Origin of the sequence: Lunatimonas lonarensis, from assembly GCF_000390185.1 — a bacterium.
Taxonomy (GTDB): Bacteria; Bacteroidota; Bacteroidia; order Cytophagales; family Cyclobacteriaceae; genus Lunatimonas; species Lunatimonas lonarensis.
In genome coordinates, this window is the sequence record NZ_AQHR01000104.1 from 1 (window position 1) to 57,671 (window position 57,671).

Annotated in this window: 48 protein-coding genes (1 of these 48 running past the window's edge); 40 read left to right on the forward strand and 8 right to left on the reverse strand. The window is 48.1% G+C overall.

Annotated elements, in window-relative coordinates:
- The 9 genes from ADIS_RS17630 to bla form a co-directional block, all read left to right on the forward strand.
- A partial coding sequence (locus ADIS_RS17630; RefSeq protein WP_035806777.1) for a hypothetical protein occupies positions 1 to 258 on the forward strand: 258 nt, incomplete at its 5' end.
- 109 nt (positions 259 to 367) lie between these two features.
- Positions 368 to 1,444 (forward strand): BF3164 family lipoprotein, encoded by a 1,077-nt coding sequence (locus ADIS_RS17635; protein WP_010856023.1) that lies wholly within the window; start codon positions 368 to 370, stop codon positions 1,442 to 1,444.
- Between the two features lie 9 nt (positions 1,445 to 1,453).
- A complete protein-coding gene (locus ADIS_RS17640; RefSeq protein WP_010856024.1) occupies positions 1,454 to 2,629 on the forward strand; it encodes a BF3164 family lipoprotein in 1,176 nt (391 codons plus the stop codon).
- A 266-nt stretch (positions 2,630 to 2,895) separates the two neighbouring features.
- Positions 2,896 to 3,432: a DUF3405 domain-containing protein gene (locus ADIS_RS17645; RefSeq protein ID WP_162141585.1), complete on the forward strand. Its 537-nt coding sequence runs from the start codon at positions 2,896 to 2,898 to the stop codon at positions 3,430 to 3,432.
- Positions 3,433 to 3,713: 281 nt separating this feature from the next.
- The gene (locus tag ADIS_RS23720) at positions 3,714 to 4,073 is read left to right on the forward strand and encodes a LytR/AlgR family response regulator transcription factor (protein ID WP_035806780.1); all 360 of its coding nucleotides are present in this window, start codon (positions 3,714 to 3,716) and stop codon (positions 4,071 to 4,073) included.
- 293 nt (positions 4,074 to 4,366) lie between these two features.
- Complete coding sequence (locus ADIS_RS17655; protein WP_010856028.1) at positions 4,367 to 4,972, forward strand: Uma2 family endonuclease; 606 nt, start codon at positions 4,367 to 4,369, stop codon at positions 4,970 to 4,972.
- Between the two features lie 54 nt (positions 4,973 to 5,026).
- Positions 5,027 to 5,908 (forward strand): SDR family NAD(P)-dependent oxidoreductase, encoded by an 882-nt coding sequence (locus ADIS_RS17660; protein ID WP_010856029.1) that lies wholly within the window; start codon positions 5,027 to 5,029, stop codon positions 5,906 to 5,908.
- A 77-nt stretch (positions 5,909 to 5,985) separates the two neighbouring features.
- Positions 5,986 to 7,683, forward strand: a complete 1,698-nt coding sequence (ggt, locus tag ADIS_RS17665; RefSeq protein ID WP_035806782.1) for a gamma-glutamyltransferase — start codon at positions 5,986 to 5,988, stop codon at positions 7,681 to 7,683.
- A gap of 276 nt (positions 7,684 to 7,959) precedes the next feature.
- Positions 7,960 to 8,739 carry a subclass B1 metallo-beta-lactamase gene (gene bla, locus ADIS_RS17670; RefSeq protein ID WP_010856031.1) on the forward strand — a complete coding sequence of 260 codons (780 nt, stop codon included), beginning with the start codon at positions 7,960 to 7,962 and terminating at the stop codon, positions 8,737 to 8,739.
- Here bla and ADIS_RS17675 read toward each other — a convergent pair.
- From ADIS_RS17675 to ADIS_RS23025, 4 genes are read right to left on the reverse strand one after another with little or no spacing between them, the layout of a single operon-like run.
- Positions 8,736 to 9,614: a DUF6999 family protein gene (locus ADIS_RS17675; RefSeq protein WP_010856032.1), complete on the reverse strand. Its 879-nt coding sequence runs from the start codon at positions 9,612 to 9,614 to the stop codon at positions 8,736 to 8,738. The genes bla and ADIS_RS17675 overlap by 4 nt on opposite strands.
- Before the next feature lie 12 nt (positions 9,615 to 9,626).
- Positions 9,627 to 11,477: a StlD/DarB family beta-ketosynthase gene (locus ADIS_RS17680; RefSeq protein ID WP_010856033.1), complete on the reverse strand. Its 1,851-nt coding sequence runs from the start codon at positions 11,475 to 11,477 to the stop codon at positions 9,627 to 9,629.
- 3 nt (positions 11,478 to 11,480) lie between these two features.
- Positions 11,481 to 12,200, reverse strand: a complete 720-nt coding sequence (locus ADIS_RS17685) for a sterol desaturase family protein (protein ID WP_035806843.1) — start codon at positions 12,198 to 12,200, stop codon at positions 11,481 to 11,483.
- 59 nt (positions 12,201 to 12,259) lie between these two features.
- Positions 12,260 to 12,424, reverse strand: a complete 165-nt coding sequence (locus ADIS_RS23025; protein WP_010856035.1) for a hypothetical protein — start codon at positions 12,422 to 12,424, stop codon at positions 12,260 to 12,262.
- A 108-nt stretch (positions 12,425 to 12,532) separates the two neighbouring features.
- Between ADIS_RS23025 and ADIS_RS17690 the strand changes: the two genes are divergently transcribed.
- The 4 genes from ADIS_RS17690 (at position 12,533) to ADIS_RS22450 (ending at position 17,783) form a co-directional block, all read left to right on the forward strand.
- A complete protein-coding gene (locus ADIS_RS17690) occupies positions 12,533 to 13,198 on the forward strand; it encodes a ferredoxin reductase domain-containing protein (RefSeq protein WP_010856036.1) in 666 nt (221 codons plus the stop codon).
- 72 nt (positions 13,199 to 13,270) lie between these two features.
- Complete coding sequence (locus ADIS_RS17695; RefSeq protein ID WP_010856037.1) at positions 13,271 to 14,683, forward strand: L-serine ammonia-lyase; 1,413 nt, start codon at positions 13,271 to 13,273, stop codon at positions 14,681 to 14,683.
- 42 nt (positions 14,684 to 14,725) lie between these two features.
- On the forward strand, positions 14,726 to 16,618 hold the full coding sequence (locus tag ADIS_RS17700; RefSeq protein WP_010856038.1) for a CBS domain-containing protein: 1,893 nt from the start codon (positions 14,726 to 14,728) through the stop codon (positions 16,616 to 16,618).
- Positions 16,605 to 17,783 carry a M14 family metallopeptidase gene (locus tag ADIS_RS22450; RefSeq protein ID WP_010856039.1) on the forward strand — a complete coding sequence of 393 codons (1,179 nt, stop codon included), beginning with the start codon at positions 16,605 to 16,607 and terminating at the stop codon, positions 17,781 to 17,783. Before ADIS_RS17700 ends, ADIS_RS22450 begins: the two co-directional genes overlap by 14 nt.
- Here the strand turns inward: ADIS_RS22450 and ADIS_RS17710 are convergent.
- Positions 17,780 to 18,766 carry a glycoside hydrolase family 43 protein gene (locus ADIS_RS17710; RefSeq protein WP_010856040.1) on the reverse strand — a complete coding sequence of 329 codons (987 nt, stop codon included), beginning with the start codon at positions 18,764 to 18,766 and terminating at the stop codon, positions 17,780 to 17,782. The genes ADIS_RS22450 and ADIS_RS17710 overlap by 4 nt on opposite strands.
- Before the next feature lie 394 nt (positions 18,767 to 19,160).
- Between ADIS_RS17710 and ADIS_RS17715 the strand changes: the two genes are divergently transcribed.
- From ADIS_RS17715 to ADIS_RS17785, 15 genes are all read left to right on the forward strand, one after another.
- Positions 19,161 to 22,262, forward strand: coding sequence for a SusC/RagA family TonB-linked outer membrane protein (locus tag ADIS_RS17715; RefSeq protein ID WP_010856041.1), 3,102 nt, complete (start codon positions 19,161 to 19,163; stop codon positions 22,260 to 22,262).
- A gap of 24 nt (positions 22,263 to 22,286) precedes the next feature.
- Entirely contained in the window at positions 22,287 to 23,792 is a 1,506-nt protein-coding gene (locus ADIS_RS17720; RefSeq protein ID WP_035806785.1) for a RagB/SusD family nutrient uptake outer membrane protein, read from the forward strand.
- A gap of 229 nt (positions 23,793 to 24,021) precedes the next feature.
- Positions 24,022 to 25,059, forward strand: a complete 1,038-nt coding sequence (locus tag ADIS_RS17725) for a ThuA domain-containing protein (protein ID WP_010856044.1) — start codon at positions 24,022 to 24,024, stop codon at positions 25,057 to 25,059.
- Between the two features lie 143 nt (positions 25,060 to 25,202).
- Complete coding sequence (locus tag ADIS_RS17730; RefSeq protein ID WP_010856045.1) at positions 25,203 to 26,057, forward strand: sugar phosphate isomerase/epimerase family protein; 855 nt, start codon at positions 25,203 to 25,205, stop codon at positions 26,055 to 26,057.
- Positions 26,058 to 26,103: 46 nt separating this feature from the next.
- Positions 26,104 to 26,928 carry a sugar phosphate isomerase/epimerase family protein gene (locus ADIS_RS17735; protein ID WP_035806790.1) on the forward strand — a complete coding sequence of 275 codons (825 nt, stop codon included), beginning with the start codon at positions 26,104 to 26,106 and terminating at the stop codon, positions 26,926 to 26,928.
- 5 nt (positions 26,929 to 26,933) lie between these two features.
- Positions 26,934 to 27,737, forward strand: a complete 804-nt coding sequence (locus ADIS_RS17740) for an alpha/beta fold hydrolase (RefSeq protein ID WP_010856047.1) — start codon at positions 26,934 to 26,936, stop codon at positions 27,735 to 27,737.
- A gap of 50 nt (positions 27,738 to 27,787) precedes the next feature.
- On the forward strand, positions 27,788 to 28,921 hold the full coding sequence (locus ADIS_RS17745) for an FG-GAP repeat domain-containing protein (protein WP_010856048.1): 1,134 nt from the start codon (positions 27,788 to 27,790) through the stop codon (positions 28,919 to 28,921).
- Between the two features lie 80 nt (positions 28,922 to 29,001).
- Positions 29,002 to 30,579, forward strand: coding sequence for a calcineurin-like phosphoesterase C-terminal domain-containing protein (locus ADIS_RS17750; protein WP_010856049.1), 1,578 nt, complete (start codon positions 29,002 to 29,004; stop codon positions 30,577 to 30,579).
- A 46-nt stretch (positions 30,580 to 30,625) separates the two neighbouring features.
- Positions 30,626 to 30,946 carry a Rieske (2Fe-2S) protein gene (locus ADIS_RS17755; RefSeq protein ID WP_010856050.1) on the forward strand — a complete coding sequence of 107 codons (321 nt, stop codon included), beginning with the start codon at positions 30,626 to 30,628 and terminating at the stop codon, positions 30,944 to 30,946.
- Between the two features lie 106 nt (positions 30,947 to 31,052).
- Positions 31,053 to 35,018 carry a hypothetical protein gene (locus tag ADIS_RS17760; protein ID WP_010856051.1) on the forward strand — a complete coding sequence of 1,322 codons (3,966 nt, stop codon included), beginning with the start codon at positions 31,053 to 31,055 and terminating at the stop codon, positions 35,016 to 35,018.
- 328 nt (positions 35,019 to 35,346) lie between these two features.
- Positions 35,347 to 35,949: an RNA polymerase sigma factor gene (locus tag ADIS_RS17765; RefSeq protein ID WP_010856052.1), complete on the forward strand. Its 603-nt coding sequence runs from the start codon at positions 35,347 to 35,349 to the stop codon at positions 35,947 to 35,949.
- Positions 35,924 to 36,160 carry a hypothetical protein gene (locus ADIS_RS17770; protein WP_010856053.1) on the forward strand — a complete coding sequence of 79 codons (237 nt, stop codon included), beginning with the start codon at positions 35,924 to 35,926 and terminating at the stop codon, positions 36,158 to 36,160. Before ADIS_RS17765 ends, ADIS_RS17770 begins: the two co-directional genes overlap by 26 nt.
- Positions 36,161 to 36,281: 121 nt before the next feature.
- Positions 36,282 to 36,968 carry an endonuclease III gene (gene nth / locus ADIS_RS17775; RefSeq protein ID WP_010856055.1) on the forward strand — a complete coding sequence of 229 codons (687 nt, stop codon included), beginning with the start codon at positions 36,282 to 36,284 and terminating at the stop codon, positions 36,966 to 36,968.
- Positions 36,969 to 36,971: 3 nt separating this feature from the next.
- Entirely contained in the window at positions 36,972 to 38,768 is a 1,797-nt protein-coding gene (gene asnB, locus ADIS_RS17780) for an asparagine synthase (glutamine-hydrolyzing) (protein ID WP_035806794.1), read from the forward strand.
- Positions 38,765 to 39,985, forward strand: coding sequence for a glycosyltransferase family 4 protein (locus ADIS_RS17785; protein ID WP_010856057.1), 1,221 nt, complete (start codon positions 38,765 to 38,767; stop codon positions 39,983 to 39,985). The genes asnB and ADIS_RS17785 overlap by 4 nt, the downstream gene beginning before the upstream one ends.
- On the opposite strand, the gene gldB is transcribed toward ADIS_RS17785, so the two are convergent.
- Positions 39,957 to 40,943, reverse strand: coding sequence for a gliding motility lipoprotein GldB (gldB, locus tag ADIS_RS17790; protein WP_010856058.1), 987 nt, complete (start codon positions 40,941 to 40,943; stop codon positions 39,957 to 39,959). The genes ADIS_RS17785 and gldB overlap by 29 nt on opposite strands.
- 444 nt (positions 40,944 to 41,387) lie before the next feature.
- Between gldB and ADIS_RS22455 the strand changes: the two genes are divergently transcribed.
- The 9 genes from ADIS_RS22455 (at position 41,388) to ADIS_RS17840 (ending at position 53,979) form a co-directional block, all read left to right on the forward strand.
- On the forward strand, positions 41,388 to 42,761 hold the full coding sequence (locus tag ADIS_RS22455; protein WP_010856059.1) for a fasciclin domain-containing protein: 1,374 nt from the start codon (positions 41,388 to 41,390) through the stop codon (positions 42,759 to 42,761).
- A gap of 238 nt (positions 42,762 to 42,999) precedes the next feature.
- A complete protein-coding gene (locus ADIS_RS17800; protein ID WP_010856061.1) occupies positions 43,000 to 45,621 on the forward strand; it encodes an SLBB domain-containing protein in 2,622 nt (873 codons plus the stop codon).
- Between the two features lie 5 nt (positions 45,622 to 45,626).
- Complete coding sequence (locus ADIS_RS17805) at positions 45,627 to 46,688, forward strand: GumC domain-containing protein (RefSeq protein ID WP_010856062.1); 1,062 nt, start codon at positions 45,627 to 45,629, stop codon at positions 46,686 to 46,688.
- 31 nt (positions 46,689 to 46,719) lie between these two features.
- On the forward strand, positions 46,720 to 48,003 hold the full coding sequence (locus tag ADIS_RS17810; protein ID WP_155907594.1) for an oligosaccharide flippase family protein: 1,284 nt from the start codon (positions 46,720 to 46,722) through the stop codon (positions 48,001 to 48,003).
- A 1-nt stretch (position 48,004) separates the two neighbouring features.
- Positions 48,005 to 48,958 (forward strand): glycosyltransferase family 2 protein, encoded by a 954-nt coding sequence (locus ADIS_RS17815; protein WP_010856064.1) that lies wholly within the window; start codon positions 48,005 to 48,007, stop codon positions 48,956 to 48,958.
- Positions 48,946 to 50,340, forward strand: a complete 1,395-nt coding sequence (locus ADIS_RS17820; RefSeq protein WP_010856065.1) for an O-antigen ligase family protein — start codon at positions 48,946 to 48,948, stop codon at positions 50,338 to 50,340. Before ADIS_RS17815 ends, ADIS_RS17820 begins: the two co-directional genes overlap by 13 nt.
- The gene (locus ADIS_RS17825; RefSeq protein ID WP_010856066.1) at positions 50,327 to 51,424 is read left to right on the forward strand and encodes a glycosyltransferase family 4 protein; all 1,098 of its coding nucleotides are present in this window, start codon (positions 50,327 to 50,329) and stop codon (positions 51,422 to 51,424) included. Before ADIS_RS17820 ends, ADIS_RS17825 begins: the two co-directional genes overlap by 14 nt.
- Entirely contained in the window at positions 51,414 to 52,568 is a 1,155-nt protein-coding gene (locus ADIS_RS17830) for a glycosyltransferase (RefSeq protein WP_010856067.1), read from the forward strand. The genes ADIS_RS17825 and ADIS_RS17830 overlap by 11 nt, the downstream gene beginning before the upstream one ends.
- Before the next feature lie 280 nt (positions 52,569 to 52,848).
- Complete coding sequence (locus tag ADIS_RS17840) at positions 52,849 to 53,979, forward strand: DUF1972 domain-containing protein (protein WP_035806799.1); 1,131 nt, start codon at positions 52,849 to 52,851, stop codon at positions 53,977 to 53,979.
- Between the two features lie 80 nt (positions 53,980 to 54,059).
- On the opposite strand, the gene ADIS_RS17845 is transcribed toward ADIS_RS17840, so the two are convergent.
- A complete protein-coding gene (locus ADIS_RS17845) occupies positions 54,060 to 54,968 on the reverse strand; it encodes a universal stress protein (RefSeq protein ID WP_010856070.1) in 909 nt (302 codons plus the stop codon).
- Between the two features lie 214 nt (positions 54,969 to 55,182).
- Here ADIS_RS17845 and ADIS_RS17850 point away from each other — a divergent pair, with 214 nt between their 5' ends.
- The gene (locus tag ADIS_RS17850) at positions 55,183 to 55,755 is read left to right on the forward strand and encodes a 2'-5' RNA ligase family protein (protein ID WP_010856072.1); all 573 of its coding nucleotides are present in this window, start codon (positions 55,183 to 55,185) and stop codon (positions 55,753 to 55,755) included.
- Here the strand turns inward: ADIS_RS17850 and ADIS_RS17855 are convergent.
- Entirely contained in the window at positions 55,752 to 56,240 is a 489-nt protein-coding gene (locus tag ADIS_RS17855) for a DUF6702 family protein (RefSeq protein ID WP_010856073.1), read from the reverse strand. The genes ADIS_RS17850 and ADIS_RS17855 overlap by 4 nt on opposite strands.
- A 91-nt stretch (positions 56,241 to 56,331) precedes the next feature.
- On the opposite strand from ADIS_RS17855, the gene ADIS_RS17860 reads away from it, so the two are divergent.
- Entirely contained in the window at positions 56,332 to 56,916 is a 585-nt protein-coding gene (locus ADIS_RS17860; protein ID WP_010856074.1) for a HupE/UreJ family protein, read from the forward strand.
- 171 nt (positions 56,917 to 57,087) lie between these two features.
- A protein-coding gene (locus tag ADIS_RS17865; protein WP_035806803.1) for a M1 family metallopeptidase crosses the window boundary here: on the forward strand, positions 57,088 to 57,671 show its beginning. The gene runs 1,744 nt beyond the window's last position; only the first 584 of its 2,328 coding nucleotides appear in the window; it begins with the start codon at positions 57,088 to 57,090; the stop codon falls past the right edge of the window.

The following is a 57,671-nucleotide window of genomic DNA, read 5'->3' on the forward strand; positions in this document are numbered from 1 at the left end:
CCTACCCCTACAAAGCCTTTATTTATTAAATGCCTAATTCAAATCATTTATATCATGAAAAAGAAAATGACATTACAGAAAGCCACAGTGGCCGCGGGAGTGGTGGCCATGAGTGTGGGATTGTTTAACTCTTTTGATGTGGAAGCAGATGGTGGTTGCTCATATGTTTGCTGCCAATCTAAAAGTACTGGCTGTGTAGATCGTGATGGTGTAGAATTTCCAAACGATTATGTCTATTTCGGTACTTTTTGCCCGTAACCACTAGTTCGTAGATCAGCCAAATGTTATCAATTGGTTGATCTACGAATTTTTAATAAAACAGTAGGTTTTGCCTCAAAATGTATATTATAGCTATTGTACCTAAAAAATGAACATATATCGTATTTACACAATTGCATTTATTTTGATTCTTTCCTGCTATGAAAAAGAAGAGAGTCAGAATTATAAAATATTTAAAGAAACAGATCTAAAATCAATAAATATCTCCTCAACTAAAAGGGACTTTGACGAAATTTTAAACCCAAGTAAAATTGAAATAATTGAAAACTACATCTTTATACTTGAAAGTAATAGAGGGTCATCGGATAAGCCAGCCATACATGTAATTGACACAAAAAGTTGGTCCTATTATCGAGCGAAAGGGATCAGAGGAACTGGGCCACTTGAACTAGCTGGAGCACAAGTTCTTTTTGAGGGAAGAAGCTCAAATAGCTTTTGGGTATATAGCTCCCAAGATAAAAAGTTTTTAGAATTCAATTTACACGATTCGAGTAGGCTAGCCAACTACGAATACAAACAACCATCATCTATGTTCAAAGTAGTTAGGATCGCACCTTTATCAGACACAAGTTATTTGGGGATTTCTGTAGAAAATGAACATCGATTAATTGAATTTACTAAAGACGGAGAAGAATTGAATAACTATGGAGAATGGGAAAAAGTGAGTCAACATCCCTACCTTGATTCTTTCGATTTGTTTAGATTGAATGATGGATGGTTCAAAGGCAATTCAAGATATAAAATTTATGCGCACGCATGTATTTTTAGAGACAGACTTGAAATCTTCGATTATCAGACTAAAGAGTTTATCACCGTCGACGGGCCGGACCTAGGGCTGCCTACATTTAAAATGATGGGGAAGGGGAATTCAGCCAGTCTATATATTCCACTAGAAGAAAACAAGTATCGATACAGAGATCTAACAATCACCTCAAATTATATTTTTGCCTTATATGGTGGAATCGGTGAATTTGAATTCCGGGAAACTAGTGTATTGGCCACAAAAATATATGTATTTACTCATAATGGAAAGCGCCTGATGCAACTAAATCTAGATCGTTCGATTGAAGGGATTGTAGTGAATGAAGAAACAAACCAATTGTATGGCCTTACGACAGATGAAAATCCGGGAATTGCAGTTTTTAATTTGCCTTTAATTGAGTGATGTTTCATTATGGAAAACAGAAAGAAGTACTATCTTATTATATCACACAACACCTCTTTTTCATCAATTCAAAAAATGAATATTAAAAATGTTCAATATTATAGCACTCTACTATTTATAACATTGCTGACCCTTATTTTCAACGATAGCTGTGAAAGTATTTTATCTACAAATAAAACCACAAAAAAGTTTTCGGATGAATCTATACCAAAGGTTCTAATGTTAAAAGGAAAAAAATATTCTTTCGGGCAAATTATAATGCCAGAAAAGCTTTTGGTGAAGAAGAATCACCTTGTTATCGGTGAGCACCCGAAGACTAATATGGTAGTCCCGCCTATCCATGTCGTTGACCGTACTACTATGGAATATCAATTTTCGAAGGGTGTTATCGGCTTTGGTCCGGGTGAGATATCTGACGTGTGGATTTTGGATGAAGGAAATATGGAAGACACGTTTTGGGTTTATAGTGCTACAGAAAAACGATTTTCAGAATTTAGCTTATTAGATACTTTGTATCTTTCGGATCGGCAAATAAAGCAAAGTGGAAGTTTCTTCCTAGCTATTGCCATGGCCTGGTCCTCGGACACAACGGTTATTTGCAGATCCGCCAACGACGAGCATCAATTCGTCGAATATCACATCGATGGGACAAGACTAGGCGGATACGGTTGCTGGAAGGATTTTTTGGTCAGGAAAGAAATGAACGATTTTATGATGGGGGATTTGCACCAAGGTTGGTTTAAAGGAAGTCAACAAAAAGGCATCTATGTCTCCGCTGGTGTGCGTAGAGACAGGCTCGAGATTTTACATAAGAAAGAAGTAGAAATCATCATGGTAGATGGACCTGAAAACCGAATTCCAAAATTCAAGATAGTAAGCGGTTCGGGGCAATCGCCCGCGGTAATCGTAAGTGCAGACGAAGCCTATACCTATAGGGATGTATGCATTGGAGACAAATTCATATATGGCCTTTACTGCGGAAGGACGAATAAACAAATAATGGAGACCAATGAAAATGCCATGGAAATATATGTCTTCGATTTCGAAGGAAACATACAAGGTGAACTGAGGCTTGATATGTCTATAAGAACATTGGCAGTAGACGAGGGCACTGGGAAAATATTTGGAGTCACTACAGATGAAGATCCAGGAATTGCGGTATTTGATTTACCCTCGCTAAATTGACACCTATGCGGAAATATAAGCAATTTAAAGCTTGCTTTTTAATTTTAAGTAACAGAACTTCCTTCTCATTAATCGATAAATATAGGGAGTTATATACATCCACACTTGGATTGGGCAACACCATTCTGCTCTACCATTTGTCGGTAGAAGATTTATCAGAGGACTTGAATAGTTTTAAGATTTTTACTTTTTCTGACGACGTTCTAACATCGCTTAACTATTTCCCACTTGGCTTTTCACTAATTCCGGGAAGCAACCATTTCCCCTTGCTGAAATTCTACCTTTCCCATCCGAATTACGATTACTACTGGTGCATAGAAGAGGACGTTGATTTCTCGGGGGATTGGAGGGCGTTTTTTGAGGCGTTTTCCTCAGTAGGCGCTGACTTTATCAGTAGCCACATTCGTCGCTACCAAGATGAGCCAGAGTGGCCATGGTGGTCCGCTTTGGCACATCCATATTTCGTGATTCCCCAGAAGCAACGCATCCGCTCATTTAACCCTATCTACCGGATTTCAAGACCCGGTTTGGAGCTGCTCCACAAGGCACTGTCAAGCAAATGGTGCGGTCACCATGAGGTATTGATCCCTACCTTGCTCTACGAAAGTGGGCTTTCCATCAGCGACTTTGGAGGTATGGGGGAATTTGTTCCGGACGGTTTTGAAAACCGATTCTACATGGACAACAGTCCCAACAGCAGAGGCATACTCTCCGATGGCACCATGCGCTGGAGACCCGCTTTTGCAGAGGCCGGAACATTGAAAAACAAACTCTACCACCCTGTAAAACCGAGGGATGATTAAAACCTGCACTACAATACCCGAATGCGCAGGCTGAAAAATTGGAACCTATTCTCAATTTGAAGGTACAGCTCAAATTTCTGTTCTTCGAGGTTCAATTGATGGCTTATCTGAAAATACAAATTACCATTAACCAAATGGCAGGGCATTCATCCGCCGTAAGTTTGGCAACTTCCTTTTTGGCTGGCAATTAGAAAAATTTGCGCAATTCTAATTTAAATCAATTTGAATTCATTCTTTTTTTTCTATCTTATCGACCTAGTTACACGACTAAATTTATTTTTATGAATGGTGATTCTTTAATCCTAAAATGCAGTCAGAAGCTCCTTAAAGTCGAGCTGGAAACGGTCACTTATTTTGCAGTAAACGATTACCTGCTCACGGTATTCTTCCTAGACGGAAGCAGCCATTCTTGCTGCTCGTCACTTAAAAAGGTGGAAGGTGAATTGCCGGAAACCTTTTTTAAAATCAGCAGGAGCTGTCTGCTTAATGTAGCATTAATCCAATCCCTTCAACCAAAGGAGAAATGCGTAATAATGCAGAATGGTCATAGGCTGCAAGTTGCCAGATCAAAATGGCCTGGGTTGAGAAGGTTTCTTGCCCAACACAATCAGTCAACTAACGGCGGTTCCACTTTCAGCTAATCCTCAGCTGGCATTTTGTTCTTGAGGGACTGCTACCAACTTCGATGGTCATCCGAAACGGGGAACTATGGATGCTGGAAAAGCCGGACGAGGAAGTCGAGCGGGATTATTTCCGGTTGTTTCGGGTGGGATTAAAGGAGGGAGATTAAATACACTGGACATTCCCACAACTGATAGAAACCTCAAAATCAAATACCTAAAATCATCAATTCATCATGCAGTCGCCCCGTCTTCTCTCAAGAAAGCGAAACATTTTCCTTATCTTTAATTTCTGATGTCCGACGAATAAGACTATGGAAGAGGAAGAAGATAGAAATTTGGTCAAGGAACCTAACTTTGCCTATGGTACCTACACGTATGCCGATTACCTGACCTGGCAGTTGGATGAGATGGTCGAACTGATCCGGGGGAAAGTGTTTAGGCAGGCGGCGGCACCCCGAAGAATCCATGAGGAGCTTTCGGTCGCATTGGTGACGAGAATTCACGGGTTTCTAAAAGGGGGAACCTGTAGGGTGTATACCGCTCCCTTTGATGTGCGGCTTCCGATCTCCTCCAAAGACCCAACTGAAATCGATACGGTAGTACAGCCGGACCTCTGCGTGGTCTGCGACCCGGAGAAGCTCGATGATTTGGGATGCGTAGGTGCCCCGGACTTGGTCGTGGAGATCCTGTCGCCGGGGAACAATAAGAAGGAACTGCAGCACAAGTACGAAGTGTACGAGGCAGCTGGCGTCCGGGAATATTGGGTGGTACATCCCGACGAGCGCACCCTGCTGATCTATACCCTCGAGTCCGGATATTACCGATCCTCCCGCCTGTTTACCTTTGGCGACCGGGTAGCTTCTCAGGCACTACCAGGCTTTGAGCTGGATCTGGATGAGGTGTTTGGGGAGTTGTAACTTAGGGTTCAAACCGTGTGAAAAGTTGTGAAATAGGCTGGAAAAGCGGTAGCAATGGTAGATACAGGATTGAAAGGAAAAACGGTAATCGTAACGGGAGCAAATCATGGAATTGGAGCTTCCATCGCGGTAGCTTTTGCCCGAGAGGGCGCGAAGGTATTGATCACGTACTTGCGTCAGGCCCCGGAGTTTTTTGGAGAGACCCCAGAGACCGTGGCGCAGGCGACTGCTCCCGGGAAAGCGTTTTATTGCGGGGAAATCGGAAAAACCGGCGATTGGGTCGCAAAGGAGATACGGGGTATGGGCGCGGACTGCCTCACCGTTGAGGCGGACCTGTCGGATCCTTCGACGATTCCGATGCTGTTTGATCTAGCGGAGGAGCGCTGGGGCCGGGTAGATATAGTGGTAAACAATGCCGCCCTGGCCGATCCGGATACCTTCTTGCCTCAGGCCGTATTGGATAAAGATCTGGTTTTTGCAAAGGAATATTCGCTCAAGTCCTTATCTGCTGCAACACACGATGCCCATTTTCAGGTCAATAGCCGTGCGGTCGCCTTGATGATGGCAGAGTTTGCCAAAAGGCATATTGCGCGGGAAGGGAAGGTGGGCCGTATCGTCAATATTACGACCGATGGCTCCCGATGCCATCCGTCCAGTGTTTCCTACGGTGCCAGCAAGTTTGCCATGGAGAGCTACGCACGTTCGGCGGCGACCGAGCTGGGCCCTTACGGCATCACCGTGAATGTGGTATCACCGGGTGCCGTGCAGACTGGATGGATGCCGGAGGAGGTGGAAAGGGAACTGGCAGCGGGGTACCCACTCCGCCGGATCGGGCAGCCGGAAGATATTGCAAAGGCGGTGATCTTCTTTGCGTCGGACCAGGCGGAATGGATTACCGGCCAGGTACTCCATGTAGGTGGGGGCAATCGCATGTAATAGTGCCTCTCGTCGACCGGTCGTTGCCAGGACAGCAATGAGTCGTTATTTATTTGAAATAAAGCCCAGATGTGCTTATGAATCTGATCAAAACCAGTTTTACCCTTATCGCTTTATGTTGTCTTGGACTCACCGGTTTGAATGCGCAGGACCGTCTTTCTGGTAGGTCCTTTGCCACGCGCTCTGAGGTGTTGGCCCAAAATGGTATGGCTGCTACCAATCACCCCATCGCCAGTCAGATAGCCTTAGATATCCTAAAAGAGGGCGGTAGCGCGGTAGATGCAGCTATTGCCGCCAATGCGTTTTTAGGATTGGCGGATCCGGCCATGAACGGAATTGGCGGTGACCTGTTTGCCATCGTATGGTCTGCCAAGGAGCAGAAGTTGTTTGGGCTTAATGCCAGCGGGAAATCTCCGGCATCGCTCAGCTATGCAGAGCTGAAGGCGGAAGTAGATCAGGGAAGGTCCTACCGCGGCGGTCCCCTTTCCATTACCACGCCCGGCTGTGTGGACGGTTGGGTTGCACTCCACGAAAAGTTTGGTGTGCTGGATTTGGACCGCCTGATGGCACCAACTGTTTCGTATGCCAGGGCGGGCATCCCCGTTACCTCGGAGGTGGCAGATTTTTTTAGGACGTTTGAAGAGAGTGTCCAAAAATCCGACAACCCCTCGTTCAAAAAGGTGTTTTTTACAGATGGCCGATTTCCGGGAAAGGGTGAAATTCTCAAAAATCCGGATCTCGCCAAAACCCTCGAAATCATCGGGAGAGAGGGTAGAGATGGGTTTTACCGGGGGGCGGTAGCCAGCACCATTGCTGATTATGTAAAGGCACAGGGAGGTTTCCTCACCAAAGAGGACCTGGCCAACAACAGACCAGTGTGGGTGGAGCCTGTGTCGGTTAACTACCGGGGCTACGACGTGTGGGAACTGCCACCGAACGGACAGGGGATCTCTGTCCTACAGATGCTCAATATCCTCGAGGGTTTCGATATGTCCGGGATGCCCTTTGGAAGTGCGGCGCATCTGCACCACTTTTTGGAGTCCAAGAAATTGGCATTTGAAGATATGGCAATGTTTTACGGAGATCCAGATTTTGGCGATATCCCGCTTGAGGAGCTGCTTTCAAAGAAGTATGCGGCCGAGCGAAGGGCGCTTATTGACCCTGCAAAGGCCGGCGAGTACCATCCGGGGCTAAGCGCTGGGGATCACACGGTCTACCTCACCGTAGCCGACAAAGATGGAAATATGGTTTCCCTGATTCAGAGTTTGTCTTCAGGGTTAGGCTCGCGGGTAGTACCGGAAGGATTAGGGTTCGTTCTGCAAAACAGAGGTTCGGGATTTGTGCTGGAGGAAGGACATATCAATCAGTATGCACCTGGGAAGCGGCCTTTTCATACCATCATTCCCGCATTTATCACGAAGGAAGGGAAGCCCTTTGTAAGTTTTGGGCTGATGGGTGGGGATATGCAGGTGCCCGGTCACGTGCAGGTGGTGATGAACCTTATTGACTTTGGGATGAATCTACAGGAGGCCGGGGACGCGCCTAGGATCTTCCATTCCGGCACATCGGCCCGGGGCGGCAGGGTGCCGGGGCTTGGCGAAACCTTTCTCGAGTCCGGATTCCCTTATGAGACCATCAGCGAATTGATGGACAAGGGACATGTGATCCGCATGGACAAAGGCATCTACGGTGGGTATCAGGCCATCATGGTGAAGGACGGGGTGTATTATGGTGCGTCTGAGTCCCGTAAAGATGGGCAGGCAGTGGGTTATTGACCATTTGTGGGCACATTTCAAGTTTAATTACACCCGTTTAGAACGAAAATGGTGCCCAATCTCCGCATGAATATATACCTTGCCGATGACGGAATGAACACAAGGACTCCGAAGACCTCGTTTTTTCGTACAAGGTATCTTTTAAGGTGGTTAATTGGGGTTCTCCCACCGGCCCTGATGTGCGGATACCCCAACCTGATTTGGGAGGTCGGGAACAAGATAACGATATGAAGTAAAAGCTCACATGTTTAACCACTTCACGACAACCATCCCCTTATGAAGTCTTTTCTCTTTGTCCTTTCGGCCATATACCTAGCCGGATGCAGTGCCCCTCCAAAGCAGGTGGTTTTCCCCCAGGAACTGTTTCGATCTGAGGAACTGGTGGTCACGCAGGTTTCCGAAAACGCCTTTATCCACACCTCTTATCTTCAAACAGATGACTTTGGAAAAGTAGCCTGCAATGGGCTTGTGCTTACAGGGGGCGGGGAGGCCTTCGTATTCGACACTCCCACCGACGACAGCAGCTCGGAAGTGCTGTTGCAATGGCTGGAAAGCAGCCGCGGCCTTCAGGTGAAAGGAGTGGTCCCTACCCATTTTCACAAGGATTGCCTGGGAGGGCTGCCGGTTTTTGCAAGCCGTGGGATTCCTTCGTATGCTTCGCACCAAACCATTGCGTTTGCAGTTGACAACAATTTTGCCCTGCCCCAGTATGGTTTCGAGGATTCACTTTATTTCCAGGTGGGTGGGGAAATTATTTTGGCGAAACACTTCGGCCAAGGCCATACCGAAGATAATGTGGTCGTGTATTTCCCCAGTGAGGAGGTATTGTTTGGAGGGTGTTTGATCAAGGAGTTGGGTGCACAAAAGGGATATTTGGGAGACGCCAATGTTTCTGCCTGGTCCCAAACGGTAGAGAACATCAAAGAGCGGTTTCCGGATGTCAAACTTGTAGTTCCCGGCCACGGGGCATACGGCGATGTTGGACTTCTCGACTATACCATCGAATTATTCAGGACAAGGCATTTCGGGGAGGGCAGGCATCAGAACGCAAACTAATGTGGCGTGATGATCCCATCGCTTTGCTTGCTCAGCTTCATTTTTACCAGGATTTCATGCAGTGTTTCGGCCGCAAGGCCATGTAGCACCAACCGGTAGGCGGCGCTGTAGGTCGTTTCCGGCACCATCGGGTGCTTGTTGTTCACCAAACCCAAATGGGCGGGGGTTCCCAAGATCTGCGAGGTGTAGATCGCAATGGTTTCGTCCAGTTGCAGGGAATTGGAAGCGCGCACAAAATCGTTCGCAGTCAGAAACAGCTGGTAGAAGGGCGTAAACAGCTCAATGGCCGAGCGAAGGTCCAGCACGTTGGTCCATCGGTTGGGAAAAACTATGTGGTCAAACTGATCCTCGGTGATCATGCTTAGGTCAAGCTTTTCCGGTGGTCGGATTGTCAGCCCCTTTTCCTTTAATTGCCTGTTTAGGTTGATGACAAAATTATAGAGATTTAGATCGTGCTTCAAAAACAGGTCTTCTTTGATGCTGTCAAAATCCTTGGGCTTGAGGGGATTTCCTGCTAAGGCCACTCCCTGTACATTGCCGGCTATAAACTGCAGGATCTCCGTGCCCACATGGAAGTGCCTAAATATAAGCAAGTTGGCATCTGGGCTCACAAAGTTTTTCAGCCCCCATGCCAATATCTGGTGTAGTACCCGCGACGAATTCAGGCCTCGGGGCACAAAGTATTTGAATACATGGATAAAAAACATGGTGATCTTGGACCATACTTCGATGATGGGAAGCAGGTAACGAACTGATTTGGAGGAATTGTCCCGCATAAGGGCCCGCTTGGTGGCCGAGTTGATAGGAATGCTGTCGTCCAGGTAGAGGGCCAGCCAGGGGTTTGGGTCTCGTTCGTCGTGGGTCAGGTAGTCCATGGGGTGTTACTTTTAGTAATTGCCGAGCTCGTTAAGCTGCAAGGTATATAGTTTGGCGGTTGTTTTGGCCGTTTTGACAATGCGTTTGGCCAAGTCCAGGTTCATAAGTGGGTGCTCTAGGGCCTTTTCCAGGTTATGGAAGTGGTTTTCATCCGCCACCCCGTGATAGGTAAAGAAGGAAACCTGATCGTCTCGCAGACCAAGTTGATCTTGGATCATCCTTCCCCAGTAACCAGCCAGGCGTTTGCCAATGCCCTCGATGATAAACATGGCCCCCAGCAGGTCTATGGGATTGGGTTTACTGGCCTGTTGAAAAACGAAGGAGGTAAGGGCCACGGTGCCGATGTTTTTCTCACCACTTCGGATGGTCTTGGGATCCTCTCCCAGGGCTTCAAAATTCAGTTCGAGCAGTTGATAGTCCTTATGTTCGGCAGCGGTGTGCTTGATAAAGGCCGACCGCAGCTCAAACAACCCTATGTCGATATGGGATGCGGCCCGGGAGATCCACTGAGAGCCATCTATTACCTGTTGGCGCAGGTCGGTCAGGAGCAGCTTGTAGTCGGCCAGGCTGAGATTTCCCTGATGGATTTTGGCGACGACAGGCACCTGGAGCAATTCGGTCTCAAAATCAATCCAGACCTGGGCGAGGTTTCGAATGAGCCACTCGGAGGTTTCGTTCTTGGACAGGTTCAGTTCCGGCGATTCAATTTCCCGGATGGTGTAGGGTTTCTTTTCGGCCGTGTCCTCCCCGACCACCGTGAGGTGCATAAAGGAGGTAATAAAACGGCCGCTTTCCGGCACCATGCAAAGGATGCGGTCTCCCGCTTTCAACCTGCCCGAATACAGCAGTTCATCCAGCATGATGTAGATCGAAGCTGCACCGGTATTTCCCTTGGTAGGAAGGTTGCTAAACCATTTCGGATCGGGGATTTCTCCACCACCTTTGATCATCAGTTCTTTGATGGGGCCTTTGAATACCTCCGAGGAGTAGTGGCAGCAAAACCAGTCTATGCCCGATGGCTGGATTTTTCCCTGGTTGATCAGTTCAAAATAGTGCGCCACACCGGTTTTTACCAAGCTGTCCAGCAGGCGCACATCCTGGCGGAGATTGATGGCTCCGGCGGCTGAGGCCTCCTCGTAGCTGGAGTAGTCCAGCCAGGTTTTTTCGCTTTCGTTTCGGTTGTCTGTTTTTCCGGTAAACATGCACACCGGAAATTCATGGGCATGGGATTTCAACTCAATCCAGTCTATTTTCAAGGATATCCCGGCCCTGTTTTTCTGGTTTTGCAACACGAATGCCCCTGCACCATCGGAAAGCATCCAGCGGAGGAATTCCACGGAAAAGGGAAGGGAATCCGTCCCTTGGGCCTCAAAGCGTGAAGCTTTGAACATCCTGCTGGCAAATTCACTTCCAACGGCTAGGGCGTTTGGTTTTTCCCCGGATTTTATCTGGGAATACGCATTCTTCAGTGCCATAATACCACTGGCGCACACACTTTGGTGGCTGGAAACCTCGCAGGTACCCAGATCCAGACCGGCATGTACCATGCTGGCAAATCCCGGTATGGGCAGATCCCCTTGGGTGGTTCCCGTACACAATAAGTCGATCTCGCTTGCCCGCAGGCTGCTTCTGTCCAGTGCCGTTCGGATGGCCTGTGCAGCTAGCTCGGTGTTGGAATGGGTAGATTGCTGCCGCTTGTCCAAGGCATAGTAGCGCGTTTTGATGCCGTTTTGTTTTAGTATGCGCTCTCGGTTTCGGCTGTCTTTTCCATGGATACGGCCCAGAAAATCTTCCATTTCTGCATTGGAAACCGGCGAGTTGGGTAGAAAGGAGCCGGAACTGGTGATATATACTTCTTGCATAGGTTACTTCGTCGGTTTGGAGAATAGCTTGTCCAGCAGGTTTAGGGCAAATCCATAATTCTTCCGTCCCTTGCTATGGTGCTCGTGGTGTGCCGTTCCAAAAAGCCGCCAGCTGTCACCCTTGCCATCACCAAACCGGTAGTTGCAATGCCCGGCGAAGTTCAGTAGGATACTGACTGTGGGGTAAAGAAAAACGGCCACGATCGAGAAGGGGATAAAAGGCACAATGGTCAATGGAACCGTGCTCAGTAAGAATGCTTCCAGCCAGTGAAAGCTATACACCGAATAAACGGTGGGAACGGTGGATCGGTGATGGATGTAGTGAATATGCTGCATCATGGGTTTGAGATGCATGATCCGGTGGACCACGTAGAAGTGGACTTCGTTCCATAGGGTAAGCAGTGCCAGGCCCCAGAGGATGTTTACCCACGTGTTCGGCAGCAGCTCGATGACTCCCGTCCGTATCAGGTAGATGATGGGGAGCGACGAAAACCCAAAGATAAAGATTGATTTCAGGGAGTGCCCCATCTCGAATCGGGACTGACGGCTGGAGGCCTCCCGGGGATCTATCCTTTGAAGCAGGTTGTTACGCGTCAGGAATTTACAAGTCCGAAGAAAAAGCGTCCCTAAGCCAAAATAGAGTACTAAAAAATATAGAATTGTCACCCCAAACCATGTCAGGTAGGAGAATTGGAAGAGCATGTTTTCTAAGATAGCCTCCATCAACACCTAGGACGGACAAATGATCCGGCCTGTCGTAAAGGTAGCGAAAATAGTCGATTTCAGGCTTTGTTTGTCATGAAGATATAGGTAGCGTTTTCCTTGGTATCGGATATTTCCAGGGATGAGACACTTGCCTGCTCCGAAAGTTGATCGCTACCTCCGCAACCAAACAGGATTAAAATTCCGAATACGAGGAGCAAATTGCCCAAAATACGCCTGTTCATAGGGCTAAATAACTTGGATTCTAGGGCAAGGTATCATTTAAAACGTCTAATCGAAAGATTAGAACGGTATTTGTGCAGGTACTCCTCAAAACCAAACAGTCTGTAAATATGAGCAATAAGGTAAAAATTATCAGTGTACGATCACTTACCCACGATGTGAAGGAAATAAAGGTGGAAAAGCCCAAAGGGTACACGTTCGTTCCGGGCCAGGCTGCGGAAGTGGCCATAGACAAGGACGGATGGCGGGATGAAAAGCGCCCATTCACCTTCACCTCCCTCCCTGAAGATGACCATCTGGAGTTTGTGATCAAATCTTACCGGGAACACGATGGGGTTACCTACCAAGTGGATGGCTTGGTCGAGGGCGATAGCCTGTTGATCGGAGATGCCTGGGGTGCCATTTCCTATACCGGCCCTGGTGTTTTCATTGCGGGAGGTGCCGGTGTGACGCCATTTATCAGTATCCTTAGAATGCTCGAATCAAAGGGAGGTCTGGCAGGCCATAAGCTGATCTTTGCCAATAAGCGGGGAAAAGATGTATTGCTCGAATCCTACTTTTTTGATCTTTTGGGAGAAAACTTCATCTCCATTTTGAGCGAGGAGCGCGTTTATGGGCATTACCATGGGATTGTGAATATGGCGTTTTTGAAAGAGCAACTTTCCGATTTTTCACAGGAATTTTACGTCTGTGGGCCGGAGGAAATGGTGAGGGATGTGAGCAGTAGCCTAAAGCAACTGGGAGCCAGGCCGGACGGCATTGTTTTTGAAAAGTGATGCCGGCGTTTTTTCGAAATTGCCCCGTATCTTAGGGGGGTCAAACGCTCACTCAATCCCCTCAACCACCCTATGGAGAAAATCTCTGTCTTTGATATGTTAAAAATCGGCGTGGGCCCATCCAGTTCACACACCTTGGGGCCTTGGCTGGCGGCGATTCGGTTTTTGGACGAACTTGGAGCCAACCGGATTGGCGCGCTGGAGAAAATCTCCGTTCACCTGTATGGTTCGCTGGCATTAACGGGAAAGGGACATGCGACGGATTTGGCCGTGACGCTGGGATTGGCAGGACTGGATCCGGTTCGCTTTCCAGTCGCAGAGATCGACCAAGTTGTAGGGAAGATCAAAGAAGAAAAACGGCTCATCCTTTCCGGAGCACACGTTGTGCCCTTTGATATGGCCACGGATATTGTCTTCCATAACGAGTTTCTGCCCTTTCATGCAAATGCACTCCGTTTTGAGGCAACAATAGATAACCGGCTCCTCACTGAGACCTACTATTCTGTGGGTGGGGGCTTCGTGCAAAAGGACGGCGAGGCGGATGCTTCACCTGTCCTGCGGGAGGAGTTTCCCTTTCCGATAGAGAAAGCCAGCCAACTGCTGGGATACTGTACCCGCGAGGGGAAACAGATTTCTGATATCGTTTGGGCGAACGAGCTTACCTTGCGGACAGAGGAGGCGATTCGTGAGGGACTTTGGGATATTTGGGAGGTGATGCAGGACAGTATCTATTCGGGCTGCCATACAGGGGGCGAGTTGCCGGGTGGACTACGGGTCAAGCGTAGGGCATCAGAAATGCACAGCAGACTGCTCGGAAAAGACCAATACGGAGATTCCGAAACCTGGCTCGCTGCGATTCGCGCCCTGGATGTGGATTTTCGCAGTATGCTGAAGTGGGTAAGCTGTTTTGCGCTGGCCGTCAATGAGGTAAATGCTGCCATGGGCAGGGTGGTAACCGCTCCTACCAACGGCAGTGCTGGGGTCATTCCGGCGGTATTGCTTTACTACCTGGCGTTTGTGCATAAATCGGCGGGCAAGGAGGAGGTGATCCGTTTTCTGTTGGTGGCCTCAGAGATAGGCAGTATCTTTAAAAAGAACGCCACGCTTTCAGCTGCCATGGGTGGGTGCCAGGCAGAGATTGGTGTGTCAAGTGCAATGGCGGCGGCGGGTCTATGCGAGCTGCTGGGGGGTAGTCCCGGGCAGGTACTGACAGCGGCTGAAATAGCCATGGAGCACCATCTGGGCCTAACCTGCGATCCCATTTCCGGTCTGGTACAGGTGCCGTGTATCGAGCGCAACACCATGGGGGCTATCAAGGCTATCAACGCGGCGGAACTGGCACTGGAAACCTCACTGGAACACACCAAGGTATCCCTTGACAAGGTGGTTCGCACCATGTGGGAAACCGCCAGGGATATGAACGGAAAGTACAAAGAGACTTCGGAGGGTGGCCTGGCCCTTTCTGTAAATTGGGTGGATTGTTGATTTTCGCCGATCCTTTTCGAACAATCAAAACCGTAAATATGTATGGACAAGCATAGAGCCCGGTCAAAAACCAGCAAGCAGGACCGTTTGCGCTTTCTAAAGCACCTGCTACTCGATGTAGAAGCCCTCGAGGAGATGCTCCGGCAAAACCTTATCGAGCGGAACATTCAGCGCATCGGTGCCGAGCAGGAGTTGTCCCTGGTTGATGCGTATTATAAGCCCTCAAAAAAAGCTCCTGCGGTTTTAAATAGGGTGAATGATCCCCATTTGACGGCGGAATTGGCCCTTTATAACCTTGAGATCAATCTGGATCCGCTGGAGTTAAAACGGCAGTGTTTTGTCAAAATGGAAAAGCAGCTGAATACCTTGCTGAAGAAAACCGATCAGGCTGCCAAAGCAGTTGGAGACAAAATCATCTTATCAGGTATAATGCCGTCGATCGACGTGCGTTCGGGGGAGTTGGATTACATGACCCCAAATCCACGTTTCTTTGCCCTGGACGAGGTCATCAGGCAATTGCGGGGCGAGGATTTTGAGTTGAATATTCTGGGGGTGGACGAGTTGATTTTGGCACACACCAATATTTTGTTTGAGGCATGCAACACAAGTTTTCAGTGTCATCTCCAGGTGGATCCGGATGAGTTTGTAGACCAATACAACTGGGCACAGTTGATTTCCGGGCCGGTGCTTTCCGCTTGTACAAATTCGCCGCTGTTGTTTGGAAGGGAGCTGTGGAGCGAAACCCGGATATCGCTGTTTCAGCAAAGCATTGACATCCGCAGCAAGGGATATCACCTTCGGGAAAAGGAACAGCGCGTTTCCTTTGGGAGGGGCTGGATAAGGGAGATCACTGAAATTTACAAGGAGGCCATTTCCCGTTTTACCCTGTTGCTTACGGATAAGGTCGAGGAGGATTCCATGCAGGTATTGCAGCGGGGAGGTATTCCTAAGCTGGCGGCATTAAACCTGCACAATGGGACGATTTGGCGCTGGAATAGGCCTTGCTACGGAGTGGGAGGGGGTGTGCCCCATCTCCGTATCGAAAACAGGTATTTGCCATCCGGCCCTTCTGTCATTGATGAGGTGGCCAATTTGGCTTTTTGGGTAGGCCTGATGAAGGCGATGCCCGACCACTACCGGGGTAGTTGGCGCCGTAGGTCCTTTGAAGACACCAAGGCGAATTTTTATCGCGCAGCCACCTCAGGCCTGCAAAGCTGCATGATTTGGGAAGGTAGGGCGATTCCTTCCCGTGAGTTGTTGCTTGACCACTTGATTCCCCTTGCGACAGATGGGCTTCAAGCGTGCGGACTGGACGAAGCAGAGCGTAGCCGGTATATGTCGGTGATCGAGGGCAGGGTAAAAAAAGGATTGGATGGCAGTGTGTGGACGGTAAAGGGATTCAGAAAGCTAAAGAGGAAAATGTCTAGAGAGGAGGCCATGGTGGGTATCACGGCCATTCTCTACGAACGGAGGAAGACCGGAGCACCTGTTCATACCTGGCCCCTTGCTGCTCCCAGTGAGGCGGAAGGCTGTAGGATGCCCTACGATTGGATTGGAAACTTTATGAAGACCGACCTGATTACTGTTCAGGAACAAGATCTTCTTGATTTGGTGGAGAAAATCATGGAATGGAAAGGTATACGCCATGTGCCTGTAGAGGACAGTCATGGAAATCTGAAAGGGCTGATCACCCGCAAAATGATCGAAAGTGTAAAGGAGGATTCAGGCAAAGGGAAGTGGCTTTCTGCCGGCGGCGTCATGCGCACCGATCTGGTCACGATAGGAAAGGATGCAGACATAAAATTTGCCATCCTGTTAATGGTGGACAAACAAATAAGTTGCCTGCCGGTAGTGGAGGGCAACAGATTGATTGGGTTGATCACGGATAGGGATACCCGTGAACTCTGGCAAAAGATGAAAAATGATCAAGCCTGAGCAAAAGACCGAAGGAATTACCAAAGCCCGGTTGATGGATGATCGGTACCTCTTTAGGTGTGAAAAGGGTAAGCATTGTCCTACGTTGGTCGCCTTTGTAGGTATTCACGGAAACGAAAAGGCTTCTATCAAGGCGGCAATTGATTTGATGCAGGAGGGCATCCTCGATCCAGATGGATTGAACGGGAATGTGTTCATTATTCGAGGAAACCTAAGGGCACTGGCATTAGGCCGTCGCTTTGTAGATAAGGATCTGAACCGGATTTGGACTGGGGAGAACCTGGCGTTAGTTAGAGATATTCCTGAGGCCCGCTGGCCGCCCGTGCACGAACTGGCCGAGATGAAAGAACTGGACGGTGTTATTTCCGACATCGTAGCGGAGTATGGGCAAGGAAATATTTGCTTTTTGGATCTGCACACCACCTCTGCGGAGAGCGGGGCATTTCTCCCATTTAACGATTCCCTCCCCAACCGGCAATTAGCCGAAAAGTTTCCCCTGCCATTGATCCTTGGAATAGAAGAGTTCCTGGATGGTCCCCTAATGAGCCATATCAATAACCTTGGGTACCCGGCCTTGGGTTTTGAGGCAGGTAGGCATGAGTCCGATACCTCTGTTATCAGACACCGTGCCTTTTTGATCCTGATGTTGGTACATAGCCGGATCCTTTCACTTTCGCCTTCAAGGATCCTCAACCTGGAGCGACAGCTGGCAGCCTCCGTGACGATTGTCCCCGGATTTTACGAAATTCTTCACCGGCACGAGGTGCTGCCTTTGGATGGATTTGCGATGGACCTCGGATTCGTAAATTTCATGCCGGTCAGAAAAGGGCAGCGGCTTGCGGCTGATAACACCGGAACGATTGCTGCCAAGTTTGGCGGTAGGATTTTTATGCCATTATACCAGACAGAGGGCAGCGATGGTTTTTTTATCATCGAGAGGGTTTCCGCATTCTGGATGCACTTGTCCAAATGGTTACGGCAATTGGGTTTTTCGAAACTGATAACCAAGTTTCCCGGAATCAGGAAGGATCCGGTGGAGGCGAATATGTTTTTGGTTGATACCCGGGTAGCCAGTTTTCTGCACCGCGAGATCTTTCATCTGTTGGGCTACCGTGTGAAGAAAGGTGATTCAAGCCGTTTCCTCCGACTGGTCAGAAGGGATTAGGGAGTTGTTTGGGGTCCCGTTTTTACCAAACGCTCGAACTCTGCCTTGGTGACTGAAAACACCGTGCCATGTCTGGTTCCTTCCGGGAAACTAACCTCGTTTGATATATCCTCCCAGTTAACCAAATCATAGGAAGCCACTGCACCCATTTGATGGTCGATGTATTTGTCGAAGTAGACGATCCATCTGTCTCCCACCTTGGCAGGCGTAGGCCCCTCGGCCCAGTAGTCGCCCGTAATCGGCGCACTTGCAGGCCCGTATCCGTCGGTCAGCCGGGAGCTTCTGGCTATTCGGATGTTTTTCTGGGCCGGCTCGCGGGTTTCGTCTTTGATAAACAGAATGTACTCGCCGTCTTCCTTGATCAAGGTCCCGTCAATTACATTGAATCCGGGTTCGTAGAATAGCTTGGTTTCCGAAAAGGTTTCGAAGTCTTTGGTGGTGACGAAGTATTTACGGTGGTTGTAGGCATTTTCTTCTTGGGATTGCGTCTCCGGATAAAGCCCCGTGACCGTGGTAGACCAAAAGATCATATAGAGGTCGGATTCCTTGTCGTAGAATACTTCGGGTGCCCAGGTATTCCTCGCCCCTTCTTCGTGGGCCATCACAGGAATGAATCGTTGCTCAGACCAGTGGATTAAATCTTCGGAATTGGCATAGCCCAGCCCCTTTTCATTCCAGCTGACGGTCCATACCATGTGAAACTTTCCATCTTTTCCCCGGATGATGCAGGGATCCCGCATGAGTTTGTCTTCACCGGCAGTAGGTGCAAGAAAGGAGGCTCCTTCTGCCAATGCTTCCCAAGTGTACCCGTCTTCCGAATAGGCAAAATGCAGGCCGTCTTCTCCGTTGCCTACAAAGTAGGAGAAAAGAAAAACCGTTTCTTCGTCTGCCTGTTCGGCGGAATCCGTTGACGATCTCGGCGTGCAATAGGTCAACAGGACGACTGTGGCGTAAATAAGTGGGCGGATAATGGGTTGGTACATGATGGTTTGTGGTGTTTTAAGCTGGGTTTCCGTCGCAAAATACACATACTAATAGTTAAAACCAGCGGAGTAGTCGTTTCAAGTGCCGTGTTTTGCCTGATTTATTACCATCCTTAGGTAAATGAGGGTATACTACTCCCTTGGTAGGTTTTCTGATTGTCGGTTTCAAATCCTGTTGGAAGGCAAACTGGTTCTTTGATCGATGGCTATTATACTTTTTTGGCACGTTTTTAAGTATCATAATATCAAAGAATATAGGATAGAGCAGGACAGTACAGGATAGAGATGTATTTCTTATATTTTAGATTTACCTAGCGTTTATTTTAATTTATAGCAGCTGTAAAAAACAAAATAAACCTGATAAAACAATATACTCATCTTAAACCAAGGATTTATGGATCTGACAATGTACCAATTGATCAGGGGCAGGTGGTTGCTCCTGTGTGTAGTCGGCCTGTTGGTGGGGTCTGGAGCATTTGCCCAGCAAACCCGCACCCTGACGGGCGTAGTGAAGTCTCAGGCAGACTCGGAGTTGATTCCGGGGGTGTCGGTTTTAGTGAAAGGTACCCAGCGAGGTACAGTGACAGACATTGACGGGCAGTTTAGCCTTCAGGTGTCTGACGGGGAAGTGATTGTAGCCAGTTTTATAGGCTATGAGACCAAAGAGACGGTCGTTTCTTCCAGTATCACGAACATGGAGATTTTTTTAAGTTCCTCTTATTCCGACTTGGGAGAGGTGATCGTGGTGGGGTATGGTACCCAGCGAAAATCGGATTTGACCGGATCGGTAGGATCGGTGAGTGCACAGGCACTTCAGGAAAGGCCGGCAGCCTCCCTGAACCAAGCACTCTCTGGAAGGATTCAGGGGGTGAACGTGTCCGTAAACTCCGGTAGACCGGGAGGACGTGCCAACATACGTATTCGTGGCAACACTTCTGTGAGTATCGCCAACGATCCGCTCTATGTGATCGACGGTGTGATCATTCATGCGACGGGACTAGCCAATGGTAGTACCCCCATCGATTACATCAACCCCAATGACATTGCCTCTGTGGAAGTTCTGAAGGACGCTTCGGCCACTGCGATATACGGCGCACGTGGTGCCAATGGGGTGATCTTGGTCACGACCAAGCGCGGTAGTTCCAAAGGGGGTATAATCACCTACGACACGGACTTCAGCGTAGGTGTACTGCCAAGAAAGATTCCATTGTTGAATTCCGAAGAGTTCTTGAGGGTAGAGGAACTGGCTTACCAGAACGCACAGAAATATGATCCCAACGGATGGGCCAACGGGATTTACAGAGATCCGAGGTTGAAGCGTACAGATCCCAGGTTGTTTGATTCCAATGGAAACCCATTGTATGATACGGATTGGCAGGATGAATCCTTCCGTCAGGCACTTACCCAAAACCACCAGCTGGCTTTCACGGGAGGTAACGAAAAGGACAGCTATGGCGTCTTTTTGAACCACCGAAACGAAGAGGGTTTGATGCGTGGTTCTTGGCTTAAGCGCTACGCTGCGCGGTTTGTTTTTGACAGCCAGATCAAAGATTGGCTGAAAGTAGGCGGTTCTCTTTCCTACAACGATCAGCGGGAAAGCCAGATTGACCCGTTGGGTGCAGGGGGTATCATAGCCATGCGTCAGGTTTTGGAGGCCTTGCCGATCATTCCCGTAAGGTATCCAGATGGAAGCTGGGGAGGCAATGAGCACTATCCTGGTATGGAGGGAGGAAATAACCCCCTTCATGTAGTGGAAGACAGGGTGTATCACCTCAATACCCAGACATTGCTCGGCAACGTGTATGCGAACTTCTACCTGGCAAAGGGGCTTGAGTTTAGATCTATCTTAGCCACCAACATCATCAATCAGCGTACGGATTATTACGGAGGTCGGATGTTGAACTTCATTGCCCGGAACCAACGTGGGGATGCCTCGGTCACGAACGATCGCCATAACTCCTGGCAGTTTGAAAACTACCTGACGTACAACAAAGAGATCAACAAGGACCAGTCGTTCAATGCATTGCTGGGTCTATCCTGGCAGCAGGTGGACCGGTTCAACTCCATGGCCAGGTCGCAGGATTTTCAGGATGATTACTTCAAGTTTTATAACCTGGGAGCTGGAGCGAATGTGTTCCAAACAACTTCCAATTATACCGCTTATGCTTTGAATTCCTATTTCGGACGGTTCAACTACAACCTGAAGGAAAAATACTTGGTAACCTTCACCGGTAGGATTGATGGTTCTTCCAAGTTTGGTGCCGCAAACCAGTATGCAGTCTTCCCATCGGCAGCAGCTGCCTGGAGGGTGTCAGAAGAGGATTTTCTTAAAAACAGCAATACCGTTTCCAATTTGAAGCTGCGTGCCAGCTATGGCGTTACCGGAAACTCGGAGATTCCGGCCTTCCAGTCCCTTGCAGGTATGGGGAACTACATGGTTATTTTTGGAGATCAACGGGCAATCGGATTGGGGGTAAACCGCCTGGCCAACCCGGACCTTCGTTGGGAAAGAACTTTCCAGACTGATATGGGATTGGAACTGGGTCTTTTCAACAACCGACTGACCCTTGAACTGGATTTGTACCGCAAGCTTACCCGGGATATGCTCCTGAATGCGCCGGTTCCTTCCAGCAGTGGATACTCCAATGTTACCCAGAATATAGGCAGCATGGAGAACAAAGGCATCGAGATAGCGGTAAACTCCGTGAATGTGGATACCAAAGGGTTTAAATGGGATACCCATTTTAATATTTCCCTGAACAGAAATACGGTACTGGAGCTGACAGGAGGAGCGGATATTTTCTCAGGCTCCACTATTATTAGGGAGGGCTATCCAGTAGGATCCTTCTTTGGATTTGTTCACTTGGGCACGTGGAATCTGGATCAGGCAGACCTGGCAGCGAGTTTTGGAAAGCTACCCGGCGATATCAGGTATGAAGATGTAAACGGTGACGGTGTAATCAACGACCGTGACCGGGTGATCATGGGACAGGGCATTCCGAAAGGTTTCGGTACTTTGATGAATACCTTTAACTACAAGAACTTCGAGTTGCTTGTCGACTTGCAGTTTATGTATGGCAATGGCGTGCTTTGGAGAAGCAAGCACTCGGCGGAGGACCGTACCGGCATAGCCAACAGTTTTAGAACGGTGCTAAATGCCTGGACACCTCAAAATCAGGACACCAATATCGCCGAGATCAGACCTATGTCAGCCGGTTACAATACATTCAACGATACGGACAGGCTTCAGGATGGCTCCTTTTTGAGAGGAAGGAACCTGATGTTCGCCTATGTATTTCAGCCCCATCTGGTGCAAAAGCTTCAGTTGAGCAGGCTGCGGGCATTCGTATCGGTACAGAATTTCTTTTTGACCACGCCGTTCCAAGGGTATGATCCTGAAGTCGCTACTTCCGGAGCCCCATTTGATCAGGGAGTTGATTTGTATGCATACCCTAAACCTCGGGTATTTATGTTGGGACTTAATATAGGCCTGTAAGGTGGGAACAAAAATCTTGAAACTATGAAAAAGCATATAAAAACTATTTCTAGAACAATGATCATCGGCCTTTTGCTGGTTAGCGGATGGTCATGTGCCGATTTTCTGGAAGAAACAGACAAGTCGAACTTCACCCTTGAAAATTACTTTACCCGTCCGGAACATGCTACCAGCGTGGTCAATGCGATCTATGCGGGCCTTCCGCCCATAATGACAAGTGGGTTTGGTGGTGGTCCCTGGATGATGCTTGAGTTTGCTACAGGGTTGGCGGATACCGAACTTGGCCAGGCCCAAAACAGTCTTTTTGTTCGTTCGCTAATCAACAACTCGGATAATGACTACGGACAAACCTATTGGACCACCTACTATCGAGGTATCCAAAATGCAAATTTGGCGATCAACAAAATCCCGGAAATCCAAATGGATCAGGGAGCCAAGAACCGATTGCTAGGAGAAGCCAGGTTTTTGCGTGCATACTACTACTACCACCTCGTTCGGATTTTTGGGGAAATTCCGTTGATTACGGATGTAATCGACCTGGCGTCGCCTGATATGTATCCGTCACCATCTTCAGTGGAGGCCGTGTACAATCAGATTGTAGAAGATCTGACTACTGCGGAGACGTCGGGCCTTCCCTTCCGGGAAGGAACGGGAAGGGTTTCCATGGGTGCAGTAAAAACCATGCTCTCCAGCGTATACTTGACGATGGCGGGCTATCCCCTACAAAAAGGGTCTCAGTATTATCAAATGGCGGCAGCCAAAGCCAAGGAGGTTATTGATTCCGGACAGTTTTCACTATTTCCAAGGCTCACTGATCTGAACACTGTATCGTTGAAGAACCAAGGCGAGTTTATATTTATGATTCAGTATGCGGCGTTTATTCAGCCCAATACGGTTCAGCAGGCCATCCTTCCCTATAATAGGGGCATCAGCCAGTACAATGCAGAGACGGGTGGGATATTTGCCAATGCCGATTTTGTACGGTCTTTTGAGCCAGGGGATAAGCGAACCGAAGAGAAGCAGTTTTTCTTTACGGAGTTCACGCTGCGGGCAGACAGGAACCAGGTGAGACAATTGGGTGATTACTACCTTTGGAAGCATTTCGACCTAGAGGCGCAACTAGTGACGACCAGTAGCGGGATGAATTGGCCTGTGTATCGCTATGCTGAGGTATTGTTTATCTATGCCGAAGCACTCAACGAAGCCAATGGTCCATCGCAGGCGGCCTATGATGCTGTAAATCAGGTTCGTCGAAGAGCTGAATTGCCAGATCTCCAGGGTTTGACGCAGGATCAGCTTCGCAAAGCGATCTGGAAAGAAAAATGGCATGAGCTCTGTTATGAGAACAAGACGTGGTTTGATATGGTGCGTTTGAGAAAAGCCTTTAACGTGACCACCGGCGAGTTTGAGGATTATGTGGGACATCAGTTTGTGTACGGTCCCACGGTGACCGCACGGGAGTTGTTGTTCCCGATCCCTACAGCAGAAGTTCGAAACAATGAGAACCTAAGGCAAAACCCTGGCTATTAATTCAGGGGTAGGCTGAAAATTGGAATCCATGGGGGTAGACTTGGTTTATCTCCGTGGATTTTTTCATATAGGAGAATTCGTGAGCGGCTCGAGATTGACCCTTTTGAAAAAAAGCATTATGGATTCTTCCCAAATAGCGATATATTGACAACCAAATTTCGTAGACGAAAGGAGCGGCCTGACTGATTTGCCGCAAAAAACTCAATCAACTAACCTAAACTGAACAAGAATGAAAAACCTAAAGAGGGAAGCGGTAAACTCCCGCTCTTTGACCTTGCTTGCCTTGGCAATGCTGCTATCGGTGTGTACCGGCTATGCCCAACATGGAGAATTATGGCTAGAATATGCCGGAGGACAGGGGCCTGGCAAGGGTAAAAAGATCGTCTTGATAAGCGGTGACGACGAATACCGATCGGAGGAGGGGATGCCCATGCTGGCCAAAATTCTAAGTACCCACCACGGTTTTGATACCAAGGTGCTTTTTGCGATAGACCCCGAGAAAAAGGAGATTATTCCCAATTACAAAAGCAATATCCCCGGTCTTCACTTTTTGGCGGATGCGGACTTGGTCATTATGCTGATCCGTTTTCGGGAGTTGCCCGATGAGCAGATGAAGTTTATCGATGATTACATACAGGCCGGCAAACCCATCATTGGGCTACGGACCTCTACGCACGCTTTCAACTATGGTAAAGACAACCAAAGCAAATACCGCAAGTACCATTGGATGGCCAGTGAAGCAGGTTGGGAGAAAGGCTTTGGAAAACGCATATTAGGAGAGACCTGGGTAGCCCATCATGGCCATCACGCTGTCGAAGGCACCCGCGCCATGATCGATGGCCTTTCCCATTCGTCCAAGCACCCGATTTTACGAGGTGTAAAGGATATCTGGGTGGCCTCTGACGTCTACACGGTGAATGGGCTGGGAGATGATGCCGAGGTATTGGTACATGGGGCGGTAACCCACGGGATGACGGCCGATACGCCTATCAACTGGGAAAAGGCTCTTATGCCCATAGCGTGGACGCAGACCTACACTAGTGATGCGGGTAATTCCGGCAAGGTATTCACGTCCACAATGGGTGCTTCGGTAGACTTGGAAAGCGCGGATCTACGTAAATTGGTCGTAAATGCGGCTTACTGGTGCCTGAACATGTCTCACCTGATCACGGAAAATACCAAAGTGGATTACGTGGGTGCTTACAACCCGACCATGTTTGGTTTTGATAACTGGAGACGTGGCATGAAGGTCGCTGACTTTAAATAATAGCGGTTTTTATACAAAAGCAATCCGTTCAAAGCCTAGATAAGGGACATCTGTCTAACAAGCAATTACCGCGATACGATGGTTTTCTCTGGCCGAAGGGTAGTATAGCAACGGAATGACCATTAAGAAACAAATATAAACCCATGAAGAATAAAATAGGATTTAATGTGCTGGCATGGTCTGCGGCAGTTTCTGATGAATTGAAGCCGATCATTGACAGACTCAAAACCACCGGTTACGACAGCGTCGAGTTTTTTGTAGGAGCACCGGATGAAAGCGCCTATAAATCCATCGGAAGCCACGTACAATCGCTGGGTATGGAAACCACCACTGTGTTTGTGTTGGGAGCTGATGAGAACCCTATTGATCCGGATGCGGGTGTACGGGCAAAAGCATTGGATAAAATCAAATGGACTATAGATCGCTCCCATGACTTGGGCGCAAAGGTGATTTGTGGGCCTTACCACTCCGCTTTTTCCGTGTTTGCGAAACGCGCACCCGAGGAATCGGAGTATGAACGTAGTGCAGAAGTGCTTCATAAAGCAGGGGAGTATGCGCAGCAAGCTGGCATCTTGTTGACCCCCGAAGCGCTTAACCGATTTGAGTGTTACCTATGTAATACCATGGATCAGTTGACCCATCTGATAAAAAAGGTGGATCATCCTAACGTAAAGGCTATGTTTGACACCCATCATGCCAATATAGAGGAGAAGAAATTGGGAGAAGCCATCCGCAAGATTGCTCCGATATTGGGTCACGTACATATCAGCGAAAACGACCGCGGAACCCCGGGATCCGGTCATGTTCCCTGGGATGAAGTATTTTCTACCCTGGCCGATGTGGGCTTTGAGGGTTCGCTGACCATTGAAGGGTTTACGCGAAACGATCCCGATTTTGCCAACTCCATCGGTGTATGGAGGGAGTTTTCCCAGCCTTGGGAAATGGCTGAAAATGGGCTTACATTCATCAAGGCGATGGGTGCCAAACACGGGCTCTGATCGTATCACCACTGAAATAAAATCTCAAACTAACTCAATTACTCAGATGACGAAATTACCTTTCCGCTTTGGAGCAGAAGTATATACGTGGTTTATGGCCGGAAATGGGGAAACCCACAAAGGACAACTTGCCCACATGATAGACATAATCGCCGATGCCGGCTTTACAGGCATACAGCCCATCTTCACGTGGATGGGGCCTCTTTCAGACCCCAAGAAGTTGGCGGAGAAGTTGAACGAACGGAACATTGAACTGGCTGCGGTGGCCTTGGCGCTGGATTGGAATGGGGCAAAGGAGACCGACGACGAGCGACGAATCGCCGATGATGCCATCAGTATGTTGGAGCAGTTTCCGGGATCTGTATTGTGTACTGTGCAAATCCCTACCGGCAGGCATGACCTGGAGTCTAGGCGCAAGAGCTTGGTGGGCATTGTAAATGAAGTATCCAAACGTGCGGCAGACAGAGGGGTTATCAGCAGTTTTCACCCCAACTCGCCCCATACGTCCATCACCCGTACGGAGGAGGATTATCGGGTGATCTTGGAAGCACTGGATACGTCGGCCACGGGCTGGTGTCCGGACGTCGGCCATATCATAAACGGGGGCATGGATCCGCTGGCAAAGATGAAGGAGTATCAATCCCTCATTAACCACGTGCATTACAAGGATTGGGACGGCGATCCGGAATTTACCCTTATGGGAAATGGCAAGGTGGACCTGGTAGGAATCACCCAGTGGTTAAAGGACATAGGTTTTCCAGGCTGGATTATCTGCGAGGACGAAGGACAGGAAGCATTGGAAGACCCGGACTTTGTCACCTTGCACGATGGAAAGTGGATACATGAAACGCTTATAAAAAAGTTAACCTAATCGGTATGCCTACGGTAAATGGAAACGGAATAAATATCTATTACGAGACCCGTGGTCAGGGAGAGCCATTGTTGCTTATTATGGGCATCACCGCACCTGGGTCTGTATGGGAGAAACACGTCGCCGCTTGGGAGAAGGAGTTTCAATGTATACTTATGGACAACAGAGGGGTGGGCAGGTCAGATAAACCTCCCGGCCCCTATTCTACCGAGATGATGGCCGATGATTGTGCCGCCTTGCTGGATGCATTGGGTATCGCCCAGGCAAGGGTAGTAGGTGTATCCATGGGCAGTACGATTGCCCAACAACTGGCCATCCGGCATCCGGATAAGGTTAGGTCTATGGTTTTGATGTGCCCTTGGGCCAGGTGTGACCAGAAAGCCCGGGCGATCTTTGAACTGATGGTAGATTGCAAGGCACGCTTCAGGGCCGAGGAATTTAGCCGGTTTATCCAACAGCTGATCTTTTCAAAGGCTTCTTGGGATGATCCCGATACCTTTCAGGGAATGCTGGCTGATCGGAAGGCCGCTGGGTTGGATCCCAATCCCCAGCCTTTGGTAGGGTTGGAGGGACAGGCTGCGGCCTGTATGGCGCATCATGCCCTGGAACGCTTGCCCTCTGTGGCAATACCTACCTTCGTAGTGGGTGGTGCAGACGACGAATTTACGCCCAAGTGGATGACCGAGGAGGTAGCCGGCGCCATTCCGGGGTCAGCGCTACATATCTATCCGGATAGTGGCCACGCATTCCATTGGGAAAATCTGGAAGATTTTAACGAAAGGGTCCTTAAATGGCTCCTGAACAATTGATAGTTTCATTTTAGCAGTTAATAATAAACCCATCATAACCCCCTCTTTCTATGTTTTCGCTCATCCTCCCCTTTTTTTTAGGGATTTTAGTTCCCGAGGTCGCCCCCGCCAAGCACGTTACCTTCAAGAAGCAGATGATTGCTATGGAAAGTGCGGAATCGGCGGGCGTTTTTGATGTAAACAACGACGGTCACCTTGATATCGTGTCTGGAAGTTATTGGTATCAAGGGCCCGATTTCAAGAAAAAGCATTTTATCGCGGTGTTCAATCGGGTCGGAGAGTATTTCGATGATTTCTCTACGATTCCCATGGATGTCAACGGCGATGGCTACATGGATTATATCACAGGGGGATGGTTTGGAGCCACTCTTGTCTGGATGGAAAATCCAGGGAACAATGGCCCTTGGAAAACCCACGAAATTTATAAAACCGGGAACGTGGAGACCACCCGTGCATGGGATGTGGACGGGGATGGAAACCTTGAAATCGTGCCAAACACACCCAATCAACCATTGGCGTATTATAAGCTAAAAAGGGATAGCTCTGGTAAGGGAACCGGAGCGTTTGAGCGCATTGAAGTTGCGCCAAAACACGGTCATGGACTTGGGTTTGGTGACGTGAATGGTGACGGAAGAGGTGATTTTATCTTATCCAACGGCTGGCTGGAAGCCCCATCCGACCGCCGGTCGGGGCCATGGCTGCTGCGTGAGGATTTTAATCTCGGTGCAGCCAGTATTCCGGTGTTGGTGCAGGATGTCAACGGCGATGGCCTCAACGACCTCATTGTGGGGCAGCCGCATGATTATGGATTGGACTGGTACGAACAGCGCAAGGCCGATGGACGTATCACCTTTGTCAAGCATCCTATTGATCCCTTTCATTCCCAGTACCACTGCCTGGAGTGGGTGGATATAGACAACGATGGACAGATGGAACTGGTGACCGGCAAGCGCTACCGAGCCCACAATGGAAATGATCCCGGTGGCCATGATCACTTGGGCATGTATTATTTCAAGTGGAATGGTGAGTCGTTCACGAAAAACGTTATCTCGTTTGGGCCTTTTGGTGAGGGAAAGGGTGCGGGAATCTATTTTGCCATAGCAGATCTGAACAATTCCGGTTTTCAGGACATCGTCGTTGCCGGGAAAGACGGCTTGGCGGTTTTTTATAACGAGGGCTATTAAAGTTAACCGTTTCGTTACATTGGCTTAAAAGCCCGACGGGTTTCGATACGTAGCTTTACCGGATAACAAACAGATCTGATATGATAAAGAATTTCGTTTTCATCTGCCTTTTCCTTCTTCTTTCCCCGGCATTTGCCCAACAAGTCGCCACGGGGTTTGTATTTGAGGATATAAATAAAAACGGTAAAAAAGAGCGACGGGAAAAAGGGTTGTCCGGTGTCGCGGTAAGCAATGGGCGTGAGGTGGTACTTACCGATGCCAGCGGTAAATATTCGCTTCCTGTAGGAGACGACAACATCATCTTTGTGATAAAGCCCGCTGGCTTTGCTGTCCCCTTAAATGGGTTTAACCAGCCCCAGTTTTACTATATCCACAAGCCAAAAGGGTCTCCGTCCATGCGTTATTCGGGTGTTGCCCCTACCGGGCCTTTGCCCAAATCGGTTGACTTTCCCCTGTATTCGTCTGAGGAGCCCATGGAGTTTACCGCACTGGTTTTTGGAGATTCCCAGCCCTACAACAGACAGGAGTTGGCTTATTTTCAGCAATCGGTAGTAGAAGAGGCCAAGCGTGAAAAAGGGGCTGTTTTCGGGATAACCCTTGGGGATTTGGTGGGCGATGCCTTGGATCTGCATCAGTCCTACATCGAAGTGATGCAAGCCATGGGGCGGCCCTGGTATAATCTGATGGGCAATCATGACATGAATTTGGATGTGGACCGGGATGAATGGAGTGATGAGTCCTTTGAAGCGAGCTTCGGGCCTGCCAATTATGCATTTAGTGTTGGGGAGGCGCATTTTATTGTCCTGGATGACATATTGTACCCTGATCCCCGAGGGGGAAGGGGCTATTGGGGCGGCTTTCGGGAGGATCAGCTTGATTTTGTTGAGAATAACCTAAAATATGTTCCCAAGGATCGTTTGATTGTGCTGGCCTTTCATATTCCTCTGTTTCACATTAACGAAGGGTCTTTTAGAAACAGCGATAGACAGCGTCTTTTTGATCTACTTAAGGACTATCCAAATGTTTTGGCCATGTCGGCACACACACATCTGCAGCGTCAAAACTATTATACCCAAGAAGATGGATGGCATGGGACAAAGCCCTTTCATGAATTTAATGCCGGGACAACCAATGGAGACTGGTACTCTGGTAAATTGGACGAGCGTAAGCTTCCTATTTCGACCATGCGGGACGGTACTCCGAAAGGCTACACGCGGTTGAAAATCAACGGTAATTCGTACGATCTGGCCTATCAGGTATTGGGGATGCCTGCGGATTATCAGATGCACCTGTTCCATCCCCGGGTCGTGGCCAGTAATCGAGGGACACAAGCTGGAATCTTTGTGAATTTCTATATGGGGCATAAGGATGACCGTGTTGAGTATCGTGTGGATGGAGGAGAGTGGGTACCCATGGTCTGGGTTGATACGGTCGATCCCGAATTTGTTCGACAGGTGATGGAATGGGATACCTCGGAAAATCTCATGCCGGGTAGGCGTCCCTCAAATCCTGTAAACAGTACCCACCTTTGGCGGGGCAATATTCCGACAAACCTGGGCAACGGTGTTCACCGAATCGAAGTACGGGCCCAAGACCGGAAAGGAAACACCTTTACGCAGGAGAGTGAATACCTCTTGGCGGATCCGGTGATAAACTGAGTTGAAGGGCCGGTTTTTGCCGGCCCTAGTTATTGTAAAGTGTTGGATGAAGACATATACGCTGGGTCAAAGCAGGGAAGAAGTAATTGGGCTTTTTCCGGAACGAAAGATCAAACAAGTCCTGCTGGGTGAGCAAAAGGTTTGTGTAGTGAGGGTAGGCGTGGATTTTTTTGCATTTGAGCCCTACTGTCCTCACCGGATGATGGGGCTTCGTGAGGGCTGGGTGACGGCCTACGACGAGGTGGTGTGCCCTTTGCACCAATACCGGTTTGAGCTAAGGACAGGAAAGGTAGCTATGGGCGATTGCCGGGAGCTCATTTGCTACAGAACATCCTTAGAAGAGGGTGGGTTGGTGATTTTTATTTAGCAATATTCTTTTTTTTGAGATAATTCAATTGTTTAATCGGTATTGGTATTTTAATATAAAATAATATTTTTTAACTTGAGCTCGGATTCGTTTACATAGGCACGGTATGAAGTTCCGCGATCTCAGGGTTTGGTTGTATGTGTTTGGTTTTGCTGCGCTTGTAGCCATCTACCTCTATCAGCAGACTCGTAGCCACAAGCGAGAGCTCGAGTCCCAGTCGATAAAGGCGGTGGTTCTGGGCAAGAACAACCTCCAATCGGCTTTTTTCAACTATCAGCAGCAGTTCGCAGAGTATCTAACCCGTAATTTTTATTCACTGACCACTGGTGAGCTCGCCGGGCAGGCAGAGCGTGTCGTTGGCTTTTTTGATGCCTCGCCCAAGTTTTTGGTACATGAGATGAGCTGGCTTTCTGAAGAGGAAAGCCTAAGGCTTCAAAACGAGGCACTGAAGGGCAGGATTGTTCAAAGGGACAGTTCCGCAAGCATGCTGGTCGAAAACTACTATTTTGACTTGGCAGCCAGGATTGCCAATGGCTCGGACCCGTTCTATAAGCTCTCCCCTAATCTCATTCAGCGGCGTTTTGGAACCAACGGATTTTCTATTCCAGCGGATGGGGGTAAAGACCGTTTGGCGTTTCTGGTGACCCATGAGATTCCGATATATAGGCTGATGGAAGACAATATTCCCCTTCGCTTTTTTGACCGATTGTTTTTGTTGGACGAGGCGGGAGTGGCAGTGTATCCGGGGAGCTTTCGGGGCAGACCGCTCGTAGATCCTTCGGAGTTGGTAGGAGGAATCGCAGGTAGCGGCAAGGCGGAGGAGACTGTGGTCAATGCGGGAGAACTTGCCTTTAAGATGAGTTTTGGAAATGAAGAGTTCGAGGCGTTTCTTTCCCCTTTTTCGCTTGCCGGGGGACAGTACTATTTGTTGGGGTTAAAGGAAAGTTCCCAATTTACAAGAGCCGCCTACCGCATAGATTTCGGGGTTCTTAGTGTTTTGGTGTTGGGACTAGTCCTTATACTCGTGGGCATCCCGATCATTGGTATTTTCACATTAAGCCAGGGGGATGTACTGACCAAGGGAAAAGTGATGGGAATTGGCCTGTCCCTTATTTTTTTGGCATTGGTTGCTGGGTATAGTTTGGCCTTTGTCCAAAATCAGCGAGCCTCTGGGTTTAATGGGCTAGTGTTGAATGAACTGGAAACCCGACTTGTCGAAAAATTTGGAGAATATACCGCATTGCTTCATCGCTATGCAGACGGAACGCCACTGGATAGTGTGTACTTCGAACGTAACGAGCGGCTGGACGTGAATGAGTTTATCCAATTTTCCTCCGACGGGTATATACGCAGATTAGATATTCCGGGAGTGGCTCCGGTTGACTTGAGTGACCAGTCTTTTATCAGCATCAAACACAGGGACTACGTTGTTGAGTCCCAACGTACACCGGAAAAGGTTTTCCTGTCTGCGCATTATTCCAATGCAACTGGAGCCCTGGAAGGCGTGGTGAGTGTGTTCGGGGATGATACGGGAAGTGCCATCACCTTTGATGTAGCAACAATGGTAGCGGATGATCTTAGCAAACAGCGGTTTTTTGTGTTTAAACCGGATGGTAAGGTGATAATGAAAAGTACGGGCCTGGAATTGCCCGTAAATTTCCTACAGGATGCAATTGACAGAGACGTCTGGGTGGAGATTCAGACACTGTTGCAGAACAACCAGTCCGGTTCCCGGGCCAGAACTTGGGAAATGCCGCTGTATGTGAATGGACATGGTTACCAGGCCGTTTTAAGGCGGCTTGATTTCGAGGGCTTCATTTCGCCGGTTTGGGTGATGTCCCTCGTTGACAAAAGCCTACAGGATTCTCTTTTTGTTTTGGCAACCTTTGAAACACTGGCTTTTTTACTTCCTTATGTAGTCGTGCTTGGCCTTTTGGTCGCCTTTGTTTTTCTGGCTAGACTGCCTCCCATCTATCTTCGTTTGCGGGAGTTTTCCTTTGACTGGTACAGGCCTTCGCCTGCCAAGCGCACACAGTACCTATACGCTAATTACATTTTGGCCTCCCACCTGCTGGTCTACTTATTCGTGTATTTGGTCATTCCGCTTACGATCTTTTCGGTTTTCGCCTGGTCGGCATTTATTACCGTGGGTGCATGTATATGTAATTTTTTGTTGCTCTTTCCCCAAGCCAAGAGAGGACTTGGCAGTAGGGAGTTTAACTTCTTGGCACCTGCCTTATTTGTATGGCTGTTGCTCGCTATCCTTGTTATCCTTCTGACTTACTATTCGCTTGATGGTGGCTATTTCTTTATGAGTCTAGCGGCTATGGGCATATTGGTGTTGGCGATTGGTTTGTGTTTCCTTGCGACAGTTGGAGGCAAGATGCCTAAGCTCAAGCCGGATTTTAGTGGGGAGCTCACCGGGTTAAAGAAACTGCATTTCCACCTGACCAATATGTGGAATTTTGTCACCCAGCTACAGGTAGAAAAAAGGATCTATTCACTGAATTTTTTATTGTGGATCACGATTATGGGATTCATGCCCGGCTACGTGATTCATCGACAGGTATTTACACAGGAGTATTTTTTATGGAACCATCCGCAGGGAGCGGCCGATTCGGGAGAGGGCATACGGCTCCTTTCCGGAGTGTATCGGGATTTGGTAGGGGCTCATGAGCAATTGCGTAGGATTAATTTTAGTCGTTTGACATCCCGTACCGACATAGAGCTAAAACGTTTTTTGGCACCGGATATCGAGGCGGTGGAGGCATCCTTTAGACTTCCCAAGCAGGTATTACGGAGAAATGGAGAGTTCGAGCGATCCAATGAGGTACTGCAGATAGTGTTTCGCAAGATCGGTCAGACTCCTTTGCTTTTACTCGGTACCCTTTTATTGCTAGGCCTTTTTTTTAATTTGATCATGCGTATCAGTAAGCGCATTTATTTGGTGGACTATCTTTTTCCGTTGCAGGAAAAGCGATTGCCGGCTGCCTGTGTCCATCGTAAGTTTACTTTTGTGATCGGCTTGGACAATAAAAAGATCGAGCAGTGGATACGCTATCATTTTTTTTCCGAATGGGATACCGTACTGGTTGTGTCGGCAATAGATGGGTTTGAGGTAAAGGAAGACGTAGGGAAATACCGGGCTGTATTGCTCAATAACCTACATTGCCTAGCGGATACAGCACAGGTTTTGGAAGTACTTGAGCGGTTTAAGGCTGCCTACTTTCATCTCGATGTGGCGGTGTTTGTGTCTTCCGGTCTATCCATCCAGGATCTAATCCGGGACGGTGCCAGCGACGCTGAAGTCGTTCGGATCACGGAGATAATGAAGCCGTTTCTTTTCTATGTAGTTCCCTTAAACTTTCATCAGCGGGTCTTGTTGCTTCCCAATGACGGGGGTGAGTGGTCTTCCATGCCTGAAGAGGGTCGGCAGCGATTCCGACGGATGGTGCGTTCTCCGCTCTTCAATGATCCTATGGTGTACGGACTCACGGAGGAGCTTATTTACGGAGAGAACAGCTCCGCGTTGGCCTGTCTGTTAACAGACGAACTGGGTGAGGATTCGTTGGAGACGCGGATTTCCCAGGATAGGTACGAAAAGTGCATTCTGTCGATTCAACGCTATAACAAGGCTTTTTTTATCAATGTATGGTCTAAGCTGAACATGAGGGAAAAAAAGCTGTGCTACTACTTTGCGCTGGAAGGCTTCATCAATTACACGATGAGGGATTTGTTGGCATCGCTGCTTCAAAAGGGAGTCCTCAAGTTAAGCCCCTCCAAAGACCGCCTGCTTCTTTTCTCTCGGTCTTTTTCCAACTTTGTTCTATCAAACATCGATGAACGTGAATTGGAAGCCTTTAAATTGGAAGAAAAGGCGAAGGGAAATTCCCGGCTGGTTCAGGCGGCGTCCATCAGCTTTGTTTTTATTTCGGTATCGGTTATAGGTTTTTACGATCCCAATATTCTTGATCGGTCGATCGCTTATGTTAGCGGTGCCATAGGTATTTCCGGTACCCTATTCAGTTTTTTCCAAAAAGGATTCAAAAACATCTGGTCGGGTGACGCATAGCTCTGGTATGATTATTGTTTTCGGGTAAGAATAGCTGGAATCCATTTCTGTGGTGTATTGGTGGGAGTAGTTTTGGGATTTTTAGTGAATTGATCAGTAGTGCGTTAGGTACCTTTCAGACTGCCTTCTACTTCTATCCTTCCTTAAGGCGTATATGGTTGCGGCCTTACCAGAGAGGAAAAAGAAAAAGGGGAATTCGTTTAATAAAGTGAAAATTTATTGCTATGTTTAATCCTACTCAATACATTTGAAAGCTATGTATTGGGGACTTTCACATTAAACAGATGCAATATGGGCTAAAACTCTACGTTGTTAAAATATCAAATTTATGAGTAAAAGGGTAGGACCTAAAGACAGTGAACTTATCGCTCAGTACAGAAACGGCAGTGAGGCGGCTTTCGAAAGGCTGGTTGATAGGTACAAGTCCAGAGTCTATTCCACTATCCTGGTGATAGTGAAAGACCAAGGTGTGGCGGAGGATCTTTTGCAAGATGTGTTTGTGAAAGTGGTTCAGACACTGAATTCTGATAAATACAACGAAGAGGGCAAGTTTCAGCCTTGGTTGATGCGGATAGGTCATAATCTTGCGATTGATCATTTTAGAAGGATGAAGCGTTATCCTACAGTTGTTATGGAGGATGGCTCGAGCTTGTTGGATACCTTGAATTTTGCCGATGAGACGGTAGAGGATAAAAAGGTTAAAGACGAGACCTTGGAGATGATCAGGGCATTGATCGATGAGCTCCCCGAGAGTCAGCGTCAGGTGTTGATCATGAGACACTACATGGATTTGAGTTTTCAGGAAATTGCGGAACAGACTGGCGTAAGTATCAATACCGCGTTGGGTAGGATGAGGTACGCTCTGATAAATCTTAGGAAGAAACTTGAGAAAATAAACATAGCCTATGACAAAATCTTTTACCCAAAATGATCTGATAAGGTATATTTATCAGGAGATGTCTGCCAGCGAAAGCGTAGAGCTGGTACAAGCCCTTCAGGTAGACGCTGTATTGATGCAGGAATATTTGGACCTGTTGTGTTCTGTGGAGCATTTGGATAAGCTCATCAGGGAACCATCCCATCAGTTGGTAGCTCGGATCAAGGACTTGGCCCGGTCTACCCAAGGGGTTGAAAAAGTATAGTGTTCCTAACCGATCATTGAAATTTGCCTGCCAACTTCAGATTTTTTGAGTTGGCAGGTTTTTTTTGTTTTCCGGCTGTGCCATCTTTGTGAGGATGAGTTCTGGATTAATCAAAATTTTCATGCTGAAAAAGGAACGATACAAGGCATTTGTCAATCATTTTGCCACGGAAATGCCCGTTGCAGAGACAGAACTCAGCTACGACACCCCATTTCAATTGCTGATAGCCGTGATTTTAAGCGCGCAATGTACCGATAAGCGGATTAACATGGTGACGCCGGCCTTGTTTCGGGATTTTCCTTCCCCCCAACACTTGGCAATCGCCACCTTTGATGAATTGTTTCCCTATATCCGCACCGTGTCCTATCCAAACAACAAAACAAAGCACTTGATAGGGATGGCAAAAATGCTGGTGGAGGATTTTGGCGGCGAAGTGCCTTCGACAGTTGCGGAGCTGATCAAGCTTCCGGGCGTAGGTCGGAAGACAGCCAATGTCATTACCAGCGTGGTGTGGAATCAGCCCAACATGGCGGTGGATACCCATGTGTTTAGGGTTTCCAAGCGACTTGGGCTTGCAACACAGTCGGCAAAGACACCCCTGGAGGTGGAAAAGCAGCTTATCAGGCATCTGCCGAAGGAGGTGATACACAAGGCCCATCATTGGCTCATTCTTCATGGTCGGTATACCTGCCTGGCCAGATCTCCCAAGTGCGATGAGTGCACCATCACGCATTTTTGCCGGTTTTATGAGAAGAATACTTCCAAGTTAATGGAACAGCTGCCACCCTCCTCTTCTCCAGCCGATTAACCCATGTGTGGGATAAACCTACTTCTTAACTGTTCTGGCATTGTATCGTCATCTCCCATCGTAGGGATGATGGAAGGTACTTCACATAGAGGTCCTGACCAGGCACGTTGGATGAAGGTTTCCGCTACCTGTTATATCGGAGCCAACCGACTGAAAATCTCCGGACTGGATGAGTTTGCCGATCAGCCCCTTGTAAGTGAAGACGAGCAACATGTGTTGGTTTGGAATGGAGCACTATATAATCATTGGACCCTACGGAATAGGCTTCTTGAAAGTGGGGTATCATTGAAGAGCAGCTCGGATTCGGAGGTTTTGCTACATTGGCTGGGTATTTTTGGGCTACAGGGCATCGATGATTTGGAGGGAATGTTTTCATTGCTGTTTATCGACCTACAGCGCAAGAGGGTGGTTATAGCCAGAGACCTCACCGGTCAAAAGCCACTTTATTACCACAAAAGTGGAGGTCAGTGGTTGTTTTCCTCTGAGGTAAAGGGAATTTTAGGGAGTGGCTTGGTACCAAGGATTTTGGATACGTCTCAGTTTGTTCCATACCACTATTTGCGTCACCCGCTGCCCACCCACACGTTTTTCCAAGGTGTATATCAATTTCCTGCGGGGAGGGTACTGCAATTGGATTTTGATGGAAAGGAAACCGCCTCCAAGTGGTTGGCCCTAAGACCCAATCACGAGTCTTCCGGAGGGGCGTCTATTTTCACTGAACTGGTGACGGACGCTGTAATGTCCCATTTTCAGACCGAAGTACCCATGGGTATTATTTTGAGTGGTGGCGCAGATAGCACGCTGCTGTATACACTTTGGCACCGGGAAACAGGCATGCCCCTTCGAAGCTACACAGCTGTTTTTGAAGAAAGATACAGGGAAATGGCCGAAGATCGAAAGTTTGCCAAGCAGGTTGCCAGGTCCTATCAAGGAGCCCATCACGAGGTATTGGCAACGCCCGACGTGTTTTTGTCCAATTGGGAAGCGTATTGCATGGGCTTGGACCAACCCATTGGCGATAGCGCGGGTTTCTTGACCTGGCTGATTGCCAAGGAAGCATCGCGTGAGGTCAAGGTGCTGATAAGCGGTGCAGGTGCAGATGAGTTGATGGGTGGCTACAATCGCCACCGGGCATTTTTGAAGTACCTGAAGCACAAAAACCTTCTTTTGAACTTTAAAAATGTTTCTAAAATTCCAGGGTTACCAGTTGGGTACAGGAAGTTTTTCAAAGCTATCGAACCGGATTCTGCGCGTACTTTTATGAATTTGGCCGCTTTACAGGCCTTGCCTGATTCGATTGCCACGTTGTTGGCTGTCGGTTTGGAAAAGGATCCGTTTGGATTAAAGGAAGCGTTGGCTTACGAACGGAGGCTATATCTAACAGAGGATATTCTGAAAGTGTTCGACAACTCCTGTATGGCATTTGGCATAGAAGGGCGATCCCCCTATCTTGACTACTCGATTCTACGCTTTTTTGAAGGGATGCCCGAACAAAAGCAGCGGGAACTGATAGGTAAAAAATGGATAAAGGAAAGCTTGGTTTCCTTTGGCAGACAAGAGGTGGCGGGTAGAAGGAAGCTTGGTTTTGGTATTCCGATAGTCGGATGGTTCCAAGTTCATGATGGCTTTAGAGAGAAGTTGGTGGAGACTTTGTTGCAGTTTGATCGGGAGTTTTCGGCGTATCTTAGCCCCGAAGTGCGTACCTTAGTCCAGTTCCCGCAATCGGCCATAAAGCGAAATACCTTGCAGGTTTGGAATTTGTTCCTTTTGGCCTCCTGGATAAATGCCCATCGATTATGAAACTTGTATATGTACATCAGTATTTTTTAACTCCCTCCCAAGGGGGGGCGGTCCGGTCTTACTACCTCGCGAAGGGGTTGGTAGATGCAGGTGTGCAAGTGGATATGATCACTGCCCATAATGCGCCCGCGTACGAACTAAAATGGGTGGACGGCATTCGTGTTCATTACCTGCCGGTTGTTTACCGGAATGAGTTTTCGAAGTGGCGGCGGGCTATTTCCTTTCTTCGCTTTGTGTGGGCTGCGAAATGCCTTCTTGCGAAAATGAAAAGGCCCGACTTGCTGTACATCACGTCGACGCCGTTGACGACGGGTATCTTGGGATTGTGGGCGAAGAGAGCCATGGATCTACCGTATGTCTTTGAAGTGAGAGATCAATGGCCGGAGGCACCTATTCAAATGGGCGTGCTAAGAGGTAAGTTGTTGAAAGGGCTTTTTTACCGTTTGGAAAGGCTTGTTTATGACGAATCTTCGCATGTTGTCGCACTGTCGTCACCGATCCGGGAATCTATCTTGCGTGTTTCTCCCGGAAAGGAGGTATCCTGTATCCCCAATTTTGCAGATACAGATTTTTTTAAGCCTAAAGATGGGCAGTGGCCTTTGGCCGAAAAGAAAGATGAGAAACGTCCCCTAACCGTTTCCTACGTGGGTGCGATTGGGCGGGTCAACGGGCTGGAATCCTTTTTGAACTTGGCAAAAGCGGCACAACAGACCAGGAAATCCTGGCAGTTCGTGCTTATGGGCAAAGGGGCCTATCTGCCTAAATTACGCGATGCCGTGGCACATAATGGCCTTGAAAACGTCGTTTTTTTGCCCTTTGGGAATAAGGCGGCCGTGCGTGAATTGTTGGGTCGAAGCGATTTTGCCTATATTTCCTTCCTTCCTTTACCGGTGCTTGAATCCTCCAGCCCCAACAAGTTTTTTGACGCCATTGCGATGGGGTTACCGGTTATTCTCAATTTCAAAGGATGGATATACGAATTGATAAAGACGAATAAAATAGGAGTATTCCAAGGCGACTCTCCGGTGGATACCATTCGGGAGATGGAGTGCCTCTGGCATGATACCGGAGCCTATAAAGAGATGTGCCGGAGATCCCGAGAGCTGTCGGAAGCGGAATTTACAAGCGAAAAAGCCGTTGCTGATGTGTGTGCGATTATTTTTAGGGTGGCTATACAGGAAACAAAAGCTATCGTGGCCTGTAGCCAGACCGCCTGAAAATATCAACTACATTGTTGTTTGCCATTAGTTCAGGCAAGCTTACGGCATTGTTTTGGCGATAATCGTCTACAATGTTCCATCCCAGCCAACGGCCAATTCTGCCGGGTGCATCCAGGCTGATTTCATCGGTGAACGGTGCCTCTCCGGTATACTTTCGAATTTCAAAAGGACTTGTTTCGTAGAAGAGTTCGTTTTCGATGAAATGGGCGTAGATGATCTCTTCATTTGCATAGCAGGCCAAAATATCTTCATGAGTATACCCTATAATGAATTCATCCGGTGTACAGGGCAGTATCTGTTTGGTAAAATGATACGATTTGCCATAGAAGATCATCTCCGCGAGCAGGGTATTGTCTTTTAGGTCGGATTCATTGTACCAAGCGGAGATGGCAGTGATCAAGGTGGGTACCAAATGGTCTCTGTCGTACCTTCGACGAATGTATTGGGGAAGATCCACTGGCTGAAATCGGTGATCACTCGGTAAAAAATAATCGAGGCTGATCACGATCATGTCTCTGGTCAGGTAAATGTCGTTTGTAAATCCACTCAGGTAGGTGTACACCATTGGAGGCTGGAAGTCGGGATAATAGTAGCGGATACCTTTGAACGCATTTTCAATCGCCTCCTCTATTTCCGAAAAATCTGCAAAATGGATGGACACTTCTTGATAGAGTTCCTGCATACCGGGATCCTGATGCAACTGGACGATTTCTTCTATAAACGATTCCCTGCTTTCAAATTCGTCCTCCAAAAGATAGCTTTTGGCAAATTGAGGAAAGCTGTCTACTACCGCTGATACTCGATCAATCGTTACATCTTCAAAAAAAAGCCTTTCCAATCTTATCAACTCTACGGATAATGGCTGTGAGGTTATCTCAATAGGGAGGCTACATTTTTCGGAAGATCGTGCGCAGCCGGTGAGTAAAAGCAAAAGGAAAAGGTTTCTGAGTCTCATGTCTTGAATTGGTTTATTATTTGTCTCCAATAGTCACACCTAGCATCCTACGGAGAGACCTGATCCTTGGGAAATTTCGCAAACAGAAAGGGTAACCGACTGGTCTCGCTCATCTCATCTCGATAGGCTGGAGTTAATCAGCCAAAGGTAGGCAAAACCGCGTAAATACGCCTTTTTGGATGATATGTACCGGTTTTAGATATCTGTAAATTTACTAAAATGAGGTAAATTTGAAATATTCCATTATAATACGTCCTCTTGGGCACTTAGATCGATTTTCCAATAATATTTTTCAGCCCATTGATTGTATATACAGGTAATTACATATACAAAAAAGAACAGTTTACTTATTTTTGTTTAACAAAAATACATGAATCTTAAACTAATCTAGTGTGGTGGCGTTCTTTAGGGGACTTTATTAATTTCACTAAACCGATCAATACCATGGAAAATTTCAGAAAAAACTATCATCTATTTTTTGTCTGGCTTGCCGCATTTGGCATGCTGGCCTTCACCTCATGTTCTGATGACGACAACGGTCCCATGCCGCCTGCTGAAGAAAACATCGTGCAGGTAGCTCAGGGTGCATCTCAATTTTCTACCTTGGTGGCTGCTGTTCAGCGGGCTGGCTTGGTAGAAGCGCTTACAGGTCCAGGACCGTTCACCGTATTCGCACCTACCAACCAGGCTTTTGCTGATGCGGGGATCACTGATGTCACCGCCATTCCGGTCGACCAATTGAGAGACATCCTATTATACCATGTAGTATCCGGACGGGTAATGTCCAACCAAGTGACTTCCGGAGCAGTGCCAACCCTATTGGAGGGAGCTAGCTTGAACTTTACCGTAAGTGGTGGCGCAATAACTATCAATGATGGGATCGGCGTGGCTACTGCGGATATCTCTGCTTCCAACGGTGTAATACATGCGATTAATGGTATTTTGATGCCACCAACTGAGGAAGAAGAGGAGACCAATACCATCGCAGATATCGTGATGGGCAATGAAAACTTTTCAACACTTCTTGCTGCTGTGATGCAAGCAGGCTTAGCAGAAGCGTTGGCCGCTGCTGATGGTGATTTTACGGTATTCGCTCCAACTGATGCAGCATTCGCTCGCTTCATGGACGATAATGGATTAACAGCAGAACAATTGTTGGCGTCTCCAAATTTGGTTGATATCCTTTCTTACCACGTGGTGGTAGGTCCCGTACCCTCGTCAGCAGTGAGTGCTGGTAGCGTGACTTCCTTGGGTACTACTCCTTTCTTCGTGAGTGTTGACCCAGCCGGTGGTATTTGGCTAAACGGTTCCGCACAGGTTGTTGATGCAGATATTATGGCAGATAATGGTATCATCCATGTAATAGATTATGTTATCACTCCTCCCACTGAGAGCATCGCGGAAATTGCGGTAGGATTTACAACTGCTGCTGAACCAGAGTTCACCCAACTTGTGGGCGCGCTCGCGAGAGCTGGATTGGTTGATGCCGTCAGCGGTGGATTCAGTGACAATTTGACTGTATTTGCTCCAACCGACGCGGCCTTTGAGGCGCTTTACGCAGCACTGGAAGTTGACGGGTTTGAAGATATTGATCTTGAACTGCTCACAGCTGTGCTGACCTATCATGTTGTTCCTGCAAGAGCTTTCTCTCAGGATCTGCGTGAGGGCGCTGAGCTACCTACGCTTAGCGGTGACAATACACTAACAGTAAATTTGGCGGATTTACAGATCAACGAATCCGGCTTGATACCAGCATTGCTCAACGTACATGCCACCAATGGTGTGATCCATGTGATCGATCAAGTATTGCTTCCCTAACAGAAAGTATACAACAGTCAGTTTATAAACACAAAGGAGCCCTCTTCGGAGGGTTCCTTTTTTGCATTTTTTCGCATTTTTACATTAAATACTCGGTAGTTTACCCATAAAAGAATGTAATAATTATCTTTACACCGGTTTAGACCTTTGCAGGAGGGTTTATCGATATTCAAAGCGGTATGCAGTGTGCCTGAGGAGGCGAAGCTGTGGGCCTACCAAATAAACGGGTAAAGAATTTATGTGTATTCGATCATTTTTGTGCAGGAGGTCTCTGGCAATAGGGTTCCTGTTATTATCTCTGGCAGCGGCATGTTTTGTCACGCCCGTTTTTTCACAGTCTTTGCAGGATATTTCCTCGATTAAAGTTGATGACCTTACAGATGAACAGCTTCAGCTTTTGGTACGAAGGGCGGAGGAAGCCGGCCTTACTGAGTCAGAGCTTGTGATGATGGCCCAGGCAAGAGGTGTGCCCCAATCGGAAATCAACAAGCTCCGGAATAGGTTGGAAAACATGGATATCTCCATCACAGCTGGAGGTATGCGCCGGGCTCCTTCAAAACGGCAGCCACGGCAGCAAACAAACCTCAATGCCATTTCCCAAGGAATAATCAGTTTCCAGGAAGAGCCAGACGAAATCGATGAATCGGAAGCTTATTTTGGCCTTGATCTATTTTACAGTAAAAACCGACGCTTGTCCTTTGAGCCTAACTTCAATATGCCCACCCCGCAAAACTACGTGGTGGGGCCTGGAGATATGGTTTATGTAGACGTTTACGGGCAATCGGAGAAGTCTTATGAAGGTATGATTTCTGCGGAGGGCTTTTTGACCTTGGATCATGTCGGTCCGGTGAGTGTTTCCGGCAAGACCATCGAGGAAATTACCGCCCTGATAAAAAGTAGGCTTTCCAGGTTTTATACCGGATTGGCCGGTTCCAGCCCAAATACCTTTGTTCAGGTCACGCTCGGAAATCTGCGTACCATTCAGGTGCATTTGGTAGGGGATCTACGGCTTCCGGGTACTTTTACCCTAAGTTCTTTGAGCACGGTCTTTAACGCCCTGTATGCTGCCGGGGGGCCCTCCATCAATGGATCCATGAGGAGCATCAAGGTGATCCGCAGCGATCAGGAAATAGCTGAAATCGACGTCTACGACTTTTTGATAAAAGGGAAAGCTGATATCAACCTTCGCCTGCAGGATCAGGACATTATTTTGGTTCAGCCGTTTCTGGGGCGTGTCCGATTGATGGGAGAGGTAAAGCGTCCGCTGATATTTGAAGTGAAAGAGGGAGAGACCTTTAGGGATGTGTTGGCCTATGCAGGAGGTTTTACAGACGAAGCATTTAAGGATCGGGTGAGTGTTTCACGGACTACCGGCAAAGAGCGAGCAGTCTCGGATATCTTTCAGGATCAGTTTCAGCTGTTTTCAGTAAAAGGGGGAGATGCCTATACGATTGGCCGTATCCTGGACCGATTCACGAATAGAGTCCAGATAAAAGGCGCGGTCTTTCGGGAAGGGAATTATGCGCTTACCCAAGGTCTGACACTCAAAGAGCTGATAAAGCATGCAGATGGCCTGCGTGGTGAAGCGTATTTGGAGCGAGCAAGTATCCTTCGGACGAATGATGACCTAACTACAGAGATTTTAACCGTTAACCTTCGATCTGTGTTGGAGGGAATTGCCGCCGATGTGGCCTTGCGACGGGAGGACGTGGTTCGTATTTCCAGTATATACGATTTGCAGGAAGAGTTTTACGTTCAGGTAACAGGTGAGGTGCGCAATCCGGGCACCTATCCCTACTCCAAAAACATGACGGTAGAAGACCTGATCGTTTTGGCCGGGGGGCTTAGGGAAGCAGCTAGTACCGAAGACATGGAAATAGCGAGGAGGGTTTTAGATCCGGTGGAAGGGCGTTTTTCAAGGTTGGTTCCGGTACGGGTAGACAAGGGACTTGTAGCGGTCAGTCCTCCGCAGATTTTGGAGCCGTTTGATAACCTCGTGATCCGGCGTAAGCCTAATTTTACCCTCGAAAAGATGGTGTTCGTAGAAGGGCAGGTCAATTCCCCAGGTGCCTTTGTGGTACAGTCTGCCGAGGAGCGGATTTCTGATGTGATTCGCCGGGCGGGAGGTTTGACATCCTTTGCTTACACGAGGGGTGCTACATTGATTCGACGTACCGAATACTACAATACAGACTCAGAGCAGGCCCGTCGGCAGCGAAACCTGCAGGATCTTCAGGCAAAACTGCAATACGATCCAAACGATGCCGAGTCGCAGGAAGCACTGCTGCAAAGGCTCTTTAAAGACCTTGGCACCGGGAAAGCGGATCGGGACGCGGCCGAAAGTGCCGCCGTGTCAGATGTTAAAAGGGAGGCAGTAACGGGCCTTGCCAATACCAGAGGAGATTTGGGTGAGTTGCGGATCCGGGAAACCGAGGCGGTTGCCATTGATTTGGAAAAAATAATGCGGAGCCCCGGTTCGGTGTTTGATTTGATCTTGGAGGAGGGAGACATTATATCCATTCCCAGGCAGTTGCAGACGGTACGATTGCGGGGAGACGTGGTTTACCCTACTACTGTACGGCATGAGAGGGAGTCTAGGCTGCGGTATTACATAGACAGGGCCGGCGGATTCAACAACCGGGCAAACCGGAAGAGAACATACGTGGTGTATGCAAACGGGGAAGTGTCGCGCACTAAGAACTTTTTGGGAATGCGGTCTTATCCGGCCGTCGAGCCTGGCGCGGAGATCTTTGTACCCACAAAGGGTCCGAGGATTCCCGTCCGGCCAGGGGAGCTGGTGGGCTTGACTACTGGATTAGCTACCTTGGTTCTTATCCTCACACAGATCAATAACCGATAGTTTCCATGCCAGAAAAACACATATTGGATGACAAGCTCACCCTGCGGGAGGTAGTACTCAGCGCAAGGAACTGGATCGCGTACTTTTTGTCAAGCTGGAAAGTGATCGCCCTATGGGTCGCCTGTGGGTTTTTGCTAGGAGGATTGGTTGCCCTGATAAAAAAGCCGGTGTATGTGGCGGAAACTTCCTTTGTGCTGGAAGATGCAGATGTGGGACAGCTCGGGCAAATGACTGGCATCGCATCGTTGGTAGGGGTGAATTTAGGTTCTTTAGGTGGCTCAAGTGGCCTGTTTCAAGGGGATAATATCATAGAACTCTACCGATCCAACAACATGATCGGCAAGACCTTGCTTACCCGCTTTGATGGAGATCAGCTATTGATTCATCGGTTTATAGAAGCCAATGAGCTGGACAAGAAGTGGAGAAAGGCAGTTGATTTAAGGGCACTGGATTTTGCCCTGCCCAGGGAGAATTTTTCAATCACCCAAGACTCCGTGATGCGTGAGGTTTCCCGCCTTATTCGGGAGAAACACCTCGCGGTCACCAAACCCGATCGGAAGCTTTCTATTATACAGGTGTCCATTTCCTCCAAAGATGAGCAGTTTTCAAAGGTTTTTAATGAAGCGTTGGTGGAAAATGTAAATGGCTTCTATTTCGAGACCAAGACGAAAAAGACATTCGAAAACCTTAGCATCCTTCAGTTTCAGGCGGATTCGGTGCGCCGAATTCTGGATGCGAACCTAGAGGAGCTGGCAGCGTTATCGGACAGAATGCCTAATCCTAACCCAATGATGCAGGTTGGAAACATTGCTGTGCGCAAAAAACAGATCGACGTACAATCCTCTTCAGCCATCTATGCCGAGATTGTAAAGAACCTGGAAATTGCCAAGGTGAACCAACGGAACAATACGCCGCTTATTCAAATCATCGATGGACCCCGGTATCCACTTGAGCGATATGAAATCAAACCGCTAAAAGGGGTAGTGATAGGGGCATTTCTGGCTGGCGTGATGGGCCTGGTTTTTTTGTATTTAAGGGAGGTATACCGCCGCGATATCGCAGCTTGACGGGTTGGTCGTTTTGATGGTGATAGAAAAAATGAAGGGTATCGATGTTTTGGGTTTGTTCAACAACCGATCTATTCACAATTTCATTTTTCTCAGCGCGATCCAAATCTCCAACATTCTGATTACCCTGATTTCCATGCCGTTGCTGATTTCAGCGATCGGAGTGGATCAGTTCGGGCTGGTCAGTCTCTCCTTCTCGGTGATGGTTATTGCCAATATTTTTGTCAGCTTCGGATTCAATCTGAGCGGTCCAAGAGCAGTAGCGTTAAACCAGCAAAACCCAAAACGGCTTTCTTTTCTTCTATCCCATATTCTTGGAGGCAAAGTCCTGCTCGCCTCTGTTGCTACGGGCGTGCTTTTGGTGCTGATCTTTGGGTTTGGCTTTTTTACAGAGTATCAAACGATTCTGGCCTTGTCCGTTCTGCTGCTGTATTCGGAGGCAACACTCCCGCTTTGGTTTTTTCAGGGCTTGGAGAAAATGAGACTTATCTCCATCGCAAACGTGGTTAGTAAAGTACTGTATTTGATGGGTATATTCCTTTTTATCAAGGATCCGTCCCACGCCAAATGGGCGAATTTTATTCTGGGAGCCTGTGGCCTGTCGATCAACCTGCTCGTACTTGCCTATGTGCGAAAACGGTTGGGTATTGTATTGATAGGCCCAAGGATTTTGCGCATCTTTCGTTCCCTGAAATCCAACGTACACTACTTTTTGAGTAATCTTACCTCCTACCTGACCTTTAATGGGGGCTTGGTGATCCTCAGTTTCTTTGAGCAATCGCACACCTTGGGGATGTATAGCCTGGCCGAAAAGATCGTAATGGTAATTCGTTTGTTTCCTTCCATCCTTACCCAGTCAGTCTATCCAAATGCAAGCAAACTATACCAGGCAGATAAATCAACGTTCCTGCGGTTTATGAGGAAGGTCTATTTTTCCGGCCTGGCAATTTCATTTTTCTTCTCTGTCGCCACGTATTTGGCCGCGCCGTTGATCATTCAACTTCTCGCTACCAGCAGGCTGGAAGATTCCATTTACTACTTAAGACTGCTGTCGTTAATTCCCTTTTTGGCCTGCCTGAACATCGGTAATGTGCTTATTTTTTTGGTCACCAATCAGCAAAAGCAACTGTTCAAGGTTTCGGCGTTTATGTGTGTTTTTATGATGGTTAGCGCCAGTTTGTTGACCTACCGATTTGGTGCGGTCGGGATCTGTGTGGCGCTACTTTCAACGGAACTGTTGCATTTTCTTGGGTTTTCGTGGATGGTTGCCAGAAAAAACCCGGATCTTTGGCGTGGATTTTACCTAGCGGCATGATATGAATGAAGCAGCCATTGCGTCGATTCCTTCGGTAGCTCTGATCGTGGTCAATTGGAATACCTACGGGTACACCAAAAGCTGCTTGGATCAGGCGGCTCGGCTTGCCTACCCCCACAGGGAGGTAGTATTGGTAGATAATGGTTCCACGGATGGCAGTGGGCAGCGATTACGTGCGGAATATCCCGATGTTGTTTTTCTTGAAAACGACCGAAATCTGGGTTTTACAGGGGGGAACAATCGAGGCATTGAATATGCGCTCGCAAAAGAATTTAGATATGTGTTTCTCCTAAACAACGATACCTACTTCCAGCCCTCGTTTCTGGGCATCTTGGTGGACTATTTGGAGGCCAACCCACGTGTGGGAGCAGTGCAGCCATTGATTTTTGAGTCCAATGGAGAAAGGCCAGTTTGGCATGCAGGGGGGATTTTTAATTCGCTGACAGGAGGGACCAAAAGCATTAAGCGGATGGTGGAGAAGGATAAACCTTATGCGTCAGACTGGTTGACGGGATGTGCCTTTTTGATCCGAACGGAGTTGGTCTGGAAGATAGGGCCTTTGAGAAATGCCTATTTTGCCTATTTTGAGGACGTGGATTGGTCATTTAGGGTCATGCATGCCGGTTATTCCCTGCACATTGTGCCAAAAGCCATTTTGCACCATGAGGTAAGCGCGTCTACCAAATCGAAGGTCAGGCAGAAAGAGGGTTATCTGAGCCCTGCGGCACATTACCTTAATGTGCGCAATCAGTTTCTTCTCCTCAAATCCAAACCAAAAGACTTGATAACGGGGATTGCCTGGCCCTATCAGGTAAGCAAGGCTTTGGCCGTGTTGATTTATTTTAGTGTTCGCTTCCGGTTTAAAAAGTTGAAGGCGGCAGCCGATGGGCTTAGGGATGGCCTTGCCCACCATCCGGATTCCAACACCCCACCCGATATTTCATGTTATTTATAATCTTGGTGATTGGCACCGTGTCGCTTGCGGTGGTGACCTTTCGGAACCTGCTGGTGAAGGGCAACTGGGAGTTTGTCATTTTTTTTGCTGCCCTGTTTTTTCCGTTTTACATCACCATTCTCAGCGTGGTTTATACCACCGTTAGGTCTTCCCTTTTGTTGACGGCTTTTCAGTCCATCAAGGAATTGGTGATCGCATTGGCAGTAGTCAGCTTTTTTGTTTTTAAGCGGGACTTTACCCGCTATGAATTTCGGCTAATGCGGCTTGATTATCTGTTTATCTGCTTTTACCTGATTTCCTTTGTGTTTTTGGTTTTGCCTGTTGGAGAGGCGAAGTTGGTTAATAAGGTGCTGTATTTTAAGAATATGGCTTTTATGGGTCTATTTTACTTTTTCGGTAGGAACACCCGGTTCGATGACCAAACGCTAAAAAGGCTGCTGCACGTGCTTCTGGGGATTGGGTTGCTGGCGTTTTTCCTCAACGTAGTTGAGCTGGTCTTAGATACCCATTTTCAGCAGTATACTGGGTATGCGGTGTTTAATGAGGAGGTGAATGAAATCTCACCAAGGGGAAACTATGGGCTGACTTGGACCTTTGAGACCCAGACCCTATCCAAGCGCTTTGCTTCCTTTTTTGCGGATCCCTTGGAGTTGGCCATTTCTTCCCTGATGTTGTTTTCGGTAGCCTTGATCATGTACCTGACCACACCAAGGCATGGAGCCTATCCCTATATGGTGATGATTGCCGTTACGCTAGCTACATTGCTTTTCTCATCCTCCCGTTCTTCATTAGCTGCATTACTGATTTTGGCCGCCTACATCGCGTTTGTGTTTAGGTTATATAAGGTATTGGGATTCGCGGCACTATTTGTGCTTATGTTTGTGGTCTACTTCTTTTATTTTGCATCGGAGGACCTTCAGTATTTCGTGATCGATACCATAACCTTTCAGAATACCTCTTCAGTTGGACACGTTCTTGAGTGGACCGCTGCACTGGAGTCCATGCTTACCAACCCACTGGGAATCGGCTTGGCAACCAGTGGAAATGTCAGCTCGGTCGACGAAAGCCTGCGCATTGGAGGAGAAAATCAGTTTTTGGTGTTTGGGGTTCAGTTGGGGTGGCTGGGGATGTTGGTGTATATCCTTATTCTGGTGTGTTCGATTGTCTATTCTCTTCGGGCATTTTGGGAGTTGAAAAACCTGAACGAGGCGCGGATAGCCTTTGTGGCCACTTCGGTAAAGTTTGCCATGCTCTTTCCGCTATTTACTTCCAATGCGGAGAAGTTCTTTTTTGTGGCATTGGTGAGTTGGTGGATGGTTGGTTACACGGTTCATGCCGTACAACGGCAGCGTATAAAAACCGAAGAAAATGGGAAAGCTTAGGGTTGGATTTGACTGTCGCGACTTATTTATCGCACAGACGGGTACACGTACGTTTTCGGAAGAGTTGCTCGACGAAATCCGCAAGGATCCGATGGTCGAGTTGGTTCCGCTTTCCCCGTCCGGGGTAATCTTACCCAAAGGCCTGGTTTCGAAGGCGTTTGCCCATATACAGTTCATCGTTTGGAAGGTTTTTCTCCTGCCTCTAATGGCAAGGCAGACAAAGGTCGACTTTTTGATCTGCCCCGATTACGTGGCCCCGTTTTGGTTTTTGGGAAGGATCAAGACGCTTCCGGTGTTTCACGGGTGCAATATTTGGGAGCTGCCCCAGAATTATAATAGCGTGTGGCGGTTGTATTTCAGTTTCCTCGCCAGGTTGGGGCAGCGGAGGGCTTTCCGGGTACTGACCGTTTCCTCTTTTTCAAAACGTAAGCTAACCGAGGTACTTGGCATTCCAGCTTCCAGGATTACCGTCATGCCTATTGGAGCCAAAACCTTAGAGAAAGCCGCGGACCGTTCCGATAATGCGGAACGGCCCCTTTCCGGTGAGTATATCCTTCACGTCGGGGTTTTGGACAAGCGAAAAAACCTGCCTGCGCTGATCAAGGCCTTTTCCTTGTTGCCGGATCAGCAACTTCACTTGGTTCTGGTAGGCGGGAGACCATCCAAGATCTTTATGGACAGCTACCCCGAGATCCAGGCTACGGTGGATGAACTCAACCTCACCGACCGTGTGCATTTGATGGGCTATGTTTCGGACGATAGACTCCCATTGTTTTATAAGCATGCCAAGGCCTATGTGTTCCCCTCGGTATACGAGGGGTTCGGTATTCCTGTGCTGGAGGCCTTTCAATATCACCTGCCCTTGGCGGCATCGGGTTCGGCTTCGCTGCCGGAGGTAGTCGGCACTGGCGGTATGCTGTTTGACCCGGGGGACATAAAGCAGATGGCCGGTGTCATTGAGCGACTTTTGGCACTTACGCCAGTGGAACTGGATCTGCTGCGATGTGGGCAAATGAAGGCACTGAGTCATTACAGTTGGCCAAACGCATGGAATACAGTAAAGGAGGTGATGAATGGCAAATAAAAAGGCGTTGGTTTTTCACTCCAGCTCCGATCTATACGGAGCCAGCAACAGCTTGATCCGATCTCTTCGGGCTCTTCAGGAGCGGGCCATCTCTCCTACGCTAGTGCTTTCGGAGCCGGGACCTCTAAGTGAAGTGGTGGAGGGTATGGGCATTCCCGTTCAATTTATCCGGCTTGGCGTGTTGAGAAGGAAGTATGTCAGTTTGCCGGGCATTTTGAATCGGCTGTACTATACCTGGAAGGCAGTAAGACAGATCCGGAAGCTTATAAGAGCGGAGCCATTTGACATCGCCATTACGAATACAGCGGTGGTCTTTTCGGGAGCGATAGCCGCCAAGATGGCGGGCTTGAGGCATGTATGGCATGTCAGAGAAACCGTCGCCGCCCCCGCTTTTTTGAAGCATTTCATTATCTTCATGCTCAACCGGACAGGAGATGCCGTTTTCTTTGTTTCCCATGCATCCAAAAGGAATTACCTGCCGGGATTGAAACCTGCAAAGCTGTCTGTCATTTACAACGGCATAGACCCTTCCCGGTTTATGGCAGCTTCATATTCCCTAAAGGAGGAACTAGGTATTCCGGACGAGCGAATTCTTTTGCTGATGGTGGGAAGGGTAAGCTATCTGAAGGGTCAGCACTATTTTTTGGAGATAGCGAATAACCTTCTGGCCGCAAACCACAATCTACATTTTGTCCTGGCGGGGGATGTTTTTCCTGGAAATGAAGCTGTTCTGACCGGTTTACGGGCTTTTATACAGGAAAATAATCTGACAGACCATGTGACTGACCTCGGTTTCAGGCAGGATGTATATCACCTAATGGCCGGTGCGGATATATTTGTATTGCCATCCATACTGCCAGATTCCCTTCCCACTACCGTCCTTGAAGCGATGGCAGCGGCCAAGCCTGTGGTAGCTACGGCGATGGGAGGCGCCACAGAGATGGTCGTCCCTGGAGAATCGGGGTATCTGATACCTTGGGATGACGCAGCGGCTGCGGCCCAAACGCTGCAAAGACTGATAGATGATCCGCTTCTCCGTCAGCGAATGGGCAAGAGGGGACAGGAAATCGTGTTGGAGAAGTTCTCCCTCCCGGTCTATCTAGTGAATTTTGGGCGGGCGGTAGGGGAGCTATTGGATGGGTAGAAGATAGGTGACGTTGGCTTTAGAGGCAGGCGTCGTTAAATTTAGATCCTATTTGGTATATTTGCCGGATGGTTTGCAGCTAGCGATTTCAGAATTATTAAAACAAACCGCCGACTCTCCGGGACCCTTGGACACCACGAGTAGGGTAGGAAGGAGTGAAGGGGCGGTTTTTGAATCCAAGTAAATCCTGTTCGATTTGTTCAGCGTCAAATTAAAATTTTTGGACAACTTTTGCCCCGGTACCCGTATACGGTGAGTTGGGAGAAGTGAATGCCGAATTATGAAGTCAAAAAAGAATCGACCACTACGGGTGGCTATCATAGGAACGAGAGGATATCCGTATGTGTACAGTGGCTACGAAACCTTTGTCAAAGAAATGGGCGAACGGCTGGCAAAACGGGGCTTTGAAATTACCGTCTACTGCCATCGGCCCCTGTTTGCCCAACGGCCTAAAACCGTAAATGGCATCCGCTTGGTCTATGTGCCCTGCATTGAAACCAAAAACCTGAGCCAACTGACCAACTCCTTTTTGTCCATGCTCCACGTCTGCTTTTCCAAGACGGATGTGGTTTTTGTGGCCAATAGTGCCAATGGACCGTTTGGGTTGTTGCCCAGGCTGGTAGGCAAGCCCTCGGTGATCAATGTAGATGGATTGGAGTGGCTACGCCCTAAGTGGAAAGGACTGGGCGCAACCTACTTCAGGATTGCCTCCAAGCTTGCTACCAAGTTTTACGACTGCGTGGTGACCGACTCGGACGAGATGCAGAAAATCTACCTGGAGGAGTTCAACGCACCTTCAACGATGATTGCCTATGGGGGCAATCCCCGGGAGTCATCAGATTCCTCGTTGATAGCCCAGTGGAACCTTACACCCCAATCGTATTACCTTATCGTGGGAAGGCTCATTCCGGACAACAATTCGGACCTGATTGTGGATGGTTTTCTGGCGTCCGGGACACAGCGCAAGTTGGTGATCGTCGGGGATGTCCCCTATCAGGATGCCTTTGCCCAGCGGATGAAGAACATCGCGGACGACCGGCTACTTTTTACCGGCTATGTGCGTGATCAGGAAGCATTGGCGGCCCTCTATCACAATTGCTACGGCTACCTGCATGGGCACGAGTACGGCGGCACCAATCCCGCCATGCTCAAGGCACTAGGGTATGGATGTGCCATTCTCGCACTGAATACACGCTTCAATCAGGAAATGCTCCAGCAGGGCAAGTACGGCTGGTATTTTGAAAAAGAAGCCAACTCGATTCGTGACTTGGTGAACTATGCAGAGACCGTTCCCGAGCAGATGAAGCAGCTTCGCGAAAGCTCACGGGACGGGCTGGTCCAGAAGTACAATTGGGATTTTGTCACGGACGAGTACGAGCGGTTGTTCAAAAGCCTGTGCAGCCTGGGGTAAAGAATATTAATCAAAGGACTAGTTCACCGGAAAGGCTGGGGAATAAATCCCTAGCCTTTCCGGTAAGATTTTTTAGATTTTCACAATTTCAACAGTGCCTGTAGAAAGCTCATGTTTTCGCCTTTTTTCTTTAAGATTAAGGTGGGCACTTCCGTGTTTAGTTGGATGAGCTTTTCTGCTACACTTCCCAAAAGAATTGCGGCCGAGTTGGTTCGACCCCTGCTTCCGATGATCACCATATCAGCTTGCATGGATTTGCTGTGTTCAATGATGTACTTTGCTTCAGACTGTTTTTCCTTTAGGATGAATTCGCAGGAAAGCCCGCTTAATTGGTGCTTGGAAACAAACTTTTCAAAATCCTTTTTGGCATTTTCGAGCATGATTCCTGTAAACTCCTTGTAGGATTTACCGGTTTTGGAATATCCGGCCGGCACCTCGTAAAGGTGGCAACAGCTCACTTCCGCGGATACGTTGAGGGCGAGGGATTTTGCTAAGTCTAAGGTCAGCTTGCTGTATTCAGAAAAATCCAAAGGGACGAGGATGCGGGAGGGATGGTTGTTTTCGAAGCTCTCCGGGATAAAAAGCACCGAGTTGGGAGATTTTTGGGCGAGGTTTCGCGCCAGGGAACCAGAACCCTCTAAGAGTTTTTTACGGCCCATAACCAACAAGTCCACATCTTTGATTTTACACCACCTTAGCACTGTTTCCATGGGGTTCCCTTCTTTGACCAATATTTCATAGAAGGAGGGCTCAAACGAGAAATGTTCGAGCTCGTGCTTAATCCCGCGCACAATCACTTCGTCTACCGGAGCGAGTAGGTCAGGGTAGTTTTTGGAGATTTCTTCAGGAATGGAAAGGTCTTTGGCCACATGGACGAAGTACACCTTTTCTACTCCCAAAATAGGTGCCCAAGTTTGTATGTTGGAGAGCAGGGTTTCATCCATTTTTGTCAGGTCGAGCCCTACCATTATTTTCGAAAACTGTTTCATGTAGCGAAGTTGATAAACAGTTTTCAAGTTAAGGCTTTGCCCATAACTTTTAAAATGATCCTACTATTTTTAAGCTAAAATTTATTCGAATCCTATCTTTGCTCATGTGGGCATGTTCAGGGGCAGGTGAATGCCGGTCTGAGGGCGATCCACTTCCCTGTCAGGATGGCTGCCAAAAGATACCGGATTCGCCAAGCCTCCTTTGTATCCAACTATGACAACAAATAAGGAGAAATATTTCATTGCATGGGTGCCAACCGGGGCAGTACAGCAACATGCCGAAGAAATAAAACGAAAGCTTCAGGAAAAGTTTGGGGTAAAGTATGCCCTCAAGTCCCCCGCCCACGTCACGGTGAAAATGCCTTTTTTATGGAACGGGCACAAAGAGGCAGACCTGGTAAAGAAGTTGGGGGCATTTTTTTCCTCCCACGAGTCCTTTCCCCTTATACTGAAGGGATTTTCCCACTTTAGACAGCGAGTGATTTTCATCAAGGTAATGCCACAACGCCGGTTGGAGACACTACAGGAGGAACTGGGCCGGTATTGTAAACTTAATCTAAAGCTGGATGCCGAGCTGAGCGATCAGGTGTTCAAACCTCATATGACCGTGGCCTATAATGATCTGAAAAAGCGGGATTTTGAGGACTGCTTCGGGTATGTCAAGTCCCTTACGTTCGACCGGTTAGCGCGGGTGGATGAGTTTGCGCTGCTAAAAAAGATAGAAGGCAGATGGGAAGTGGTTTCTTTTTTAAAGCTGGGACAGGGCAAGGCAGATTCGGTCGATTAATACCGAAGCTCGCCCTCCTGTTTGTTTCGGGAGGTGATGATACTTTTGGGGCTTTTGTCCAAATAGAAATTGACAATGTTTTGCTGGGTGGGAAAATCCGCCAAGAGAATGGTATTCTTGATCCGTACTACCTTAGGTGAAGGGACGTTTTCGATTTCCATATAAAACCACGCCGCATCCTCTTCGATCTCAAACCCTAGGTAATGAATCTTTTGAAGGTTTCCGTTAATGTAAATCTGGTTGTGTGCAAATAAGTAATTTTTCGCCAGTTCATTCAATGCTTTGGGATCTTTAGGCCGGAGGAAGTCGACCTTCGACTGGCTGACCTGACCAAGAGCTACCTCCAGGTCGTCCCAGAATATCTTTTGGGCGATTTCGATGCTGTTCTTGTCCCGGTTATATACCATGTCGGTCAAACTGATATAAAAAGGATGGGGCAGCAGGCTGTAAAACAAGCAATAAATGGAGACCAAGAGGGTTGGCATGAATGATCCGGAAAATTTGTTTAATGTCTGAAATTAACGTTATTATTGCGACAAATTTAGCAAACGCTTTTCAAACCACACCACCAAACGGATGAACCAATTCCAACTGTATTTTAAATTAGGCGTCGAGCACATACTAGACATCGAAGGTTTTGACCATATCCTGTTCGTCATCGTGCTATGTGTGATATACCTGATGCGGGATTGGAAAAAGATACTGATTTTAGTGACGGCGTTTACGATAGGGCATTCACTTACCTTGGCATTGGCCACCCTGCAGGTCATCAAGGTCAATACGGATTTGGTGGAGTTTCTCATACCTGTTACCATCGCGATCACCTGTGTCACCAATATCCTTAAGCCGAAGCCTGCCGCAGGGCGTTCCGCTATTCAGTTGAATTATTTTTATGCCCTGTTTTTTGGCTTAATCCATGGACTCGGCTTTTCGAATTACCTGCGGTCCCTACTGGGCAGGGAGTCCTCCATTTTTCAGCCACTGTTGGCGTTTAATATTGGACTGGAAGTAGGACAACTGGTAATCGTAGGGTTGTTTTTGATCCTGGCCTCCTTGATGGTGGGCATTGTCGGCATCAAGCGGAAGGAATGGATTCTGGCCGTTTCAGCCATTGTTCTGGGCATGTCCTTTATGATGATATTGGAAAATAAATATTGGTAAGCGCTCCATTTTTCCTTTCATCAACAGGTCTCTGGCTTTAATTTAAACAACCTTTTGTCTGAGATTTGGTTTCAGATTAGAATTATGGTTATTTTGTAGCATGTTTTAACATAAAAAAGCCGTTTTTTCCATGAAACGGCATTTCTGTCAACCAATATATTTGTATTGCTTATGAGGAGTTTGTTACTGCTTTCCCTTGTTTTTTTGGGTTTTTCGGCTGAAATGAAGGCCCAGATTGACGAACAACGGCATGCCAACCGATTTGAACAATTGGGTACCATGTTACGATCCCCAAACGTATATCGCAATGCGGCGGGAGCACCTGGTCACCTGTACTGGCAGCAACAGGCGGATTACGAGATCGATGTTGTGCTCGACGATGAAAAACAGGCCATAGAAGGCAGTGGGAAAATCCGCTACGTAAACAACTCCCCCGATGCCCTGGATTACCTTTGGGTGCAGTTGGACCAAAATCAGCGCGCAGCTGATTCGGAGACTCCAAAGATGGCAACCAATAGTATTAGTTCCCAGATGTCGCTTCGGCAGCTTCAGGGCATTCTGTGGCACGACGAAGATCTTGGGTTTAAAATCCATTCGGTTAGAAAGCTTGACGGATCCGATATACAGGTGGCGGTGAACCGTACGATGATGCGGATAGACTTGGATCAGCCCCTTTTGCCTGGGAAGGAATTTGAATTCACCATTTCCTGGTCCTTCAATATCCATGATCGGATGAGTTTTATAGGCGGTAGGCC

Bases quoted from the DNA above. Each gene is read 5' to 3' on its own strand.
- ADIS_RS17635 (WP_010856023.1), top strand. From the start codon at position 368: ATGAACATATATCGTATTTACACAATTGCATTTATTTTGATTCTTTCC.
- ADIS_RS17640 (WP_010856024.1), top strand. From the start codon at position 1,454: ATGGAAAACAGAAAGAAGTACTATCTTATTATATCACACAACACCTCT.
- ADIS_RS23720 (WP_035806780.1), top strand. From the start codon at position 3,714: ATGAATGGTGATTCTTTAATCCTAAAATGCAGTCAGAAGCTCCTTAAA.
- ADIS_RS17655 (WP_010856028.1), top strand. From the start codon at position 4,367: ATGGAAGAGGAAGAAGATAGAAATTTGGTCAAGGAACCTAACTTTGCC.
- ADIS_RS17660 (WP_010856029.1), top strand. From the start codon at position 5,027: ATGGTAGATACAGGATTGAAAGGAAAAACGGTAATCGTAACGGGAGCA.
- ggt (WP_035806782.1), top strand. From the start codon at position 5,986: ATGAATCTGATCAAAACCAGTTTTACCCTTATCGCTTTATGTTGTCTT.
- bla (WP_010856031.1), top strand. From the start codon at position 7,960: ATGAAGTCTTTTCTCTTTGTCCTTTCGGCCATATACCTAGCCGGATGC.
- ADIS_RS17675 (WP_010856032.1), bottom strand. From the start codon at position 9,614: ATGGACTACCTGACCCACGACGAACGAGACCCAAACCCCTGGCTGGCC.
- ADIS_RS17680 (WP_010856033.1), bottom strand. From the start codon at position 11,477: ATGCAAGAAGTATATATCACCAGTTCCGGCTCCTTTCTACCCAACTCG.
- ADIS_RS17685 (WP_035806843.1), bottom strand. From the start codon at position 12,200: ATGGAGGCTATCTTAGAAAACATGCTCTTCCAATTCTCCTACCTGACA.
- ADIS_RS23025 (WP_010856035.1), bottom strand. From the start codon at position 12,424: ATGAACAGGCGTATTTTGGGCAATTTGCTCCTCGTATTCGGAATTTTA.
- ADIS_RS17690 (WP_010856036.1), top strand. From the start codon at position 12,533: ATGAGCAATAAGGTAAAAATTATCAGTGTACGATCACTTACCCACGAT.
- ADIS_RS17695 (WP_010856037.1), top strand. From the start codon at position 13,271: ATGGAGAAAATCTCTGTCTTTGATATGTTAAAAATCGGCGTGGGCCCA.
- ADIS_RS17700 (WP_010856038.1), top strand. From the start codon at position 14,726: ATGGACAAGCATAGAGCCCGGTCAAAAACCAGCAAGCAGGACCGTTTG.
- ADIS_RS22450 (WP_010856039.1), top strand. From the start codon at position 16,605: ATGATCAAGCCTGAGCAAAAGACCGAAGGAATTACCAAAGCCCGGTTG.
- ADIS_RS17710 (WP_010856040.1), bottom strand. From the start codon at position 18,766: ATGTACCAACCCATTATCCGCCCACTTATTTACGCCACAGTCGTCCTG.
- ADIS_RS17715 (WP_010856041.1), top strand. From the start codon at position 19,161: ATGGATCTGACAATGTACCAATTGATCAGGGGCAGGTGGTTGCTCCTG.
- ADIS_RS17720 (WP_035806785.1), top strand. From the start codon at position 22,287: ATGAAAAAGCATATAAAAACTATTTCTAGAACAATGATCATCGGCCTT.
- ADIS_RS17725 (WP_010856044.1), top strand. From the start codon at position 24,022: ATGAAAAACCTAAAGAGGGAAGCGGTAAACTCCCGCTCTTTGACCTTG.
- ADIS_RS17730 (WP_010856045.1), top strand. From the start codon at position 25,203: ATGAAGAATAAAATAGGATTTAATGTGCTGGCATGGTCTGCGGCAGTT.
- ADIS_RS17735 (WP_035806790.1), top strand. From the start codon at position 26,104: ATGACGAAATTACCTTTCCGCTTTGGAGCAGAAGTATATACGTGGTTT.
- ADIS_RS17740 (WP_010856047.1), top strand. From the start codon at position 26,934: ATGCCTACGGTAAATGGAAACGGAATAAATATCTATTACGAGACCCGT.
- ADIS_RS17745 (WP_010856048.1), top strand. From the start codon at position 27,788: ATGTTTTCGCTCATCCTCCCCTTTTTTTTAGGGATTTTAGTTCCCGAG.
- ADIS_RS17750 (WP_010856049.1), top strand. From the start codon at position 29,002: ATGATAAAGAATTTCGTTTTCATCTGCCTTTTCCTTCTTCTTTCCCCG.
- ADIS_RS17755 (WP_010856050.1), top strand. From the start codon at position 30,626: ATGAAGACATATACGCTGGGTCAAAGCAGGGAAGAAGTAATTGGGCTT.
- ADIS_RS17760 (WP_010856051.1), top strand. From the start codon at position 31,053: ATGAAGTTCCGCGATCTCAGGGTTTGGTTGTATGTGTTTGGTTTTGCT.
- ADIS_RS17765 (WP_010856052.1), top strand. From the start codon at position 35,347: ATGAGTAAAAGGGTAGGACCTAAAGACAGTGAACTTATCGCTCAGTAC.
- ADIS_RS17770 (WP_010856053.1), top strand. From the start codon at position 35,924: ATGACAAAATCTTTTACCCAAAATGATCTGATAAGGTATATTTATCAG.
- nth (WP_010856055.1), top strand. From the start codon at position 36,282: ATGCTGAAAAAGGAACGATACAAGGCATTTGTCAATCATTTTGCCACG.
- asnB (WP_035806794.1), top strand. From the start codon at position 36,972: ATGTGTGGGATAAACCTACTTCTTAACTGTTCTGGCATTGTATCGTCA.
- ADIS_RS17785 (WP_010856057.1), top strand. From the start codon at position 38,765: ATGAAACTTGTATATGTACATCAGTATTTTTTAACTCCCTCCCAAGGG.
- gldB (WP_010856058.1), bottom strand. From the start codon at position 40,943: ATGAGACTCAGAAACCTTTTCCTTTTGCTTTTACTCACCGGCTGCGCA.
- ADIS_RS22455 (WP_010856059.1), top strand. From the start codon at position 41,388: ATGGAAAATTTCAGAAAAAACTATCATCTATTTTTTGTCTGGCTTGCC.
- ADIS_RS17800 (WP_010856061.1), top strand. From the start codon at position 43,000: ATGTGTATTCGATCATTTTTGTGCAGGAGGTCTCTGGCAATAGGGTTC.
- ADIS_RS17805 (WP_010856062.1), top strand. From the start codon at position 45,627: ATGCCAGAAAAACACATATTGGATGACAAGCTCACCCTGCGGGAGGTA.
- ADIS_RS17810 (WP_155907594.1), top strand. From the start codon at position 46,720: ATGAAGGGTATCGATGTTTTGGGTTTGTTCAACAACCGATCTATTCAC.
- ADIS_RS17815 (WP_010856064.1), top strand. From the start codon at position 48,005: ATGAATGAAGCAGCCATTGCGTCGATTCCTTCGGTAGCTCTGATCGTG.
- ADIS_RS17820 (WP_010856065.1), top strand. From the start codon at position 48,946: ATGTTATTTATAATCTTGGTGATTGGCACCGTGTCGCTTGCGGTGGTG.
- ADIS_RS17825 (WP_010856066.1), top strand. From the start codon at position 50,327: ATGGGAAAGCTTAGGGTTGGATTTGACTGTCGCGACTTATTTATCGCA.
- ADIS_RS17830 (WP_010856067.1), top strand. From the start codon at position 51,414: ATGGCAAATAAAAAGGCGTTGGTTTTTCACTCCAGCTCCGATCTATAC.
- ADIS_RS17840 (WP_035806799.1), top strand. From the start codon at position 52,849: ATGAAGTCAAAAAAGAATCGACCACTACGGGTGGCTATCATAGGAACG.
- ADIS_RS17845 (WP_010856070.1), bottom strand. From the start codon at position 54,968: ATGAAACAGTTTTCGAAAATAATGGTAGGGCTCGACCTGACAAAAATG.
- ADIS_RS17850 (WP_010856072.1), top strand. From the start codon at position 55,183: ATGACAACAAATAAGGAGAAATATTTCATTGCATGGGTGCCAACCGGG.
- ADIS_RS17855 (WP_010856073.1), bottom strand. From the start codon at position 56,240: ATGCCAACCCTCTTGGTCTCCATTTATTGCTTGTTTTACAGCCTGCTG.
- ADIS_RS17860 (WP_010856074.1), top strand. From the start codon at position 56,332: ATGAACCAATTCCAACTGTATTTTAAATTAGGCGTCGAGCACATACTA.